This is a genomic window from Sphingomonas parva (ex Maeng et al. 2020), from assembly GCF_004564275.1.
GTDB lineage: Bacteria > Pseudomonadota > Alphaproteobacteria > Sphingomonadales > Sphingomonadaceae > Allosphingosinicella > Allosphingosinicella parva.
In genome coordinates this window covers 1-56,858 of the sequence record NZ_SPDV01000029.1, presented here as the reverse complement: position 1 = coordinate 56,858, position 56,858 = coordinate 1, and the positions used below count along the sequence as shown (strand labels likewise).

The following is a 56,858-nucleotide window of genomic DNA, read 5'->3' as shown; positions in this document are numbered from 1 at the left end:
ATAGTTGCGCCGGTTGATCCGCGTGCCGATCGAGGTGAAGCCCTCGGCCTGCGGCGTGAACGCGATTTCGGCCTCGGTCTGCAGCACGCCGTCGACATAGGCGCGGTAGGTCCGCCCGTCATAGGTCTGGGCGACATGGTACCAGCGGCCGACCGGGAAGGTCTTGTCCGGCGCCATCAGCGCCTTGTTGTAGCCGTTCCCCGCGGTGAAGGCGTCGAGATACCACCGATCCCCGACCACTCGGATCTCGAACAGGAAGCGCGGGCCGCTCGGCGGGACGGGGGGCGAGGCGTCGGGCGGCGCATTGCCCGAAGCTTCCGCGAGGTGCAGCCAGCGCTGCTCGAACGCGCCCCCGTCGGGGCGGAACACCGCCTCGATCGTGAACTTGGACGCGCCGGCCAGCGGATGGGTCGGCAGGAACAGTGCGTCGTCGAGTCCGTCGAACGCCACCGCCTTTCCGTGCTCCGTCTCGATCACCTGCGGTCCGCCTTCGGCGCGGACCGGCATGTTGCCGATCCGGTCGATACGGTCGAAGCGCCAGGCGGTGGCGCCGCCGGACGCGCCTTGTTCATGCGCGCAGGCCGCGAGCCAGGGCAGCAGCGCCAGCGCCGCGGATGCCAGGACGCGGCGGGTGACGTCAGCGGGCCGTGCCATCGAAAATCCTCCTCTCGCCGCGCTTGAAGGCGAGATTGCGCTGCGCCGCGCCATAGGTGAAATGCCGCTCGACCGGTCCTGCGGCAGTGATCGCCGCCTCCGCCAGGGCGCCGTCCCGCCAGGCCAGGTCCATGGTCAGGCCGCCGCGCAGGCGCACGCCGCGCAGGCGGCCGCTGGGCCACGCCTTGGGCAAGGCCGGCAGCAGGGTGACGCCGTCCGGCTGGTCGCGGACCAGCATCTCGACCACGCCGGCGGCGCCGCCGAAATTCCCGTCGATCTGGAAAGGCGGGTGGGCATCGAACAGGTTCGGATAGGTGCGGTCGGGGCCAAGCAGCTTCCGCAGCACCGTATAGGCGCGCTCGCCGTCGCCGAGCCGTGCCCACAGGTTGATCCGCCAGCCTATGCCCCAGCCGGTCGCATCGTCGCCGCGTATCTCCAGCGCCCGCCGCGCCGCCTTGAACAGGGCCGGATCGGCGGGGCGGATCTCGTGGCCCGGGTAGAGCGCGTAGAGGTGCGAGACATGGCGGTGCTGGATCTCCGGCACCTCCAGGTCCCAGTCCTCGAGCCATTCCTGGAGCTGGCCGGCCTTGCCGATCCGGTCGGCCGGAATTCGCGCCCGGGCCGCCTCGAGCTGCGCCCGCAGCGCGGCATCGCGGCCGAGCAGGCGCGAGGCCTCGATCACGTTCGCAAACAGCTCGCGCAGGATCTGGCGGTCCATCGCCGGGCCCTCGCACAGGCTGACCTTGGGATGATGGGCGTTCTCGGGCGAGATCGACGGAGAGGTGACGAGACCGGCCGGGTGCTCGACCATCGCATCGAGGAAGAACAGGGCAGCGTCGCGCAACACCGGGTAGATGCGCTGCAGCACCGCGCGGTCGCGGCTGAAGTCCCAGCGGTCCCAGAGATGCTTGCACAGCCAGGCACCGCCCGTCGGCCAGATACCGTAGAAGGCGCCGTCGATCGGCGCCGCCGCCCGCCACAGATCGGTGTTGTGATGCGCGACCCAGCCGCGGGCGCCGAAATGGGCGCGAGCGATGCGGGCGCCGCTCACCGCCAGATCCTCGGCCATCGCGATCAGCGGCTCAATCGTCTCGGAGAGGCCGGTCGGCTCGGCCGGCCAGTAGTTCATCTCGGTGTTGATGTTGATCGTATATTTGGAGCCCCAGGGCGGCCGGTTGCTGTCGTTCCACAGCCCCTGCAGATTGGCCGGCTGGCCGCCGGCCCGCGACGAGGCGATCAGCAGGTAGCGGCCATATTGCACGTAGAGCGCGGCGAGGACCGGATCGTCGTTGCCGCGCTCATGGCTGTAGCGCACCCGCGCGTCGGTCGGCGTTTCCGCAGAACGGTCGGGCCCGAGATCGATGTCGAAGCGCCGGAACAGGCTGCGATGGTCGTGCTGGTGGCGAGCGAGCAGCGTCTCTGCGGTTCGACGGCCGGCGGAGTCCAAGTCGCGGAGCGCCTCCGCCTCCGGCGCACCCGAGACGTCGCGCCAGTTGCGATAGCTGGTGCGGGCGGCGATCAGCACGGTCGCCGCTGGCCCGTCGACGTGGAGCCGCTCGCCCTCGATCCGGCCGGCGCCGTCCAGCGCGCGCAGCGCGATCGCATAGGTGAGCGCGCCGGCGATGCCATGCTCCTCGCGGTTGCGTCCGGTCTGAACCAGCGTGTCGCCGCGCGCGGTGCCGCCGCCTGCCGCGAAGCGCAGCGACCAGGCGGCCGGGGCGCCGTCGAGCGCCTCCAGCCGCACCGCGATGACGCCGTCGGCCGCCGAGGCGAAGACAATGCGGCGAAAGCGCCGGCCGCCGCTTTGCCATTCGGTCGCGGCAATCGCGCCGTCGAGGTCGAGCCAGCGGCGATAATCGTCGGGATCGTCCTGGCCCGGCATGTCGATCAGCAACTCGCCCAGGGTCTGGTACGACATCTGGCGGATCGGCCGCGCCATCAGCCTCTCCTGGGCGAGCGCCTGCGCTTCCTCGTAGCGCTGCGCGCGCAGCAGCGCCCGCACCTGCGGCAGCGCTGCGCGGGCGTCCGCATTGGTCGGGTCGTACGGCCCGCCCGCCCAGAAGCTGTCCTCGTTGAGCTGCAGCCGCTCGGCCCCGGCGCCGCCGAACACCATCGCGCCCATCCGGCCGTTGCCCACCGGCAGTGCCTCCACCCAGCGCGTCGCCGGCTGGTGGTACCACAGGGTCCAGGGCGATGCCCCGACCGGCGGCGGCGCGGCGGCCTGGCCACGCGCCGGACCGGCCAGCAACGCGCCGCCGGCGAGACCGGCGAGCAGCGCCTGGCGTCGGTTGAGGTCCCAGGTCACGGGATCAGGTTCCGGCGCAGCGCCGGCACCGCCCGAGCCAGCTCCTCCACCACCTGGCCGGCGAAGAAGTCGGCGCCTTCCGGGCCGATGTGGGTGTAATCGAACGACAGCTTCGCCTGGCCCATCGGCTCGGCCGCGGCGTTCGCTGCGGCGGGCGCCGGCACGGCGCCGCCATTGGCGTCGATCGTGGTGCCGGTCGCCGCCGCCGCCCAGACGGTGGGGGAGGGCGGTCGCTGGGCAAAGCGCGTCGCGGCCGCCGCGCCCATCGCCTGCACCGCGGCGGTGCTGCGCGCGTGAAGGTCGACCAGCGGCGCGCCGGTCTCGGCGGCGACCCGGCGGGTCGCCTCCGCCCAGGGCTCGAGGTCGCGGATCAGCGTTCCGTCCTTGAACTGGCGGCGGGTGAGCGGCGTCACCAGCACCGGGATCGCGCCGGCGGCCCGCGCCTCTGCGACGTAGCGCTTGAGATTGGCCGGGAATTCGGTGGCGAGCTCGGTCGAGCGACCGGGCTTGCCGGGCTGATCATTATGGCCGAACTGGATCAGCACATAGACCTGCTCCCACGGGCGCCGGCGCATCTCGGCCAGGGCGATGTCCCAGGATCCCTCGGCGCGATAATTGTACGAGCTGCGGCCGCCGCGGGCGAGGTTCACGCAGGCGAGGAACGAGGTGACGTGGCGGGCGCAGAAGCTCGGCCCCCATCCGCCCTGCACCGCTACGGTGGAATCCCCGACCAGCACGATCTTGGACGCGCGGATCGGCTGCACCGGCGGGCGTTCGGCGCTCTGCTGCGCAGCCGCGGGCGCCGAGAGGGCGAGCGCGGCGGCGGCGAAGCTAGCGGCGAGCCGCATCGCGCGCGCCCTTGCCGGACGGGGACAGGAGGATTGCGCCGCTTCGTGGCCGCCGCGCCTCGGCCGCCGCGCGGGCGAGCCAGAGCAGGATCGGGTGGACGTCCATCGCAGACTCTCCTTGATTACAGGGCCTCGAACTTGAAGTTGCGGAATTTCGCCTCGCCGGCGCCGGCCGAATAGAGGCCGGGGCGCAGCATCAGGAAGCCGCCGCGGACATTGTGGTGGTAGCCGGAGACCTCCATGCCGCGATCGAAGCGCTTCCACGTCCGGCCGCCGTCGCCGCTGGTGTCGTAGGTGACGATGTGGCGGTCGTTGGTCACCCGCATCCGCATGCGGCGGCCGTGCGGATTGGCCGGACGCCCCCGCTCGATGCCATATTGATGAGTGACGAAGCGCGTCTCGTCGAAGCCGAGGCCGGCATAGAGCCTCTCGTCGTAGAATAGGATCAGCCCTGCGGTGCCGCCGGGCGCGATCTCCACGTCGCACTCGAAGCGATAGCCCTGGTCTCCGGCGATCAGCAGCAGGGGCGAGCTGTCGCTCGGGGCCTTGCCGCGGGCGCGGAAGAGCAGGGTGTTGTTCTGGGTCCGCACCCGGTCCTTCTCGTCCGGACCGGGCTTGAAGAAGTTCCACTTGCTGCCGAGCTTCAGGGTGCGGAAATCGTCGGAGAGCGGCTGGCCGTGCGGCACCGCGCGGCCGCCCTTCGGCTTGGCGATCGGCTGCGAGAGGTCGCCGCCGGTCATCCTGAACCAGCCGTCCGGAGTCCACTCGACGCGGTCGAGCAGGGTCTGGCGGCCGAGCGTCCAGAAGCCGTTCTCGAAGCCGTGATAGACCGTCCACCAGCCGCCGTCCGGCCCCTCGACCAGAGTGGCGTGGCCGCGCGACCACCATTTCTCGGCCGCGGACGTGGTGCGCACCAGCGGATTGGCCGGATGGTTCTCCCAGGGCCCGTTGATCGAGCGCGAGCGCGCCGCGATCACCATATGGCCGGTCGGCGGGCCGGCGGTGCCGCCGACGGCGGTGATCAGGTAGAAATAGTCGCCATGCCGCGTGATCTTCGGGCCCTCGGGCGCGAAGCCCTCCACCACCCAATCCTCGGGATAGCGCCAGGGATCGTAGACATGCTCGGGCTTGCCGACGGTGGCGAGGCCGTCGTCGGTCAGCCGCACCCGGTCGCCGCCCGACAGGAACAGCCAGCGCGATCCGTCCTCGCCGACGGCGTGGCCGGGGTCGATATGGCTCGGCAGGTCGAGGTCGACAGGATCCGACCAGGGACCGCGAATGTCGTCGGTCCAGATCACCCAGGAGGTCGTCTTCGTCCCCGGCGCGTCGGTCTTCTTCGTCGGGATGTAGAGGTAATAGCGGCCCTTGTGCTTGATCAGCTCCGGCGCCCAGACCGAGCCGATGTTGCGCGTCAGCGCGGCGTTCAGCGGCTGCCAGTTCACCAGGTCCTGCGAGTGCCAGATGACCAGGCCCGGATAGGAATCGAACGTCGAGAAGGTCATGTAATAATCCCGCCCGTCCTTGAGGATGGTGGGATCGGGATGGTCGCCGGACATCAGCGGATTCAGGAAAAAGCCGTTGCCGAGATCGGGCACGCGCTGGTTGTCGTGGCCGCGGCGCCAGCCGCTCGCCGGGGCGCGGGGCGCCTGTGCGGCCAGCGCCGCGGCGGCGGGGCCTGCTCCCGCGGCGAGGCCTGCGCCGCCCAAGAGGGCGGCTCCGATCGTGTCGCGCCTGCTGAGGTCCACTCTTCCTCTCCTCTCTTGCTTTACCGTTTCGGCGTCATGCGCCGTCCGCCGCTGCGGTAGATGCGGGCGAGCGCGATGCCGAGCTCGGTCGCCTTCTGATGCACCGCGCCGATCGAGCGGCCGAGCGCCGTCGCCGCCTCGGGTCCGGACGCGCCGCGGCGGGCGAGGGCGGCAAGGCGCCGCCGCTCCTCCTCGGTCCATCTCTTGCCGGCACTGACGCCCATGACGCTCGCCTCCCGCTCGATCGGGTGCCCGGAGCTGCGGCGCCCCGGGCGATATTCGCGGTCAGAAGCGGGCGCGCAATCCGATGCGGTAGATCGGGCCCGAGCTCGCATATTGCGTCACCACCGGCGAGTCCGAATAAGCGTAGCGCTCGCTGGCCTGGTTGGTGAGGTTGAGGCCCTCGGCGGTGATCGTCAGGAAATCGGTGAGCTGATAGCTCATCGACGCATCGACGTTGGTGGTCGAGCGGCTGAACACGAAGTCGTTGATCAGCGGGCTGTCGCACGCCGTGCCCTCGGTCGCCGGATTGCCGGGCACCGGGTTGAGGCCCGGGCTGCAATTGCCGGCGGCGATCGGGTAGCTGGTGCTGTAGCCCTTGCGATGCGCCACCGACACGCGCGCACGGAAGCGCTCGGTCTCGTAATAGAGCGTGCCGTTCAGCGCCTGCGGCGAGACGTTGAGGAACGGCGCCTTGCCGGTCGTCGGCGCGATCGTCGCCGTGCCCGGATCGAGGATGTAGTTCAGCTCGGACTTGATCCGGGTGTAGTTGATCAGCGCGCCGAAATTCCTGAGGAACCCGGGCAGGAAGGTGAAGTCCTGCTGGTAGCTGATCTCGAAGCCGCGCAGATAGCCGCCCGGCGCGTCGCGGAACTGACGCGCGGTGAACGGCGCGTCGGCATCGATATAGGCGAGCTGGTTGGCGTTGGTGAACTGCTGGCGCAGCGCCGCGACATTGTCGGCGTCGAGGAAGCTCGACAGCGGCGCCGAGAACAGCACCGTCTGCGGGAAGGAGCTGATGTTCTTCTGGAAGCCGGCGATCGACAGCAGCCCGCCCGGCGCGAAATACCATTCGATGCTGGCATCGAGATTGTTCGAGTAGAAGGGCGAGAGCTTGGGGTTGCCGACGGTCAGCGAGCCGCCCTCGAGCGAGCCGTTGTTCGGGATCGAGATCGCGGTGATCGTCGGCGCGAGGTTGCCGAGCAGCGGGCGCGCCATCACCCGCGACGCGCCGAAGCGCAGGAACAGGTTCTCGACCGGCTCGTAGACCAGGTTCATCGACGGCAGCCAGTCGGTGTACTTGTTGGTGCCGACGATCTCGCGGCCGGCGGTGGTGCGGCCCTCGGAGCGCACTTCGGTGATCGCGACGCGCGAGCCGATGTTGCCGCGCAGCGGCCGCCCGAACATCTCGGTGTTGAAGTCCGCCTGCAGGTAGAAGGCGGTGTCGGTCTCGTCGACGCCGAACGCCGCGGAATTGTTGCGCCGGTCGGTGATCCGCCAGTCGCCCCATTTGTTGGCGCAATTGCAGGTGAAGTCGAACAATTGCTCGAACTTGGCGATGTCGGGCACGTAGAAGCTGGTCACCGTGCCGGCCGGCACGTTCAGCCCCTGGCCGAAGTCGACCACGCGGCCGACCTGGTCGGCAGTGGCGCCGGCCTCGCGCAGCGTCGGATTGAGCAGGTCGTTGTTGCGCTCGAACTGGCTGGTGTCGAAGCCGAACTCGCGCCGCGTGCCGCCGAAGGCGACCGAGAATTGGTCGTTCAGCCGGAGGTCGAAATCGGCCTTGAAGCCCTCGTAGGTGTTCTTGACGAAGCGCTGGTAGTGGCGGATCGCCGAGAAGCCCTTCACCGTGTCCCAGTTCGCCGGATCGGCGGCGTCGAAGCCGAAGTCGATCACCGGCATCGAGCCATGGTCGCGCTCGTCGTAGATGAACGTCCCGGGCGAATCCATGCGGTTGAACTCGACCAGCAGACCGGTCGACGAGTTGGTCGATTCGGATCGGCCGTAGATCAGGTCGACGCGGAAATTGTCGGTGAAGTCGTGCTGGAGGTTGGCCGAGACCTGGTTGAACTCGGTGGTGTAGCTCGACTGGTCGACCGCCGAGCGGAAGTCGACGTTGCGCAGCGCCAGATAGTCGGCGGTGCCGTCGGTCACGTTGGCGTCGAGCACGTCGACGCCGGGGCGGCCGATCAGCGCGCCGCGGAAGGCCAGCCGGTTCGAGGTCGGGATGTAGCCGACCGAATTCGGGTTGTTGTAATAATCATAGGGATCGAGGTTGAACGGATTGGTGCTGAAGATGTTGGCGTTGGCCGGGCTGGTGCCGCCGGGCACGACCGCCGCCGCGCCGAGCACCGAGGGGACGAGGACGCCCGCCTGGTTCAGCGCCGTCGCGAACGCGGGCGTGGTGCCGTAGAGCTGCTGGCCGCAATCCTGCGCCGGCGTGATCTCCGAGCCGGCGTTGGGCACGCACAGGCCCGGGTAGAGCGCCCGCGCCGCCGTCGGCGTCAGATTGTTGCCGGCGGTGTTGAACACCGAGTTGGTGTTGTTGCGGTTGAGGCCGACCGAGGAGATCTGGTTGTTGCGGCTGAGATTGTCGAACTTCGAATAGAGGCCGTCGACGCTGAGCAGGGTGCGGTCGGTGATCCGCCATTGATAGGAGGCGGTGAGCCCGATCCGCTCGTTCTTCACGTCCTGCTGCTGGAGCGCGGCGAGGGCGGGAATGCGCACCAGCGAGTCGTTGAACCGGCCCGTCGTGGAATAGCCGCTCGGAAACAATTTGGCATAGGCCGCGGCGTCCGATCCGGTGAGGATCGAGATCGCTTCGGGATTGGTGATCGCGGTGCCGAAGGTGGTGCCGGCCGGCGCCGAGAAGCCGGCGCGCTGCGGGAATTCGTTCCCCTGCCATTGCGTGCCGCGATACAGATAGTCGGCCGATCCGGGGGCGCGCGCATATTGGTCGATCTCGTTCTGGGCGCGGCTGTACGCGCCCGAGACGAGGATGCCCATGCGTCCGTCCATGAAGCGGGTCGAGGCGAGGCCGGCGATGCGCGGGCTCGTCTTGCCGCTGTTGTCCTGGTAGCTCGCCTCGGTCGAGAGGGCGAACTGCCGGCCTCTATAGTCGAACGGCCGTCCGGTCTGGAGGTCGATCGTCGCGCCCAGCGAGCCTTCGTCGGTCTCGGCGGACGGCGTCTTCTGCACCTTCAGCGAGCTGAACAGCTCCGAGGCGAAGGTGTTGTAGTCGAACGAGCGGCTGCGGTTCGGCGCGGTGCCCGCATCGTTGGCGCCGGAGGTCGACAGCGCCTCGAGGCCGTTCAGCCGGGTCCGGTTGAAGTCGCCGCCGAGGCCGCGGACGGTGATCGAGCGGCCCTCGCCATTGTCGCGATCGATCGAGACGCCGGGAAGCCGCTGCAGCGATTCCGCAAGGTTGGTGTCGGGGAAGTCGGCAATGTCCTCCGCAGTGATCGCGTCGACCTGCACGTCCGAGTTGCGCTTGATGTTGAGCGCATTGCGCAGCGCGCCGCGGAAGCCGGTGACGACGATGCTCTCGTCCTGCGGCGGGGCCGCTTCGGCATCGGCGGCCTGGTCGGCGACGTCGACTGCGTCGGTCGCGGCGCCGGACGGGCCGGACACGTCCTGGGGCGCCTGGCCGGGCGGCGGCGCCGAGGGCGCGGTCTGCGCGGCAGCCGGCGCGGCGATCAGGCCGATGGCCAGTGCGGCCGAGGAAACCGTGCATGCGAACGGCGTCGTGAGCTTGAGCCCCATCGAAGTCCTCCTCCTGTTTTCAAAGCGCGCCGGTTGCCCCGATCTTCTGCCCGAATCATGTGGTAACGCTAACACGACACCGGTGTCAAGAAACCGGTGTCATAAGCTTTTCAGCTGCGTTACAAGGGCCGGCAGAGGCTGGGCAGAAGCCGCTCCGACGCGCGTCGCTGCAGTCCTGAGGGGAGTGGGATGATGGAGCTGAGCAGGCGCGGATTCCTCGGAGCGGCGGGCGCGGGGGCGGCTGCGGCCTTCATCCCGTCGGTGCACGCCGCGCCCGTCCTGGCGTCCGTTCCCGACCATGGCTGGCGGCTGTGGATCGACCGGGCGGCGCGCTACGAGGAGGATCGCCTTTACCTCCCTGCCGATGTCGATCTCGCGGCCCTGCCGGTCAATCCGCCGACCGGCGGCTGGGCCTCGCTCAGCCAGGCGGAGTCACTGCCCGTCACCCTGCCGACCACGGTCGAGGAGCATCTCTGGGGCGCGTTCGGGCTCAGGCCCTATACCGGCGACGAATATCGCTACGCCGCGGACGATCCGGTCCCGCAGAACGGCGCCTATCGCGGCGTCTCCTGGTGGTTCCGCGAGGTCGACATTCCAGCCTCGGCGGCGGGCAAGCGCGTTCTGCTGCACATCCGCGGCGCGCGGCTTCGGGCCGAGGTGTTCCTCAACGAGCAGCTGGTCGGCTATTCGATCATGTCGGAGCTGCCGATCCATTGCGATCTGACCGCGGCGATGCGCCCGGGCGGCGCGAACCGGCTCGCCATCCGGATCACCAATCCCGGCGGCCGTTACGACTGGCGCGATTCGACGACGATGAGCTGGGGCGCGGTGAAATTGTTCGCGTCGCACGGTTTCGGCGGCCTCGATCGCGGCATGACGCTCAGCGCGCATCCGATCGACGCCCACATCCGCGACGCCTGGGTGCTCAACACCCCCGATCCGCATGTCGTCACCGCGCACATGGAAGTGGCGTTCGCCCGTCCGCCCCGCAACATCGACGCGCTGCGCCGCCGCGCGACAATCGCCCTCGCAGATGCGCAAGGCGTACCGAAAGCGGCCGCCGCGACGCTCGAGACCCTGACGCTCGACGGCCGCGTCGCGACGGTCGTCTTCCGGGTCCGCGCCGCCGATGCCGCGCTCTGGGATCTCGACACACCCGCCCTCCATCGCCTCCGCCTCGGCTGGGGCGAGGACACCCGGCTGGTCGAGTTCGGCTTCCGCTGGCTGGGCGTCGACGGAGTCGGCACCGACGCGATGCTCCGGCTCAACGGCCGGCGGATCCGGCTCTATTCGGCCATCTCCTGGGGCTATTGGGGCTATAACGGTCTCTGGCCGACGCCGGAGCTCGCCGAGCGCGAGGTCACGTCGGCCAAAGCGCTCGGTCTCAACTGCCTCCACTTCCACCGCAATGTCGGCAAGGAGCAGGTGTTCGCCGCCCAGAACCGTCTCGGTCTGCTGCGCGTGATGGAGCCGGGGGGCGGCCGCCACGCGATTGCCCGCGATCTCAAGCCCGGCGAGGCGCTGTCGCCGGCCGACCGCTTCAGCCGCGATTTCATGGTCGCCAAATGCGTCGAGATGTCGCGCGTCTTCCGCTCCAACCCGTCGCTCGTCCACTACACGCTGCAGAACGAGATCGGCGCCAATCTCGCCAATCCCGACGTGCAGGCCGTGCTGAAGGCGATCCACGCCATGGATCCGAGCCGTGCGGTGATCCTCAACGACGGCTTCGTCGAGCGCGGCGCCGCCCAGGCGATGTACCTGCCGTACAGCGATCATTACTACCGGTCGGACGTCGAGCGGCACGGCGGCTGGTGGGTCAATCACCAGGGGGCGGGCGATCAATGGTACGATCGCTTCTACCAGTCGAAGGACTCCTACATCCATCGCCAGACCGGAAAGCCGTTCATCGTCGAGTTCGGCGAGATGCAGGGCTGCGCCGTCGCCGACAATCACGCCGGCATCGTCGCCGAGCTCGAGGCGCGGGGCGGCAAGGCCTATGACCTCGACGATCACCGCATCATCCTGCGCGGGACCGAGGCCTTTCTCGACCGCTGGGGCTTCCGCGCCGCCTTCCCGACCGCCGAGGCGCTGTTCCTGTCGATCGGCCTCAAATGCTACGAGGCGTGGGAGAATTACCTGGAGAACATCCGGATCGGCGACGAGGTCGACATCGCGGCGATCAGCGGCTGGGAAACCACCGCGATCGAGAACCATTCGGGCATCGTCGACAACCTCCGCCGCTTCAAGGCGGATCCGGCCATCGTCCGGCGCAGCCTGCTCCCGGTTCGCCCGTGCGCGAAGCAGCGGCGGCTGGTCTATTCGCCGGGCGAGCAGGCGCTGGTCGATCTCTGGCTGTTCAACGACACTGGCCGGCCCGCGCCGGGCACGCTGCGCCTGTCGCTGGTCGATCCCGGCGGGCGCGAGCGGGAGGTGGCGCGCTACCCGGCGCCGTCGCACGCTCCGGACGTGTTTCGCGCGCTCGTCGCCGAAGCGGCGGCGCTGCCGGCGTTCGACCGGGCGGGAGCGCATCGTCTCCGCTTCGTCCATTCGGCCCATGCCGACGCGGGGTTCGAGCGGACGTTCTGGGTGGTCGGGCCCGGGCCGCGGCCGTCGCGCAGGCCCCGCATCGCCCTTGCCGGCGTGGCCCAGTCGCTCCGCCGTCAGCTCGAGGCGACCGGCGCCGCCCGTTTCGAGGATTTCCGCGCCGGCGTGCGCTACGACGGCATCATCGGATCCGGCCTCGCCGCGGACGAGATCGCCCGGCGGCAGATCGGCGAGCAGACCGGGCTCGAGGCCCAGCCGGCCGCCGGCGACGCGCCCAAGCTCGTCCCCGGGGCTCTGCCGGACGCCGTGCTCGCCGCGGTCCGTGCCGGCACGCCGCTGCTGGCGATGGTGCCGGAGGACGGGCTCGCCGACGGCGTCGCCCGCCAGCTCGCCGGGCTCGGCCTCTTCCGCTACGACGGTCAGGTCGGCAATCTGCGGGCGCCCTGGATGGGCAATTGGAACTATCTGAGGGCCCATGCCCTGTTCGACGGCATCCCCGCCGACACCGCGACCAGCGTTCTCCACCAGGTTGAGGGCCAGCCTTCGAACGGCCTGGTCGTGGACGGGGAGGGGGTGGAGATCCTTGCCGCCTACAGTCGGGATCATGACCGCCGCAACGGCGCGGCGACGCTGATCGCGCGCCGCGGCGGGATGCGGGTGCTCGTCCACCGGCTGCCCGACATGGTGGCGCCGTTGCAGCGCCGCTTCCTCGAAAACGCCATCTTCTGGCTGACCCAGACCGGAGACCGTCGATGATCAAGTCGCTTCTTCTGCCGATCGCGCTCGCCGCGGCGCCGCTCACCGCGAGCGCCGCGGTGATCGGCAACATGGTTCCGGCCGCGCCGCTCACCGCCGCGCGGATCGCGCAGCGCCCGGCCGCCGAACGGGCCGCCTGGCAGGTCTATCTCGCCCGCTCGCAGGCGTTGATGGCCGCCGACAAGGCGGCGCTCGCGGCCGAGCGGAGGACCGCGCCGAGAGGGCCCTGGCCGGATCGCGGCGGCGGCGGGAACGCGATGCCGCTCGACCGCGCGGACGCGTGGTACGCCGGCCCCGAGGCGCGCCGCGTCGCCGACAACATCGTCAGCTTCCAGACCCCGGCGGGAGGCTGGGGCAAGAACCAGAACCGGGCGACTCCGCCGCGCGTCGCCGGGGAGGGCTGGGCGATCGTCGAGCATCTGCCCCCGGCCGCCGCCGGCGACATCCAGGCGGACAAGGCCTGGGCCTATGTCGGGACGCTCGACAACGGCGCCACCACCAGCGAGCTGCGCTTCCTCGCCCGGGTCCAGGCGCAGCTGCCGGGGACGGTGGGGGCGCGCTATCGCGCCGCCTTTCTGAAGGGCGTCCGCTACCTCCTCGCCGCGCAATATCCGAACGGCGGCTGGCCCCAGGTCTTTCCGCTGCAGGGCGGTTATCACGACGCGATCACGTTCAACGACGATGCGGTCGCCGACGCCGCACGCCTGCTCGACGAGGTCGGACGGCGCAGCGGCGCGACGGCCTTCGTGCCCGATGCGCTCGCCGGCGAGGCCCGGAGCGCCGCCGCGCGGGCGATCGCGATGCTGCTCGCGACGCAGGTGCGGGTCGACGGACGGCGGACGATCTGGGCGCAGCAGCACGATGCGTTGAGCCTGGCGCCGGTCGGCGCGCGCGCGTTCGAGCCGGCGGCGCTCTCCAGCGCGGAGAGCGCCGGCATCCTGCGCTTCCTGATGGAGGTGCCCGAGCCTTCGGCCGAGCTCGCCGCCTCGGTCTGCGACGGAATCGCCTGGCTGCGGGCGCACGCGCTCGCCGACGTCGCGTGGAACCGCGCCGAGGGGCGGCTCGACGCCCAGCCGGGCGCCGCCCCGCTCTGGGCGCGCTTCTACGATCTGCACACCGCCCGGCCGATCTTCGGGGACCGCGGCGGCACCATTCATGACGACATCGCCGATGTCAGCGAGGAGAGGCGGCGCGGCTACAGCTGGTTCAACGCTGCGCCGGCCGGCGCCTTCTCCCGCTTCGAGCGCTGGCGTGCCCGCCACCAGGGCCGCGCCGCGGTGCAGGCGGGGTGCCGCGATGCCGGCTGAAGCGCGCCTCGTCCTGCGCTGGCCGGCGCTGCTGCTCGGGCTGCTCGCCTTGCTGTGGAGCGCCGCGCCGGCCGTCGCGCGCGATCTCCACGTCTCCCGCTCCGCCGCCGGCGCCTATCGCAGCGTCCAGGCGGCGATCGACGCGCTGCCGGACCGCGGCGGCGTGATCCGCATCGCACCGGGGATCTGGCGTGAGAAGCTGACCATCGCCCGCGACGGCGTCACCCTGATCGGCACCGGGCGGGACCCGCAGGCGACCGTCCTCGTCTATGGCGATTCCGCGAAGAGCGCCGGCGGCACCTTCAACTCCGCGACGGTGACGGCGAGCGGGGACGATCTGCGCATCGCGAACCTCACCATCCGGAACGACTGGTGGCTGCAGCCCGGCAACCCGCCCTCGCAGGCGGTGGCCCTGTCGGTCACCGGAGACCGCGCGGTGATCACGCGCGTGCGCCTGCTCGGCCACCAGGACACGCTCTTCGCCAACAAGGGCAAAGGCGGGCGCATGGCGCGGCAATTCTTCTCCGATTGCTATATCGAGGGCCATGTCGATTTCATCTTCGGCAACGCCAAGGCGTGGTTCCGCAACTGCCATATCCACGGGCTCGCCCATTCCGACGTCTGGTACACGGCGCAGAGCCGCGCTTCGGCGGACGAGGACAGCGGCTATGTCTTCGATCGCTGCCGCCTCACCGCCGATCCGGACGCGCGCAACGTCTCCCTCGGCCGCCCCTGGCGCGATCATGCCCGCGTCGTCTTCCTCAACACGCGGATGGACGCGCCGGTGATGCCGGAAGGCTGGCGCGAATGGTATCCGGGAACGTCGAACCGGCTGCCGACCACCGATTATGCCGAATATCGGTCGTCGGGCCGCGGCGCGGCCCCGGCCGCGCGCGCCGCGCCGTCGCGCCAGCTCACCCGCGAGGAGGCGGCGCAATGGTCGCTGCGCACCTTCTTCCAGGGCGACGTGCGGTGGATCTCGGAAGGCCTGGAGCAGGTCCGCTAGCCGTGCGTCACGGCGCCGCTCGGCGATCTGCCGGCTCCGGCGCGGCTCAGCGGACGCGCTTCTCCAAATAGAGATAGGCGGGGTCGAACTCCGCCTCCGCCTTCAGCCGGGCGGGATCGCCGATCTCGACCATGCCGTTGCGGAACTCGACCACCCCGCGCTCGCGCAGGTCCTTGAGCGTGCGGTTGACGTGGACGCTGGTGAGGCCGAGGCATTCCGCAATGTCGGTCTGGGTGATCGGCAGCGCGTAGCGGGCGGGCTCGGCCAGGCCGACGAGGCCGAGCCGTACCTGCATCTCGCAGAACAGATGCGCGATCCGCGCCAGCGCGGTGCGCCGCCCGAGCGAGAGCACCCATTCGCGATGGATGGCGGCGTCGAGATTGGTCGCGAACCAATAGACGCGGGCGAGATGGGGGAAGGCTTCGGTGATCGCCCGCAGCCGCTCGTGGGGCACCACCGCGAGGCTGCAGTCGGTGAGCGCCAGGATGTCGTGGTCGAGCCGCTTCAGCGTGAAGCTGTGGAGATCGGTATAGTCGCCGGCGACGTTCAGCTCGGTGATCTGGCGGCTGCCGTCGCGCAGATCCTTGTGGCGGCAGGCGATGCCGGAGAGCAGGATCGTGCAGACGTTCACGGTCTCGCCGGCGGTGACGACGCGCCGGTCGGCCCGGACCTCGATCACCTCGGCGACGCTGGCGAGGATCGCCGCCTCTTCTTCCTCGCTGATGTCGTCGCGTGCGCGCAGCTTCGCGAGATGCTTCTCAATCATCGGCGATGCCCGGCTCCGTTCCGTCCGCCGGCGGCCGTGCGGACCCGGTACCGGCAGGTTCCCGCCCAACGGAATGCGTCGACTCTGTAGCAGGGCAAAGGCCATCCTCCTCCACGATCTGGCCCAGCTAGGCGTTTCGCCCCCGGCGCGCGCTTACCTGAATCATCTTTTGACATGCGGGCCCAGGCGCCGACACGTCCGAAAGATCCGGAAGGCGCTCCTGCCGGCGCGCCGCGCCCGCCGTGCCTCCGGCAACGGCGCGTCCCCCCGGATCGTCCGGCTGCGCCGGGAAGACGATTCCGGCGTTCCTTCTCCATGGCGGAGATGAGATAAGGGCGGGAAGGGCCGGGCCCTCGAGGATGTTCCAGATCATGCTGAGCCCGCTGACACTTCGGCTGCAGGCCTTCACCAAGCTTTCCGTGGCGGACCGCGAGGCGATCGACCGGGTGAGCCGATCGTCGGTGAGGCAGGTCGCCGCGCGGCAGGACATCGCCCGGGAAGGCGATCGGCCGCGCGCCGTCAATCTGATCCTCGAGGGCTGGGCGTGCCGCTACAAGAGCCTCCCCGACGGCCGCCGCCAGATCGTCTCGCTCTTCATTCCCGGCGACCTGTGCGACGCCAACGTTCTCATCCTGAAGGAGATGGACCATTATATCGGCGCCATCACCGCGGTGCGGCTCGCGGAGATCGGCCGCGAACAGCTCGAGGCGCTGACCCTCGACCATCCCCGCATCACCCAGGCCCTGTGGTGGGACGCGCTCGTCACCACCTCGGTGCAGCGCGAATGGACGCTGAACGTCGGCCAGCGCGACGCCTATGAGCGGATCTCGCACCTGCTCGTCGAGATGTTCCTCCGCCTTCGCGCGGTCGGCCTGACGACCGGGAATACGTGCCCGTTCCCGCTCACCCAGACCGACCTCGCCGATGCGACCGGGCTGACCGCGGTGCACGTCAACCGGACGCTTCAGGACCTGCGCCGCGACGGCCTGATCGCGCTCGAGCGGCGCACCCTCACCATTCCGGACCTGCCGCGGCTGAAGAACGCGGCGATGTTCAACGACAATTATCTCCACCTCGACCACGAGGGCGCGCATCTCGATGCCAACGACTGACGGCGGCGAGCGCCCGATCGGAGACCTCTCGCGCGCTAAGCACGTGGAAATGGCTTCGGAAGCGGCGCAACCCCACCCCATGCGCGAGCTGGCCGGCGGCCCGATCATTCTCTTCGATGCCGAATGCGTGCTCTGCGCGCGCAACGCCCAGTTCGTCCTCGCGCACGACAGGCGAGGCCGGTTCCGCCTCGCCTCGGTGCAGGGGGAGGTGGGGGCGCGGCTGTGCCGCGAGCACGGCATGGATCCGCGCGATCCGCTGAGCATCCTGCTGGTCGACGGGGAGCGGGTGCGGCGGGACAGCGACGCGGTGCTCGCCATCTACGAAGGGCTCGGTCTCCCGTGGCGGCTCGCCGGAGTCCTGCGGCTCGTGCCCGCGTTCGTGCGCGATCCGCTCTACCTCTGGGTGGCGCGCAACCGCTATCGCTGGTTCGGCCGGCGCGAGACCTGCTGGCTGCCGGCGCCCGAATATCGCGACCGGCTGCTGTGACCGGAGAGGGGCGCTTGAGGATCCTGATCCTCGGCGGCTACGGCGTGTTCGGCGGCCGCCTCGCCCGGCTGCTCGCCGACGTGCCGACGCTGGAGCTGGTCATCGCCGGCCGCGACCTCGCCCGCGCCGAGGCGTTCTGCGCCGGATGGACCGGGGCGGCGCGGGTCCGGCCGCTCGCCCTCGACCGCGCCGAGGTCGCCGCCGGGCTGCAGGCCGAGCGTCCCGATCTGGTCGTCGACGCCTCCGGCCCGTTCCAGCATTACGGCGCCGACCCCTATCGCGTGATCGCGGCCTGCATCGCCGCGCGCGTCGACTATTGCGATTTCGCCGACGCCGCCGATTTCGTCTTCGGCGTGCCGCGCTTCGACGCGGCGGCCAGGGCGGCGGGCGTCTTCGTCCTCTCGGGCGTGAGCAGCTTTCCGGTGCTCACCGCCGCGGTGCTGCGCGAGATGGCGAAGGACATGGAGATCGTCTCGGTCGAAGGCGGCATCGCGCCCTCGCCGTTCGCCGGCATCGGGCGCAACGTCATGCGCGCGGTGCTCGGCTATGCCGGCGCGCCGGTGAAGCTCACCCGCGGCGGCCGGCCCGGGCACGGCATCGGCCTCGCCGAGAGCCGCCGCTTCACCATCGCCGTGCCGGGCCGCCTGCCGCTGCGCAACATCCGTTTCTCGCTGGTCGACGTGCCGGACCTGCAGGTCCTTCCGCCCGAGCATCCGGCGATGCGCGACATCTGGATGGGGGCGGGGCCGGTGCCCGAGATCCTGCACCGCATCCTCAACCTGCTCGCCGCCGCCCGCGCCCGCCTGCGGCTGCCCTCGCTGGTGCCGTTCGCCCGGCTGTTCCATTTCGTGCTCGACCGGATGCGCTTCGGCGAGCACCGCGGCGGCATGTACGTCCGTGCCGAAGGCGTCGCGAACGGCGGGCCGGTGGTGCGCAGCTGGCACCTGATCGCCGAGGGCGACGACGGGCCGCTGATCCCGTCGATGGCGATCGAGGCGATCGTCCGCAAGCTGCTCGCCGGGGAGCGCCCGCCGCCCGGGGCGCGCTCCGGCGCCCGCGCGCTCGCGCTCGCCGATTATGCGCCGCTGTTCGCCGGCCGGCGGATCTTCACCGGCTTTCGCGACGCGGGCGAGGAGGCCGCGCCGCTCTACCGCCGGATCCTCGGCTCGGCCTTCGACGGGCTTCCGTCCCGGCTCCGCCAGCTTCACGACAGCATGGCGCCGCGCCGCTGGTCGGGCACCGCCGAGGTCCGGCGCGGCCGCCACCCCCTCGCCCGGCTGGTCGCCGCTTTGTTCCGCTTCCCGCCGGCCGCGGCGCAGGTGCCGGTCTCCGTCGCCTTCGCGCCGCGCGCCGGCGGCGCCGAGCTCTGGACGCGCCGCTTCGCCGGCCGCAGCTTCGCCTCGCTGCAGGCGGCCGGCACCGGCCGCAACCGCCACCTGCTGGTCGAGCGCTTCGGCCTGGCAAGCTTCGCCCTCGCGCTGGTCGTCGAGGGCGACCGGCTGCTGCTCGTCCCGCGGCGCTGGTCGCTGGCCGGCGTGCCCATGCCCCGCGCGCTGCTGCCGAGAGGGACGAGCTTCGAGGCCGAGCAGGACGGCCGCTTCGCCTTCGACGTCGAGATCGCGCTGCCGCTGGTCGGCCGGATCGTCGCCTACCGCGGCACCCTCGCCCCCGACGGGCCGCCCGCCCCTAATTCGGGGACACTATACTAATTACCGACGGCTCTCCCCGGGCGGAGCGATGCTGGAGGTAATTAGTATAGTGTCCCCGAAATCCGCCACGGTTCTCCCCGGGCGGAGCGATGCTGGAGGCAATTAGTATAGTGTCTCCGAAATCCGGTGTCCCCGAAATCCGCGGACCTTCTGCGAATTGGCCGCCCCCGCGCCGATCTGGTACAAGAGGCGATGGCCCGGATCGCGCGCATCGTCGTTCCAGGCGTGGCGCACCACGTCACCCATCGCGGCAATCGCCGCCTTCCCATATTCTTCGGCGATTCCGACCGAGCGCTCTATCTTCGCCTGCTCCGCGCCGGCTGCGAGGCCGCGAACGTGACCTGCCTGGCCTGGTGCCTGATGGACAACCACGTCCATCTCGTGCTGGTGCCGGCGACGGCGGACGGCCTGCGCGGCGCGCTCGCCGAGGCCCACCGCCGCTACACCAGCCACGTCAACGCGCGCGAGGGATGGCGGGGCTACCTCTTCCAGGGCAGGTTCGCGAGCTACCCGATGGACGACGCCCATCTGATGGCGGCGGTCCGCTACGTCGAGCGGAACCCGGTCGCGGCGGGCCTCGCCGCGCGGGCCGAGGATTGGCGCTGGTCGAGCGCGCGCAGCCATCTCGCCGGGCGCCGCGCCGCCGGCGATCCGCTGACCGACGTGGCGGCGCTCTCCCGACACGTGCCCAACTGGCGGGCGATGCTGCGCTACGGGCTCGAGGCGGGCGGGGCGACGGTCGAGGGCGAGCGGCTGGCCGCGGCGATCGAGGCGCGGCTGCGCACTGGCCGCCCGCTCGCCGCGGCGCCGTGGATCGCGGCGCAGGAAACGGCCCTGGCGCGCCCCCTCGCGCCCGCCCGGCGCGGACCCAAACCCAAAGCTGCTGCCCACGCTATTTCGGGGACACTATACTAATCAGGCGTGGCGCGGCCCCAGCAGGAGGGCGCTGCCCGTTACCTATTTCGGGGACACTATACTAATTAGACGCGTGGCGCGGCCCCGGCGGGAGGGCGCTGGACGTATTTAGTATAGTGTCCCCGAAATAGAGCCGGCCGCGGCGCGCCCGCCCTACACCCCGGTCGCCGCGAAGGTGTGGCCGTCGGGATCGAGGTCGCGCAGGTCGCGCCCGCGCGTCTCCTTGCCGAAGCGCGCGATCAGGCCGAGCGCCAGTGCCGTCGGGACCAGGATGATCAGCGCCACCAGGGCGAGCGGCGGGACCAAGGCGAGGATCGCGAGGAATTGCGCGAACATGCCGCCGCCCTTGCTGCACGCCGCGACCGCGCCGGTGGTCCGGCCGCGGATGCGCAGCGGGAAGCTCTCGGCCGTGTAGGGCAGGAGCATCGCGATCAGGCCGTTGGTCCCGACGATCAGCAGCGCGACCGGAAGCACCGGGCTGGCGATCAGCTGGAATTCGAGCGCGAACACGCCGAGCAGCCCGGTCAGCGTCACCGCGACCGAGCCGGCGACCGACCATTTGGTGCTCCACTTCGTATAGGCGTAGGCCGCGACGAAGATGGTCGGAAAGGCGATCAGCGCCGATGCGGCGAGCAGCCCGCTCGCCACCTCCATGCTGTAGCCGCGGCTGACCAGATCGGCGGGCAGCCAGAGCAACAGGCCGAAGTTGATCAGGCCGTAGCAGGTAGCGGCGAGGCACAGAGCCACCAGTTTGCCGAAAAACGCCTTGCCGGTCAGCGGCACGTCGCGGCCGCGGGTCAGCGCCGCCGTCTCGGCCTGGGTGGTGCCGCGCGCCTCGGAGCCGAAGCGGCGCATGATCCTCTGCGCCTCTTCGCGGCGCCCGCGCGCCAACAGGAACTTCGCGCTCTCCGGGATCAGCGCGCCGAGCAGCACCAGGCTGAGCCCGGTCGGGAGGTTGAGCAGCCACAGGATTCGCCAGCTGTAGGTCGGCACCAGCAGGGCCGAGAAGCCGCTCGCCGCGAAATAGCCGCCGACCGCGCCGAGGCCGCCGACCAGCACCAGGCTCCAGCCGCGATGCTTGCTCGGCATCATCTCGGCGAGCAGGGCGTAGGTGACGGGCAGCATGCCGCCGGCGGCGGCGCCCATCATGAAGCACATGCCGACGTTCCAGGCGAGCGACGGCATCGCGCCGCAGATCGAGGTGCCGACGAACATCACCGCGGAGAGCAGGATCGAGGCCTTGCGGCCGTAGATGTCGGCGATCACCCCCCAGACCACCGAGCCGACCACGGTGCCGACCAGAGCGAAGAAGGGCAGCAGCGACGCGGTCGCCTTGTCGGCATGATATTCGCTGATCATGCCGGGGATGGTGAAGCCGAGGCTCGCCGGCTTCATCACGTCGATGACCAGAGCGATGACGAGCACCGCCATCAGCCGCCAGTGCGCGCCGGTGAGCGGGGCGTCCTCGGGCGGCGAGACGACGATGTCCTGGGCCGCGCTGAGCTGCTGCGCGACGTTGCGCGGCAGCAGCCCATAAGCCGCGACCGCCACGCCGGCGACGATCAGCGCCATGCCGAGGAGCATGTCCGTTCCCATCTCCATCCCGGAGAGGCGGAAGCCCATGTCGCGCGCCATCAGGAACATCGGCAGGTGGAGCACGACTCCGGCCGTGACGGCGGCGACGCCGAGCACGAAGGCCCAGAGGCCCCGCCGATCCTTGAGAATGCTCGACTGCACTTGCCTGCTCCGCCCGCTGACCTGATCCCCGGCCCCGCCTAGCCGGTTTGCCGCGGTTGCGGAAGCGGGGGCGGAGCGTCCCGCCGGCCGTGCCCGCCGCCGCCCTGCCGCCGGCGTGGAATTCCCGAGCGTTGATGGTAGGATAGCCGCGACGCGTCGCTCCCGCTCTCAGCGCGAGTCGAAGCAGGAGCAGGACGCCGGTGCGGCGCAGGGGAGGGACGCGGTGAGACGATCCGTCAAGGCAGCCTTGGTCCTTTCGGTCTGCGCCGCCGGCCTGTTGCTGAGCGGATGCGGCGGCGGCGGCGGCGGCGGCGGCGTCAACCCGCTCCCGCCGGCGCCGCCCGCTCCGCCGCCACCGCCTCCACCACCACCCCCGCCGCCGCCGCCGCCGCCGCCCTCGAGCGGGCTCAACGATGCCGAATATGCTGCGTCCAACTCCGCCACGACGGCCAAGGCGCTTCCCGCCTACGAGGCGGGCGCGACCGGAAAGGGCGTGAAGGTCGCCGTCGTCGACACCGGGATCAACCCGACCCTGCCCGAGTTCGCCGGGCGGATCGATCCGGCCAGCCAGGACGTCGCCGCCAGCCGCGGCATCACCGACCAGCAGGGGCACGGCTCGATGGTCTCCGGCGTCATCGCCGCCAATCGCGACGGCCTCTACATGCAGGGCGTCGCCTATGAGGCGACGATCCTGTCGCTGAACGTCGGCGATCCGGCCGGCTGCAAGCCGGGCAACGACTGCTTCCTCGATTCGGCGCTGCCGACCGCGATCGATCTCGCCCGGACCAACGGCGCCAAGATCATCAACATGTCGTTCGGCGACGAGGAGGGCATGACGCCGGACATCTTCGGCGCGATCCAGCGGGCGGTGAACGCCGGCATCGTCATCGTCATGTCGGCCGGCAATTCCGGCATCGCCGATCCCAATTCGTTCGCGGTCAAGAACATCCAGGACCATGGCGCGAGCGGCCTGTTCATCATCGCCGGCGCGATCGACGTCGGCGGCAACATCAGCAGCTTCTCGAACCGGGCGGGCTCCGGCGTCGGCGCGCAATATTATCTGGCGGCGCTCGGCCGCGGCAACGCCACGGTCAACCAGTTCGGCCAGCACGTCACCCCGAACGGCACCTCCTTCTCGGCGCCGACGATCGTCGGCGCGGCGGCGCTCGTCGCCGGCGCCTTCCCGAACCTGACCGGCGCGCAGATCGTCGACCTGCTGCTCAAGACGGCGGACGACGCCGGCGTCCCCGGCACCGATGCGATCTTCGGGCGCGGCATCCTCAACATCGGCCGCGCCTTCCAGCCGCAGGGGACGACGACGCTCGCCGGCACGGGCATGGCCGTCTCGATCACCGACAACGGCATCACCTCGGGCCCGATGGGCGACGCCTCGGCGAAGCCCGGCGACGGCGCGGTCATCCTCGACGGCTATTCGCGCGCCTATGCGCTCGATCTTGCCAGGACTTTGCGGCGGATGCCGCAGGAGCAGCCGCTCCGCGAGGCGATCGGCGGCCGCGGCACCTACCGCACCGCCGCCGCGGCGGCCGGCCCGATCTCGGTGACGCTCACCGTCCGCAACGATTTGGCCGGCGCGCCGACCGTCGGAATCGCGCAGACCCTGCTCGACCCGGACGACCGCCGCAGGGCGCGGGCGATCGCCGGCACCGTGATCAGCCGGCTGACGCCGAAGACCACGGCCGCGTTCGGCTTCTCGCATAGCGGGCGAACGCTGCAGCAGCAGCTCGCCGGCGCATGGGAGGCGGGCTTCCTCGTCGCCCGCGATCCGATGAGCCGCGCCGGCTTCCATCCCGACGCAAACGCCAGCATCGGCGTCCGCCAGGACCTCGGGCCGGTGGCGCTGACCGTGACCGGCGAGCGCGGCAAGGCCTACAACCCCGGCTTTCGTCCGACGGTGGAGCTGCCCGGCTATGCGCTCGGCACGGTGACGCTCGACCGCCGGCTGGGGCGGGCGCGGCTCAGCCTCGGCGCGTCGCGGCTGACCGAGGAAGCGACCCTGCTCGGCGCGCGCTTCTCCCCCGCTTTCTCGATCGGCGGAACGACGACCGCCTTCGTCGACGGCGCGGCGAGCCTCGATCTCGGCCGGGGCTGGAGCGCCTTCGCGAGCTACCGGCGCGGCTGGACGTCGGTGCCCGGCCAGGGCGCCCTGGTGCGCGACGGCCGCCTTCAGACCGACGCCTTCGCTGTCGATCTCGCCCGGCGCGGGATGTTCGCACCCGGTGACAGCCTGTCGTTCCGGCTGATGCAGCCGCTCCGCGTCGCACGCGGCGGCTTCGCTCTCGATCTGCCGGTGACCTACGATTATTCGACGGGCACCGCCCGCACCGCCCGGCGCTTCTTCAATCTCGCCCCGACCGGCCGCGAGATCGATTACGAGCTGGCGTACGGCGTCCGGCTGGGAGGCGGCTGGCTCGACCTCAACGCCTTCCTGCGCCGCGAGCCCGGCCACATCGAGACGATGCAGGACGATTTCGGCGCCGCGCTCCGGTTCCGGCTGACGCGGTAGCGAGGAACGGGCGGCCTCGGTTCACGCCGCCGCAGGCGTCCGCCGCTGGCTCCAGGCGTCCAGGGGGCCGCATCGCGCGCCATGGCAGGCATGCGCCGTCTTCGGTCCGCGATCCCGGGAGTGCATCGAGCGCATTGTCACACTAGCTCCCGTCGGATCGACGCGCGCGTTCGATTTCTGCTCGTCAGGGACCTTCGGGATCTGTTGTGTCTTGGTCCCGGGCGCGCCTAGATGGGCGACGATTATTCGAGAAGGGGGCTCATGTCTTACAAGCTTGCAAGCCTGGTCATCGCGGCGACGTTGTGCAGCGCTTTCGCGCCAGAGCCTGCAGACGAGGGTGCCCGCGCGGTCTTGCGCAGTGTTGAGACTGGAGAACATGCCTCCGGCGCAACCGCTCCCTACGGCCTGCCGCTCTATCCAGGGGCACGTGTCGATCTATCGATGATGGGTGGGATGGCCCTGGGTGTCACCGTTGCCGCTGACGTGAGGGCACTCGGAAACTTCTATTCCGCGGCTCTGACCGAGAGGGGTTACCGGATCGATGAGGACGAGACTCTGAATGGTCGCCGCACCATCCATGCGAGCGAGCGACGCGCCCCATCTTCCAAGATGACCGTGTCGGTCAGCCCGAACGCGAAAGATCCTGCCAGGTTCACCCTCGTCTTCATGAAGCTCAAGACCCCCTGACTGCTCCACGTCGCCGTCTTCGCACAGGCGGCTGGGCGTGTCCGTATCGGGTCGGGGAACGAACCCGCTGCGCGGGAGGTACGGGTTCGTTCTTCTTCCAATTCGCTCATTCGCCTGTCGTGTCGAGATCTCCGGCCGCCGACGACGCAGGGCTCGTCGCGCTCCAGGGGCATGAACGAAACGGGCGGCGCCGCCGGCGCCGCCCGCATTTGGCCGTTCCGCCGCTTTAGAAGCGGAAGTTGGCGCCGGCCCGGAACGTCCGGCCGACCAGGCCGGGGATGTGCCAGGACGCCAGATAGTTCGGCTGCGTCGTGTAGAGCACGTTCGCGTAGAGCGGCGCGCGCGCGTTGGTGACGTTGTTGATCATCATGTAGAAGCTGAAGTTCTCGTTCACGTCGAACGTCGCGTTCAGGTCGGTGTAGAGGAAGCGGCGGATCTTGCAGAAGCTGTTGCCCCCGCTCGCGTCCTTGTAGAGCGTCGCGGTGCACGACGTGTCGAGATTGCCCTGGTCGGCCGCGACCCCCTTCATCTTGCCGACGAAATAGGTCGTCGCGGTCAGCGAGAACTGGCCGAGGTCGAGGGTGTTCTGCCAGTTGCCGCGCCATTTCGGCGTGCCGCCGCCCGACGAAAGGTCGGCCGGACCGACCGTCCCGGTGAAATGCTGCACCTGGCCGGTGTCGAGGTGACGGTCGAACTTCAGGGTCTCCTGAAGGTCGAGGCGGCTCCGCCAGCGAAGCTCGTCGGTGATCGGCACGTTGGCCGCGGCGGTGAACTGCAGGCCCGTCACGACGTCGAAGTTCGCGTTGACGTACGGCGCGTTGAGCACCAGCAGGCGCGGCAGCGCGTTGAGCGCCGAAGGATCGGCGCCGTCGATGACGTTGCACGAATAGCCCGGGGCGACCGCGGCGACCGCGGCGCAGCCGGCCGCCGAGGCCGCCGCCGCCGAGGCGAAGGTCTGGCCCGACACCGAATAATAAGCATCGATCGCCGCGCCGGCCAAAGGCCCGGTGACGATCAGATTCTCCTTCTTCACGTGGAAATAATCGGCGGTGAAGGTGAGCCAGCGGGTCGGCTCGAACACTGCGCCGAGCGAATAGCTCTTCGCCGTCTCCGGCTCGATGTCCGGGTTGCCGACGAAGCCGCGGCCGATCGAATAATTGGCGAAATAGCCGGCGTTGGCGGCGTGGGCGGCCCGGAACGCGGGGATGTTGCCCGGATTGAAGCCGACGAAGCCCGAGAAGGAGCTGAGCGGGTTCGCCTCGGCGAAGGTCGGGGCGCGGAAGCCCTCCGAATAGGATCCGCGGATCGAGACCTGCCGGATCGGCTGGAACTTGAAGCTGGCCTTGGGCGAGAAGTGGCTGAACCCTTCCGAATAATGGTCGTAGCGGCCCGAGGCGGTGAGCTCGAGGATGTCGAGGACGGGAGCGTTCAGCTCGAAGAAGGCCGCCCAGACGTCGCGATTGCCATAGGCCTGCGCGGTCGAGAGGCCGGGGACGGCGAGGTCCGGATTGGCGCTGCGGTTGGTCAGCTTCTCCTTGCGATACTGGCCGCCGACGGCGAGCTGCAGCGGGCCGCCGGGCAGGTCGACCAGGGCGTGGCCGATCGAGGCGTCGACGGTCAGCTCGCTCGAGTTCGACAGCGACGTGATCGGCGGCAGCACCGAATCCCGGACCGACTGCGGGTTCGCGCTCGGATTCCTGAAGTTGTACGATCCGGTGTTGATCGCCCGGACCAGCCCTTCCAGATTGGCGAAGCCGGTCTGGGTCAGCTTCAGGTCGTCACGCGAATAGCCGGCGTCGACCCGCCAGTCCCAGCTGTCGGCGATCGTGCCGCGCAGACCGCCGGTGATGCGGTAGAGCTCGTTGATGCGGACCGATCCCGCCTTCACGTCGCCGAACGAATAATAGATGCGCGCCGCGCCGTTCGCCGGATCGTTGGCGAAGGCGGCCGCGAACGGGTTGTTCGGGTTGAGCTGGCGGTCCGCCGCGGTGGCGCAATTCACCCCCGCCGAGCAGATATAGACCGGCAGCACGATGCCGGGGTTGGTGGTCGAGGTGGCCGGCGAGCCGCCGAACGCCTGGTTCTGGCGGATGCCGCGCGGCAGCAGCGTGATGTCGACCTTGTTGTGCGAATAGCTGCCCTCGACATAGCCCTCGATCGTGTCGGAGAGGCGGTAGCTCAACCGGGCGACGCCGGCGTAGCGCTCCTGCGGGGGCAGGATCTGGACATATTCCCGGGTCAGGTCGTGGGCGCAGGCCGTGCCGACGCGGGCCGACGTGTTCTCGGAGAAGGTGCCGAAGCGGCAATTCGAGAGCGGCGTGAGCGAGACGAACACCGCCGGCGTGGTCGCGTTTGCGACCGAGCCCGCCAGCGGGTTGTTGAGGTCGGTCTGGCGCACCCGCGTCACCACCGCATCCGGCGTCGGCGTCGTCAGCGTGTCATCGGCGCGGTTGTTGTCGGTGCCGCCGATCGCGCGCAGGTCGAGCGTGTTGAACGGGAAGCCGCGCGAATCCGCGGTGATCTTGCCGTTCCTTTCGTATTCGCCGCCGAGGTAGAAATTCCAGCCTTGGCCCTCATAGTCGCCGATGCCGGCGAGCGCCTTCACCCGGTATTTCTGGCCGTCGCCTTTCTGGGTGACGCCGGCTTCGCCGCCGACCTCGAGGCCGTTGAATTCCCGGCGGGTGATGATGTTGACCACGCCGCCGATCGCGTCGGCGCCGTAGAGCGACGACGCGCCGTCCTTCAGCACCTCGATCCGCTCGACGTTGACCTGCGGGATGCTGGTCAGGTCGGCGTAGGAATTGTGGCCGTCGTCGCTGAGCGGGAAATTGGCCGAGCGCAGGCCGTTGACCAGCAGCAGGGTCGACGAGACGCCGAGGTTGCGCAGCGAGACGGCGGAGCCGCCCGCCGAGAAGCCGCTGGTGAAGCCGACGCCGATCGAGCCGGCGCCGTCGGCCGCGGCCTGGCGGACCGCGTCGGCGGTGTTGGTGATGCCGGCGGCCTCCAGCGACTCGCTGGTGATCACCGTGATCGGCAGAGCGGTCTCGACATGGTCGCGGCGCAGCAGCGAGCCCGTGACGACGATCTCGGGCTCGGCCGCTCCGCCGGCCGAAGGCGTCTGGCCGGCGGGAGTCGCCTGGTCCGTCGTCGGCGCGTCGGTCTGATCGGCGGAACTCGCCTGGTCCTCGGTAACCGGGCCGGCCTGCGCGAGGGCGGGCGTGCTGAGCACCGCGAGCGCGAGGGTGGCGGCGCCGCTGAGCAGCCGCGCGTTGACGAAGCGTTGATTCATGTCGAGCATTCCCCTGTGCACGGGACGGCCGTCGCTACCTTTGCCAGGCGCGCCCCCTTTTCCGATCATCCCGTTGCGGGTGTGCAACCAACCCTCGCGATCGTAAAGCCGGGCGCCGCTAATTCTTTCTCATGTTGCACGACGACAACAGCCGACGGCCCCGGCCAAGTCGCCGCGCGCCGCAGGCAAATGCCGGACGAAGTCGATCGGGCGCCGAAGACGGATCGCGACTCGTTGCGGACTCCCCATCCAGCACGTGCTGGAGGGCGTGGGGGTGGCTCTTCTGGTCCGATGCAGCGTCGGCGCGGACGAAGGCAGTAAAAGCCACCCCCGGCCCCGCCCCACGAGACTCGGACATTGATGTCCATCAAGGCTAATGAGCGACCATGGAGAGAAGGTGCGTCCGACCTTGAGGTGGCTGAAAGGCGCAAGCCTTACGCTGCTTCTGCTTGCCGGTCTGCTCATGGCGACAGGCTTGCGGGAAGCAGGATCGGACCCGGTTGCGCGCCGATTGACGCTGGGGCTCGCTGGGTGGCCAGGCGACGCGCCGCCGCTCACGATCGCGCTGCTGTCCGACATTCACTTCGGCAATCGCGCGATGGACGCGGAGCGGCTGGACCGGATCGTCGGCGAGGTGAACGCGGCGCGACCGGATCTGGTGCTGCTGGCCGGAGACTTCATGGTTGGACACGACGTCGCTGGTGCATCCCGGCGCGTCGCCGGCCTGCAGGCACCTTTGTCCCGCCTGACCGCGCGGCTGGGCGTGATCGCAGTCCTCGGCAACCATGATCATTGGACTTCGCCCACTGCGGTCCGTGCCGCTCTGGTCCGTGCCGGCGTGACGATGCTCCGGAACGAAGCGGTTCGGCGCGGGCCGATCGCGATCCTGGGCATCGATGACGCCTTCTCAGGCCATGACGACGTCGGCGCGACGCTTGCATCGTGGAATCGCGTCGGCGGTATTCCACTGGTTCTGACCCATTCGCCCGACGTGGCTCCAAAGCTGCCTGGTGACCTACCCCTGGTGATGGCGGGCCATACGCACTGCGGCCAGATCGTCTTGCCGTGGATCGGGCCGCTCCTGACGCGGGGACCGAAGCAGCAATGGAAACCTCTCTACGACCCGCGATATCGCTGCGGAGTCGTGCAGGACCGAGGCGGGGTCGTCCTCGTGACCGCCGGCCTCGGATCGGGAACGAGCCCGCTACGGCTGGGCGCTCCGCCCGATTGGTGGCTGATCAGGATCGGGGCGCCCCGATCCACTCATCTGTCGGCGATCGCCGCGGCCGGGCCGTGAGCCGTTTGTCCGCTGTTCACCCGTTGCGGCCTCTCTTCCCTCCCTGCTGTAGGGACCGGCGGCAATGGGTCGCGATCCGGGGCAGGCACCGGCGAGGCGCGAAGGTCGCGTCCCGATCGTGGACCCACCGCTCGACGCCACGCCGCGGTCGGCCAGAGAGGGTGGATTGCGGACCTTCCGGAAACATCGCGGCAGCGCCTATCAGGCGCACCATGGACCGGGATGCCGACTGGATGTGGAACAGCTATGCGCGTGCGCTCGACATCCTCGAGGGTCGCGCGAGCGGTCATGCGCTGCCGATCATCATCCGCAAACTGGCACGAAGAGGGTTCGCACCCGCCTGCAACCTGCTCAGCGACTATGTGAGCAAGGAAGAAGCGGTTCGGCTGCTCAGAAGCGCAGCACGGCGAGGGGACGCGCTCTCGGCGTACAATCTGGCGATCACCTATCGCAACGGCGGCGACATGCGCAGGTACCGAACCGCCCTGGCCTACGCTGCCAGACTCGATCCCGACGCTCGCGCGGAGCTGCGCAGCTTCAAGACACGCTTTCCCCACGAGGTCATGCGCACCTTCCACCGGCTCGCCCCTGATCGAAGCTGATGTCGCGACGGCTCGGAGCCGCGTATTTCAGGGACATCACACTTATCTGTCGCTGCCGCCGTCGGCTGCTCATTCGAAATCGTCGGCAGCTTCGCGCCAATTCCGGCCGTTCCAGCGCCGAGCCTGCGCTCCCGCTAGCGGACATTTAGGCAGCTGACGGTCCTTCAGCCAGGTGTCGGGTTCCGCCGAGGAAATTAACGTTTGCGTGTCGACGGGCGACGCCGCGACGTGTCGGAACGTGCTTCGATGCTCGCGCGATGTCCGTGACTTCAATCGCTCAGTATGATTGTTACGGTACCTTCCGCTTCGAGGCCAAGATAGTACCCGCGCGGCGCCGATGAGGTCTCCGTCAGCCTCGCGCGTTCGATGGTGCCGCGCATACGAATTCCGTGGCCGAGATCCCTGTTGAGGGCTGCGGTCGCCTGGCTTAGCGCCTGAGCCCAGGCGCTGGTCAGATCGTAGCGAAGCGAGGAGCGGATCAACTCGTTCAACGGAGGGAAGTTGATCACTCGCACGAGCTGGTCCGCCACCGGACTGTTGGTATCCGCGGAAACGCGCATCCGATCCACGCCGAGAGTTCTGCTCTTGCTGTCGAACGTGGGGCGCGCGGTAAGCCATATGGTGCCGCGGAGATCCCGCCAGTCGCGATCGTTCGAAAGGCTCAAGGTGATCCCGATCGCGAGGTTCCGATTGCGCGTCTGGTAGATTTCAACCTTGCCGAACGTGACGGTGCACTTCCCGAGGACGGGGATGTCCAAGACTTGCGCCTTTCCCGCTCGCAAAGCGTCTTCGGCGGCCGCGGAGATGACGCTGTAATTGGCCAGGATCGGCAGGAAGAGCCGAAATCCGGGCGACGCGGAGCTGCGGGCGAGCGGCGGAAGGGCGCCCGGATCAGTTGCTGGGGGCTCGCCGCCAAGGAAGGTGGCCGTTCTTCCGCTGATCGTGATGGTCGTCGATGCCCTGCCGTCGGACACGTGGAGCCCCGAGTATCCGACCTCGGCGGGGGTAAGCCGGAACCAGCTCGACGGCTCCTGCGAAAGCCGGATAGGCTGGCCAAGTTGCGTCCAGACACGCTGCATCCGCTGCGCGAGCCGCAGACTCCTCAGCGCGTCGGGCGCCTCGGCCGCTACGCGCTGAAGTGCCTTGTCGATCATTGGATCAACGCTTCGGGCGAGCGTTATGCGCTGTCCCAGTACATCGATTCCGATGCGGTTCCGCCATTCTACGTCGAGCGACAGCTCGGCGCGAGGCGCCCAGGTCCGATCGATCGTGGGGATGATCGATCCGGTGATCGTGACGCTTCCGGTGACGTCTTCGGCAACAAGTCGACCCACGGGACCCTTCCCCCTTACGTCCGCGGTAAGGGAGACGGGCACCGAGAGGTTGATCACGCTCCCACCGCCAGAGAGCTGGATATGTTCCCGGTCGATGTGACCTGCGATCTGGCAGCCGATTGGGGGGGTGATCTGGATTTTCACCGAGCGTCCCCGGCATACGCCGCCGGAGGTCACGCCGATGCAGAGCTGCGTGTATTGCGCCGGCAGACATGCATCGAACGACTGGTCGAGAGAGAACAGGCGACTCGGAATCGCTTGGTTCAGCCGCTCTTCAACGCGCGCAAGCGACGTCGAGACCGGAACTACGATCGTGGACTGCCGCTCGGCGATCTCGACGGGTGAATAGTCGCGAGGCGGAGCCGCAGTGGAGCCTTCGCGGCTGCACCCGGTAACCAGAAGCACCTGCACCATCAGGAGCCGGGTTGCGGCGAATGGACTCCACCAACTCAACGGTGTTGCCGAGTTCATCCTCGTCGCACGGTACATCTCGGGCCTTTCCTGTGCGACGGTTGAAACGGCGTCACTCAGGCGAGCGGCGCGATCATGCCGGCCCACGCTGCGAAGCCGCTGGACGCGCAATGGCGGGATCAACAGAATTCACGACTGCTTCGCCTGAATCTTCTGCCGTTGACGTTGGCAAGCCTCGGCGCCGGGCCGACGGCTACACATAGAAGACACGGTTAACAACGATCGTCCGGAGATTCTGGTCCACGCGGAAACTTGGCAATGGGTCTCCCGGGCCGCTCTTTTGATGCATGGGGCCTCTCAATCCTATCACTTCAATCCGCGTATTGGATTGTCTTCGAAGTTATCCTGTTCGGCTGTGGGCCTAGAATTTCCCTATGAAAAAGAATATCTTAGTTTAACGCCTCCATTGAAGCGGGCACTTTCCGAACGGGCGTTCGACTCGGGCAACATTGGCGACGGGGTGCGGCAGGATGCTGACAGTCCCGGAAGTGGATTGACGAAGGTCAAATCGTGTCACCGGCTACCGCCCCGCCGCGTATATTGCTTCACTGGGTCCATTCCTGGTTATCCAGAGCATGGATCCTGAACATGCGCACCCGCGCCCATGGCCATGAGCCGTCCTGGCCATGTTGCTGGGCGTGACTGCGATAGCGTCGATGACAGGAGTTCGCGACCATGGCAGGGATGCTTTCAAGCGGAGTTCCCTCGATTAAAGGTCGGCGCGTCCCTTGGGCGCACGCACTGATCCTGCTCGCAATGACGGCGCTCACGCCCATCGATCTGCCCGCATCCGCGCAGATCTCGGCGCCCGCGGTGCAAAGCCTGGTCATGCGCGCGGCGGAAGTAGATCGCTGGCCGGGGCCGGCTCGTATCACGTCCAAGCTCACTCCAGTGAAGATCACCCTCGAAAACCACGGACCCAAGCCGGTTCTTCTCGCCTACAACCGAATCAAGCTAGTTGGTCGCGATGGACGAGAGTTCCGCACCTTGCCCCTTTACCGGGTGCAGCGTTCCGCAGCCGGGGAGGCCGAGCTTCCGCACGCCTTCGCGGTGCGGGATCAGAAGTTCGAAGTCTCGGGCTTCAGGTTGGCTCGGCTCTATGGGCGGGCCTATCCCGGGCAGCCCCTGGCTGACACGGCCATCGGCCTGGATCCTGCATATTACGCCCTGTACGAGAGCTATTACGACGGCGAGCCGCTCCCGACCACTGGCATGCGCCGCTGGGGTTTGCCCGAAGGCGTTCTTGATCCCGGCGGCCGCGTCGAAGGATATCTGTATTTCGAGAAGGCGCCGAACTCGGCCGAGCCGCTCACGCTGAAGTACGAACTCGTCGATGCTCTGTCGGGGGCGAGCAGCGGCATCGTCAGCGTTGTGGTCGACGATTAGTCGTGCATGCGGGCCCAACGAGGCTCCCGCCGCCCACCGCGCGAGATGTGCCTCAGCCGTAGGACTAGTCAGCGACGAGCTGCCGTATCCACGCGCTTTGACTTCAGTCACTGGATTCCGCCGCGGCCAGACAGAGCGGGGCCGCATCGGTCCTGCAGGCAGCCACTGCGCCCGAGTTTGACCCACATCAAATATAGGAACGGAACGGCTCTCCCGCGCTTGCTTCATGCAGGGCCTACGTCGGCGGTCGCCGCGGTGTTCGTCAGCGGGCGCGGGGAGGTTCCTCGGTGCTAATTGGATGCTCCAGCAACCAACTTGCGTCTCGATAGGCCGAGCTTGCGTCCGCGCATGGGCGCGGGCCGGATGGGACGTGCGACAGATCGCTATCGTCGATCCCGGACGCAAATCTCGGGAAATCTCGGAGATGGGAGGGCATGATGAAGTCATACGAGCCGAAGGCGCCAGCACCGAATGCACGTGAGAGGTCGGACAAACGCTACTTCGTCCGACGCGCCGAGCAGGAACTCGACCGCGCACAGTCGTCAGATCATCCCGGCGTGGTCAGATCACATTATCATATGGCGGCGCTTTATCTCGACCTCGCCTACAATGACGAGGCTTTCGAGTCCTGGCGCGAGCGTGGCGGTGTCGACTGGGATGCGCTGAGTTCGTCACCAAGAGCGTTATCCGCGGCAATCCATAGCAGGACGTCCTGATCTTCCATTCTCGGTAGGGGCAGGGAGGCACGGGGGCACGGCGCAACCTCCCTGTCCCCGAAGCTCGCAAGAATGATTTGACCGGGCACTCTCTTCGCAACGCGGGGACCACACTTAACTGGCCGCTGCCCGAAAGGACGCCGGCACGCGTCGTAGCCCCTCGAGGCAGCACCGCACCCGATCCTGAGGCGATTAGGCAATCTGCAAACACGCCCTGCGGGAGGGGCTAAGCGGGCTGATCCGCGATCACGGTGATAACGCCCTGTAGTTCGGCAGCACGGGCTTCGTAGTCCTCGGCTATCTCGATCAAGTTCCGCGCGAGCGGATCGGCGCCCATTCCTTCTGCGATGCGGCGGCAGGTTCCCGCCTTCGTGAGAAGCTCTTCCGGAGAGTCGGTCGGTGAGGTCATGCTCGGTTCTTCGCAGGGGTCGGCCAGCACGTCATCTATTCTGAGGTCGAAATCGGTTCCTGAACGCGCTCAATCTCTATCAGTTTCTTCTGAATGGACAGCGACGCATCACTGAGCAGCGAGTCGCCGGACACGAACGGCAGCGAGGAAGAGACGGGCAAGATCCTCGCGGAGAGCAACCGCGTTCGGGAGGCGCAGAATGTGCAGGAGCCGGCTGGGAAGGCTGCTCGTTCGCTCCAGCCGTAGGCCGCTCCACTCAAGAGGCAGATCGCGGACGATGCCTTTTCAGCCGCAGAGCGTTGCTCTATGTCCTGGCAGTCAGCGCGCTGCCGAGCTTCGGACCCTTGGATTTACCGTCGCGGCAAGGCGGCGGATCCAGTTCCATCAGGTCTCTTCCTCGTTGAAGCAGGTAGTGTGCCATTCGATGAACTTGTCGGGGCGGGAAGGAAGCGGCTGGCGGTCGACCGTCTCGAAGAGAAGCCAGCGCGGGTTTTCGGTCGAAATTGCGAAGCGCCTCGGGGTGATGATTGTCCCGTCCTCTCGTTTGCCGCTGACCGTCCCGCAGAGCACCGGTTCACCGTCGACCGGATCGCCCACATAGACGTTGCTGAACAGTGCGGCGCCAGATGCGAGACCCAGCTGCTCGCGAACGTGCTGCTTGGCAGCCTCGCTTGCCTCGGCCGACGAAAGGCTGTCTTTTTCGCATGCACCTAGGAGGCAGGCGAAGAGCACCAGTCCCGCACCGATCTTCATGTTCCGGTCTCCTCTTTAACGTTCCAGATAATCGCCCGTTCGCCGTGAGCCTCGTGAAGTTGAGCGTCATCAGCTGTCGACGCATCGTTGGCCCAGCATCCGTTGCCTATGTTCGCGAACTGTCCTCCTCGAGCGCGGCTTTTTCCCTCGGTGGACCGACTGGACGCGCACATGCGGGAGGGAAATCCGTCAGGATTTGCGTGGCAGTCGATCCCCGGCCGCACCAGCAACGGCCGGGGATCGGCGGCCTTCAGGGAGTGTGATGAGGCTCCCTCGGCCGCGCCGGCGTCATGGCCAGACTTGCCGACGGGAGATGAACCCCCGACTGCAAGGAACGACTGCCGAATTGCCCGAGATCAATTCCCCGTGGAGAAACAGTCGGACGGCGCGCTGACGAGACGTTGCCGCGTTGCGACCGGGCCGACGCGAGCCTCAGGCCCGGACGGCAGCTCAATAGGCGAAGCCATAATAGCCGTATACGCGTTGACCATAAGAGCGGTCGTAGGTCGGCTCCTGCCCGTCCTCGTATGACGGCGCCTGCTCGATCTGGTCTCGAGTGAGGTTCACGACGTAGCCGCCCTGGCGATCGTCGTAAGTGAGGGCATTCCACGGCAGCGGGTAATAGCGATTGCCCATGCCGAGGAAGCCACCAAAGCTCATCACCGCGTACCGGACCTTGCCGTCACGCTTGCCGACCATGAAGTGCTTGACCGTGCCGAGCCGATCGCCGCTCTGGTTGTAGACGGTGGTACCCTCCACCTTGTCGGATGCGATCATATCGCTCGTCTCGTCGCGCGCCAAGGTGTCGCTGTCGTTTTCATGTGTCATCGGGATGTCCTTTCATGGTGGGAGGGCAGGCGGCGGCCGCTTCGGGCCCTGCGCCTGTCTTCACTTCATCGCATCGGCCGGCGCGTCGTTCCGGTTATTGACCGGCGTCAATGCCTGCTCTGGACCCCGGCCGGTGCTGTTTCCCAGCATCTCGCGCAGAGCACGGATCTCGTCGCGAAGCGCGCTGATGTCCCGGCTTCCGGCGACCTCCGCCTCGGGCGCGTCGGCGTCGCGTCCGACGAAATAGCTGGCGAAGCTGGCCGTGAGGTAGCCAAAGACCCCAAGGCCGTAGAGCGCGAGCAGGAACGCAAGCAGGCGGCCCTCGAGGGTCCTCGGCCAGAAATCGGTGCCGATGCTGGCAAGGAGCATCGCCGTCCACCAGAGCGCATCGCCGTAAGAGGCGAAACCTCCCTCGACCTGCCCCGAGGACTCGAGGTTCGCCATTCCTGCGGCGCCGAGCAGCAAAACGAGCATGGTCAGTGCCAGCACGTAGTGAAACGCGCGTCTGCGAAGGGAGGCGCGCAGGCTGTTCATTCCGCGGTTGACGCTGCCGACGACCTTGACGAGCTGGGCGCCGCGCAGCACCCGCGCAGCGCGCAGCACCGCAAGGCCCCGGAGGATGCGAAAGGCGGGCACCAGGAGCGCCAGCGCGGTGAGCCAGTTGCGCCGGAGGAACGGCATCTTCTCCGGAGCGAGCCAGAATCGCAGGCCGAACTCGCCGATGAAGACGATCCATATCGCCGTCGCAATCAACGTCAGGGCAGCTCCGCCTCGTCCGGTGAGCTCCAGCAGAACGATGCCCAGCCAGAAGAGGCTGAGCACGAGCATCGGGGTACGAAGCCATTCCTCGAGATCTTCCAGCGTCCTCCTCCTGTCCTCCATGTGCACTTCCTCGATTGCGGCTGCTGGGGCGATCCGAACGTTCAACTCAGGCGGAGATGTTCCATCGACACGCCCGAGCCTGCCCTGCGCCTCGCTTCGGGCCCGGTCGCGATGGGGCGCAGGCTGGGAATTGGCGAGCGGAGCAGCGATTGCTCTTACCGCGGCGCGGATCCGGGCGGAGGCGATTTGGCCGCTCCGTTGCGCTCCCACAGCAGACGGGTAGGTCGTCTCGGCGGGCGAGCACGTTTCAGTTGGGACGCAGCGAGCGCAGGCGCGTCACCTGGCTCGGCACAAGGCGCATCTCGCCTGAACCGGGCGCCAGCTCGCCTGAGACCCGGAGCCGATCTCCTACTCCGATGCTCGTCGGCATCTTCGCGGCGGGCAAGGCGCGCGTGTCGGTCGAGAAGGTCGAGTTCCCGACGCTGAGCGTAATTTTGGAGCCGCGCACGGCCTCGACGACGCCGGTGACCGCGATCGGCGACTGCACGTCGTCTGCAGGCCCCAGTGCGAGGCCCCGCTCCTCGTCGGCCGGGCTGGCGTAGAAATAGGTATTGAGGTTAGGCAGGTAGACGCTCGCCGCTTCGATCACGCGCGGTGACGGATCCCTCCTCGACACGGTGCCCGTCACGATCACCTGGTCGTTCGGCCGGATCGAACACCCTTCCTTGAACGTCGGATCGGCGTCGTCCATCTCGACCATGAACGTCTCGCCGCCATGGGCGAGAACGAAGCCCTTTCCCGAACTCGATCTCACGATACCGGCGATCCTGATCCATTCGCGCGGTGGTGGAGAAGATGCTGGTTGCGAGGCATCGGCTTGCCGTTTCAACGCTTCGCCGCTGCCGTCCCGCGATTCGGTGGCCCAATAGAGAATGACTCCCACTGCGAGCGCGGCGAGGGCGAGGCCGATGAGGCCAAGGCGGCCTCGCCGAGAGTTCATGCTCCATTGCTGGGTGGTGGCCATCCGCCCTCGTCCTTCACTCCTCGCCTGAACGCGACCGGGACTGTCCAACCTGTCGGAGAGCGGCCGTACCGGGGCTCGCCGCCCCGCGGTTGTCGGCGAGGTTGATCCATCCGCCGTCAGAGACTCCGGCGAGCCTTTCCGTCGAAGCAGCGGCGTTGATGCTCGCTACATCGATCGCAACGCCGCGCGCCTCTGTCGCCCTGCTTCTGCGAGCACTCCGGGAATCCATCCGTGCGGCCGCGAGTGCGAACCAGCGCCCGTTGTTGAGGGAAATGGTAGTTCTCCTTGCGGTGGCATTCCCGTGTCGAACCGAGAAGGCGGAGGGGGGCTCCGGAACTTGATGCTGGTCAAGGGCCGTCCGTGGCGCTCCTCCTGCGAACGTCGTCGCGGTCAGCCGGGCGAGCAGCGCATTTCGTCCTCGAGGCGCAGCCGCTCGTGGGCGAGTGACGCTTGGGCGAGGATGGTGGAGAAGAGCAATTGCTTCTCCGCCACGAGCGGATTTCGGCCGTCGTGTCGTGCCACGGCGAGCACGGCCAGTCGGCCAAGGGATGTCTTGAGGGGATGGAACTGCCAATTGGCCGCGGGAAGGACCTGGGTGCCGCTGCCCGCTTCCTCGCCGTTGCTCCAGGCCCAGGCGAGCGCAGCCTGATCGACCGGCCCGAAGACTGGATCGGGAGGGCTCGCGCCGGCCATGACCAGTTCACCGTCGATCTCGCGCATGACAGCGACTTCCAGCCCCAGCAGCGGCGCGGTGCCGCGGCAGAGGGTTTCGGCGGTGCTGTCCCAATCGGCTGCCTTGGTGAGATCCCTGGCCAGGGCGGCGAGGGCGGCATTCTCCTGGGCGCTTCGATCGCTGAGGATCGCGCGCTTGCGCAGGCTGCCGGTGATGAAGCTCGTATAGGCTGACAGAGCCACGAGCGTTCCAAGCATCAGGACGTCCTGCGGCGTGCCTGGACGGAAGGCAAAAGCCGGCTTGAGGATAAAGAAGTTGAAGCTGGCGGCGGCGAGCACGCTTGCGAACATTGCTGGCCTGAAACCCCATCGGGCGGCGACCGCAAGAGTTGGGACCAGGAATAGGAGAGCCAGCCCCTGCGGGCCGATGAGAGGCCTCAAGACCAGAACGAGCGACACGGTGGCCGCGATGGCCGCAAAGGCGATGAGATACACGATCCCGGCATTTCGTTCGGCGGACCTGGCATGCACCTGAGTGAGAGGCTCGCTCTGCTTCGAATAGGCAACGGAGACGAGGACCTTGTCCGGTAGAGCGGCGCGCAGCTTCTCGGTGAGAGAGGGCCGGGCGATGCGACTTTGTCTCGGTCGGGATCCGAGCACGACATGACTCGCCTGAGCTGCTTGCGACACGACTCCGTCGAGCACCGACGACGCGGGGATGCTCACCGTCTCCGCTCCCATTTCGGCGGACGCTTGCAGGACTTCGAGGATCTTCGCGGGCGGCGCGCCTTCCGGCGTCTCGACGTGCAGCGCCGTCATAGGCTGGCCGAGGCCGTCGGCGAGCCGTTTCGCTTCCGCGAGCACCTGCTCCGCTTCGCTGCCTTGGAGCACAGCCAGGACAACGCCTGGGCGTTCCGTTGTCGGCGGCGCCATCGCTGACGGTGAGGGACCGGCGAGGCCGTGGTACGAATCCATGGGATTTCCCTCGCGTTTCAATGCATCGCCGTAATGAACGTGCCTGCCGACGTTCGGTGCCCACGGCCGGCCGTTCTCCGGCCGAAGCGCTCGAGAATGACGGCGCGGGCTTGCTCTCGGTCAATCCTGGAAACGCGGCTCCGGAACGTGCGTCGTTCCATCGGGGGACCGCGAGGAGCAGAGCGAGCATGGCAGCCGAGGCGGAACCCGACAGGCCGCACCATCGCTGGATACCGGCTCTTCTTGCAGGCGTGCTGCTGGGCGCGGTCGGCTCGCGCGTTGCAGCCGACGGCCCATTGGACCCGGACGCCGTCGCATTCGAGGAAAATTTCACGTCGGCCGAGAAACTGGGGGGCGATTTCCCCGAGTTTTCCGGCTCCTCCTTCGCTGTCTCGTCTTGGCCGGTGCCCGGCAGCACAACCGCTGCCTTGAGTGGTGGGACGGCGCCATCCAGTGAAGCAGCTCCAGCTACGACGGGCACGGTCGCGCGAGGCTGCCAGCCGGCACCCGCCGATGGTGTTGCAACGCCCTTCGCACTTCTCGACCGGAATGGCGACGGCCGGATGAGTCCCGCGGAGTTCGCGATCTGGAAGGTCGACGGGGTACGCCCCTGCCGGCAGGGGCAGAAGGCGGACGACATGCCGCCCTATGTCGGAACGGCCGCTCTCAACCAGTCGATCGAGTCCTTCATGCAGCGGGACCGCGACGACGACCTGACCGTCAGTCCCGCTGAATTCGAACGCATCCGGCCTGAGGCGGGGGGAGGCCGAGCCGGTTCGATGCGAAACGATGTGGCGCCCTCGGCCGGCGCCTCCCTAGCGGACGGCACCGTCGGGGAGACGTAGCGTGCAGGCTGCTAACCCGGCGGAGCAACTCGGCATTCAACTCGCCGTGTCGGCAGCCTTCGTGCTGCTGATGACGATCATCCACGGTACCGGCCTCGTGTGCATCGCGAGAGTGCTTCGTCTGAAGGACGAACGGCTGAAGCAGCGCGACTTCGATGCCGGCGCCGTCCTTCTCCTGGGATGCCTGGGCTTTCTCGTCTTCGCGCTTCACATCCTCGAGATCTGGGTCTTTGCGGCATTCTACTTGGTGATCGCCAAATTCGGGTCGCTCGAGGATGCGCTTTATTATTCGGCCTCCGCATACGCGACGCTGGGGCGGACGGCCGACCGTTTCCCCGAGGCTTGGCGGCTCATCGGCGCTATCGAAGCCTTGGTGGGCTTCGTCGTCATCGGCTGGTCTACGGCCTTCATGGTAAGCACGATGAGCAAGATGCGGCATTAGCAGCCCTCCGCATCTTGCCTTTGGACAAGTTATGGAACGCTCCACGCGCGGCCGTCTTTTCTGCGGAAAGGCTTTCAACGACGACGCGGAGCGCCCGCGACACGATGGGTGAACAGGATCAGGCATATCGCCTTTGCTTGCGAGTGATGCTGACGGCCGCAGCCATCATGCTGGTTCTGATGCTGGCCTTCCGATTGCTCGACCTTCTCGTGCTGGTGTTCGGCGCCATTGTGCTGGCGGTGCCGGTGCGGGCGCTCGCGGATCTCGTTACGAGGTGGACCGGCGTGCCTGCGCGGCTGGCGTTCGTGACCGCGCTCCTCCTCATTGCCGCCTCGCTCGCTCTGTTGTGTCTTTTGTTCGGCTACCGGGTCGGTGATCAGTTCCGCGGGCTTGCCGAGACGCTGCCCACTGCCTGGAGCACGCTCGAGGGCAAGCTGATGAGCATTCCTGGAGGGGAGCACCTCGTGCGGCAGCTGCGGCGACTCTCGCCGTCAGGAGCAGGGTTCTTCGCCGATATCGGATCCATCGCTCTCGGGCTCAGCGCTGCCTTCCTCGATATGCTGCTCGTGCTGTTCGGGGCCGTGTTCCTCGCCAGCAACCCCCCTTTGTACCGCAAGGGCGTGCTGAAGCTCGTTCCAGAAGCGCGGCGGGGCGTCGTGGCGGATGCCCTCGATGACAGCGGGCGGGCCTTGAAGCGTTTCCTGCTTGGGCAGCTGGTCTCGATGACCGTTGTCGGCCTGATGACGGGTGTTGGACTTTGGATGATAGGCGTACCCACCGCCCTTGCTCTCGGGCTGATCGCAGGCCTTCTTGAAGCCATCCCTTACGCTGGGCCCATCCTGGCCGCCGTTCCAGGAGTGCTCATCGCGCTGCTGCACGGTCCCGAGACGGCGCTTTGGGCGGCAGGCCTTTATTTGGGGGTGCAACAGGTCGAGGGAAGCCTCGTGATGCCGATCGTCCAGCACAAGGCGGTCTATCTGCCGCCGGCGCTCACCGTCTTCGGCGTGGTGGCAGGGGGCGTCGTCTTCGGAACGGTCGGCCTGATCTTCGCAGCGCCGCTGCTCGTCGTGTCCTACGTGCTGGTGAAACGGCTGTACGTCAAGGAAGCGCTCGGTACGCAGACGCCGATACCGGGTGCGCGTTGACCGACATGGACGCTACGTTCGTCGCAATCTCGATCGGCTGGGACGAAGCCTTGCTCCGCTTCGCAGTCGCCTTCCTGCTGCCCCTTTTGATTGGGCTCGAACGCTACTTCCGGTCGAAGCCGATCGACTTTCGGCCATTCGTCATCATCTCTCTCGCAGCTTGCGCACTCGCCTTCGCGGGCATTGAGCTCGGCGAGCGCGCGACCGATCCGCAGGTGCGGGTCGATCCAACCCGAATATTCGAGGGGGTCATCACCGGCATCGGATTTCTGGGCGGCGCAGCGATGTTCCGCGAGGGCCGTTACGTAAAGGGAGCGGGTTCGGCGGCTTCCGTGTGGGCGGCGGGAGCGATCGGGACCCTCGCCGGCGCAGGGTTTCTCGCTATTGCCGTGGCGCTCGGCGTCACGGTCCTGCTGCTGCTGCTGATCAGCGGTCCGTTCATCGACAAATACGACCCGGGGGAGGGACCTGACTGATCGAGTCCGAGGTCTTTGCGGCCGCCCCTGGAACTAGCCACCGTTTCCGCGCGCCGGGCGTCCGTGCCTAACACGCTTTCTCCTCATCCAGGATTCCGCCCGGCGAGGGGGCAAGCGGTGCCCCGATCCTGGGCGCCTATGAAGATCGTGTCGAGACGGTTCCTGATCGAGGCCTCGAACTCTGCCGGCGCGTGGACATGGGGCGTGGAGACGCTGATCTCGCCGCAGATCGCTTCCTTTATGCGGGCCATTGCTGCTGCGTCGAGCAGGTTAGCGGCGACCAGCTCCTGGCGAAGCTGCACCAGCGCGGAAGACGTCGCATGGGCGCGCAGCCCCAGGAAGCTGAGGCACTCGTGGCGTTCGCGGGCTTCGGTGGGAGTCATCCGATCCTCCATTCCCGCCGCCCTGGCCCGCGGCGGCGATACCATCTTTCCGGCGCGCCGCCGGCGCATCGGCGAGGCGGGCCACAGCCTGCTCCGCAGGAACTTCGAACCTCTCTCGAGCGTGACTCCGCGCCACGCAGATCGTGCCGCGAATTGACGGTGATCAAGGTGCGCGGCGCCGCCTCTGGCGTCCGCAGCGCGCCGCCGGTCATCGTCGTGCCGGCTTCCGTCCACGATGGGGCAGCGGCCTTGACGAACCTCAATCATCGGAACGCAGGGCCCCTCTTACGCGTGCAATCGTCGGAAAAGGAGGCGATCAATGACGGGCAGGGCGAGCTTGGGTGAGCAACACACAGTCGGAAATGAGTTCGGGTCATGGACGGCGCCCCACGAGCCATCGTGGTTCATGATCCGCGGCATCGTCGCCGTCCTGATTGGTCTGCTCGCTGTGGCATTCCCGTTTCGCGCCTGGTTCGGCATGACGATCATCATTGCCGTCTACGCGCTTTCGGACGGCATGATGGCCTTGTTCGCCGCCGGCCGTTCTCACCGCAGCCGCCGAGTCGCTCTGATCTTTCGGGGAGTCGCCGGGGTTCTCGTGGGCGCGGCCTTCCTCGCGGCGCCCTTCCTCGCGATGGTGAGCGTCGGCGTCCTCGGCGCGGTACTGATTGCGATCTGGTGCGCCGCAACCGGGGGAGTCGAGATCCTTTCGGCGGTTCGCCACCGGAAGGAAACCCGGGGTGAGCTGCTGCTGATCCTCTATGGCGCCCTGTCGATCTGCGCGGCTCTTGCGGTGCTCGTGCTTCTCGCGGTTGCTCCCGAATGGACGATGCTCTCCCTGGCCGCAATCGTGGGGGTGATCGCTGTCATCGGCGGGATCATGCTCCTGGCGCAGGGCATAGGCTATTGGCGGCTGACCTGGCGCATGCCGCGGGAGTCGGCAGAATGAAGGATGCGCGCATGCACGCGTCCTCTCCGAGCGTTCGAAGGTCAAAGCTGGCCGGTGGCGCGGGCACGCGTCGTTTGGCCAGTCCGCCCACGGATCTCGTTTGCTTCACGAACGCGATCGCGTTGCTTCGCGCTGCATCTACAGGCGGTGAGCAGCGCAGGTGCGCGTTCGGCGCCGCGTGATGAGCGGGCATGTGCTCGGGGCGGAGGCGCAGGGGTCGATCCTGCCGGGCAAGCCGCCGCACTCACGCCTCGTCGTGCGCGCCCCGATAGACTCCGTGGCCGTCTTGGATGCGAGCGGAGCCAGGATTGGTAGTGTTCGGTACCTGATGGTCGACCTTTGCACCGGCTGCGTCCGGGCCGCGGTGCTCACTCTCGGCGGCTTGTTCCCCATCGGCGAACGCTTCTACCCAGTCCCGTGGGAGTGGCTTCGGTTCGACGTCCGCCGGCAGGTGTTCACCGCGGAGGTGGATCGCAGGAGACTCTGCCGCGCACCGAGCTACGAGCATGGAACTGCGCCCGCGTGGGGCAGCGACTACGAGGCGCGCCTGCGGCGCTTCTACGGGACTTCTAGAGAGCCGCGAGAGGCGAGTGCCACTTGAGCTCGCTCAAGTGGCGAAACCGGTCCCGGGGTTCTCCGCCGGACATCACCACCCGGCAAGCCATCGGCTGCCGGAAACGGAGGGTACATGCCGAACCTGCTCCTTACTGGAATAATCGCTGCCGCCTTCGCGCTCGTCCATATCGTCGGCAAGGATCTGCGCTTCCTTCAACGTACGCCGCGAAGCATCTGGCTGTCTCTCGCTGGAGGGGTTTCCCTTGCCTATGTGTTCGTTCACCTCCTGCCGGAACTGGCGGAATGGCAGAAGGCGAGCGCGCGCCACATCGGCGCCAACGCCTTCGCCGTCGAATCGCACATCTATCTGGCGGCCCTTCTCGGGCTCGTGGTGTTCTATGGCCTCGATCGCCTTGTGCGTCAGTCGAAGCGCAAGAATCGGGATGTCGGGCAACCCGGCTCCTCGCCGCGCGTGTTCTGGATCCATCTCTCCTCCTACGCGGTCTATTCCGTCCTGATTGGCTATCTGCTCGTCCATCGCGAGGAAGCGGACCTCCGCGGGCTCGTCATCTATGCGATCGCGCTCGGTCTGCACTTCGTCGTCAATGACCAGGGGCTGCGGGAATATCACGGCGACGCCTATGACAGGACAGGGAGATGGCTGCTCGCTGCCGCGCCGCCGCTCGGCTGGCTGATCGGGACAGGCTTCGCGCTTTCGCCCCTGCTGATCGCGCTCGTCTTCGGCTTTCTTGCCGGGGGACTCGTGCTGAACGTCTTGAAAGAGGAACTGCCGGAGGATCGGGAAAGCCGCTTCGGCGCTCTGGCTGCCGGCGCGGCAGGCTTCGCGCTGTTGCTGCTTATTGCGCGCTGATGAGGACTCTTTCGGCTCCTCGGCGGTAGAGGGCGGTCGTCATCCGGTGCAGCGACCGGCGCGTCCCACCTGCCGGGCGCGGTCAGAGACGTGGAACGTCTTCACGGGTTGCACGAGTTGACGTCAGACAAGTTTTGCGGCCGCACCCGCCTCTCTGTCGTTGGTTTGGCGTCGTTGCCGAAAGGGGATTGTAGCGGCGCGGCGCGGTCGACGAGCACGATGTGCCGATGACTGCCCGGTCGATCCTCGGTCGTCCGCGGCCGAGGATCGATCGGCTTCGACCACCGCCGGGTCCCGTTGCTTAGCGCCTTCTCTTCGCCGGGACCCCGCCCGGCCTTTCCTCGTGATGGCGTTCCGCAGACTTCCACGGAGCAATCAAGCAATGAAGCTCAAACGGGGCAAGATGGGGAGCGGGAGCGAACCGGGACAATCGTCATGTCCAGCTCAGTTCAGTCGATTGCGGAGCATTCAAAGCACGGCTCTCGCTGGGCTTGTCGAGAGGCGTCGTTTGCTCAGGGATCGCCGGGACGCCGCCCCGCAGATGCGGTCGGCGAAGACGCCTTGCTTCTCGGCCCATGGGAGCTGGCGCGCGCGTCGGCAGGAGCGACGGGGGAGCCGAGCTCCTCAAGCTTTCGTTCAAGCTCGTTGTTGCGGCGGCGAAGATCCTTCAGCGCCTCCCCGGTTACATCGACCATGACTCCGCTTCGTTGCTTGCACAACTGGGACTTGCCGGTGGCGAACCGCTCGACCTCGCGAAGCACGCGCTCGCGCTCCTGGCTCAGCCATTGGATCAGATCTGCTTTGGAGCCCACTGCGGACACCGCCTTCCTTGCTGCCATGCCCTGCCGCTTTGCCGCGACGTGGTCGGCACCCCCCGCCCGCCGCACCGGCGGGACGCAAAGCTGTTGCAGCCGCCAAATGCGGGGGACCGGAGCGAGTTCCATGGTTCGGAAGAATTGAGGATGATCAAGTCCCGCTACCTGACCGCTCTGATTTCACTCAGTTTTCTCATGTTTGTCGAGCTTGAGCAGCATGCGGACGAAACCGGCTTTTCCAGACGGGGCAGGCCTGCGCCAAGAGCGCGGGTGGCCAGGGGCGTGCTAAATGAGGTGACCAAGAATGTTGACTGTTCAGGATTTTATGGACCATTCTTTCAGCGGAGTAGAGCTTGGAGGTCAGCCGCGGCAGCGAGCTTTGGAGCGGGCACGCATGAAGGACGGCGACAAGGAAATTGCCTCCAGAGTTCCGTTGTTCGCCGGTCTCGCGTCCGACGTAACAGACCGGCTCCTTTCCAAGGCGAGCGTCAAGCGCTTCCCTCCGGGAAGCGTCCTCTTCAACCAAGGAGAGGTGGGCAAGGTCGTGCACGTCCTGCTGAGCGGGATCGTGGAGCTCTCGCGGGTCGATGGTCCCCGCGAGTGCGGCGTCCTGCTTGCCAACGGCGGCGACGTCTTCGTGCCGGTCGCGGCACTCTTCCAGGAACCTTATCTGACCTCGGCTCGCGTGCTCACCTCGGCGCGGCTCCTGCTGCTCGATGCTGGAGTTCTGCACGAGGAGGCGCTCCGCACGCCCGATCTCGCCATGCGGATGATCCAGTTGATCGGCGGCCAGTGGCGGATGGCGGTCAGGCACATCTTGGACCTCAAATGCCGTTCCGCGCCCCAGCGGCTCGCGGCCTTTCTGCTGAGGCTGGTGGACGAAGGACCTTTCAGCGAGAGTGGCGAGCTGCCGGTGCCGAAGCGCCATCTGGCGGCGCGGGTCGGAATGACGGCGGAAACCCTGTCGCGGACGCTTCAGCTGCTTGCCGAGAATGGCCTGCACGTCCGGGGCAGCCGGATCATCGTTCGGGACCGGGCGCGGATAGACGCGTTCTGCGGTCCTGATCCTTACCCGGACCGGGACGAAGCGAAGCTTGGCGTCCACGCCTTCTAACCGCTCCTGACCGGATCCTGCTCGCGCCGGATGCGGCGGCGTGGCGAGCAGTTCTTGACCGCGGACAAGTCTTGGAACGGGCATCCGGTCCTTCTGCTTTGGTGGTTCGCGAGCAGCCAGGGACGGGAGCGGGCCGGGGATGACGAAGGTTGGGTATGAGCCGAAGCGGAGGTCCCTTGGCAGGTGCCCGGCATCCTCTTGTCGGCATGCCCGGGCGGGCGCGACGGAGCACGCCGTCGAGGCGCGCCACGGTCCGTCCAGTCCTCACCATCTCCGCAACGAGCCCGGGCGCGATCTCCCCTGCGAGAACGTCCGCTGGACGTCGGACGCTGAGAGGCGGCGCTCCGGTATGCGTCGGGGGAAAAGGCGGTACGGTGACTCAAGACATGGTGTGCCGACCGGTTTCGGCCTAGGTGCGCCGGCACTCCAGCAGGCCAGCGGAGGTGTCGCGACAGAAAGCTAGCTACCTTCATCCTTTGCTGATGTTGATCTCTCGGGCGAGCATGTCGTCGCTTGACTGTTCCTTGTCATCAACAGCGGTTCAACTTGACGATGGTCAATTCTTTTGCCGCCAATTGAACGACTTGATCATGTAGAATATTGCTTCTGCTCATCTTTGTCGAACTTGTTCGAAGAGGCGGGCGCATGGCATCTGCATCGGGAAATGCGACAAGTCGGTCTGGCCTGATAGTCGCGGCGGCTGTCGGATCGATATTCCCGCTGATCGGCGGATATGCCGCCTACACCGCGTACAGCAATCCTGCGCCTGCCGCTGCGGCGCCGCCGACCTCCCTCACCGGTGCGACCGCGGACTTCGCGCCGAACGATCCTCCGGGCGAGTGGAAGAGTCCGGCGAGGGACTATGCGAACACCCGTTACAGTCCGCTGAGGCAGGTTGATCGATCAAACGTCGCGCGCCTCAAGGTGGCATGGACCTTCTCCGACGGCACTCTCTACGGGCACGAGGGACCGCCCCTGGTGGTGGGCGACACGATGTATGTCGTCTCCCCCTATCCCAACGTGGCCTACGCGCTCGATCTCTCGAAGCCTGGCGCACCGATCAAGTGGACCTATGATCCGAAGACCTCGCCGATCGCGCTCGGCAAAGCGTGCTGCGACGCAGTGCTTCGCGGCTGGGCCTATGCGGACGGCAAGCTGATCTACAACCTGCTCGACGCGCACACCATCGCGCTCGACGCGGAGACCGGCAAGGAGGTCTGGAGAACCAAGCTCGCCGACGTCGAGAAGGGCGTCACGATGACGATGGCGGCCTTCGTCGCCGGCGACAAGGTTCTGGTCGGCAATTCGGGTGGCGAGATGGGGGTCAGCGGCTGGCTTGCCGCGCTCGATGTCGCAACCGGCAAGCTCCTGTGGCGGGCCTATGGGATCGGTCCCGATACGATGACGCGCATCGGTCCCGATTTCCGCCCTTACTACCCGTGGATGCGGGGCAAGGATCTCGGCGTGAAGACCTGGCCGGCCGGGATGTGGAAGACCGGCGCGGCCGCGACCTGGGGCTTCGTGTCGTACGATCCGAAGACGAACCTCGTGTTCTACGGAACCAGCAATCCAGGACCGAGGGTGCCCGACCAGCGCCCCGGCGACAATCTGTGGACGAGCGCCGTCTTCGCCCGTGACGCTGATACGGGCATGGCAAAGTGGGCCTATCAATACACGCCGCACGACCAGTGGGACTATGACGGCGTCAACGAGCACATGCTGCTGAACATCCCGTGGAAGGGCGTACGCCGGGACGTCGCCGTCCACTTCGATCGCAACGGCTTCGCCTACACGATCGACAGGAACAGCGGCGAGGTGCTGGTCGCCGCGCAATATGCCTATCAGAACTGGGCGGACGGGATCGATCTCGGCACCGGCCGGCCCATCGTCAGGGCCGCGATGGAGCCGAAGATCGGCCAGAAGCTCCAGCGCGTCTGTCCGCCCGACATCGGCACCAAGGACTGGCAGCCGCCCGCGTTCAGCCCGCGCACCGGCCTCGTCTACACCGGCATCTTCAACCTGTGCATGGACCTCACCGACCACGCGGTCTCCTACATCCCCGGCACGCCCTATGACGGGATGGAAATGGTCCGGTATCCGGCCTCGGGCGACGATTGGGGCGGTTTCATCGCCTGGGATCCGGTGCACGGGCGCAAGCTCTGGCAGATACCCGAGAAGTTCATGGTCATGAGCGGCACGCTTGCGACCGCCGGCGACGTCGTCTTCTACGGCACCGTCGACGGCTGGTTTCGCGCGGTCGACGCCTGGACTGGAAAGGTACTGTGGTCGCAGAAACTTTCCTCCGGGATCGTCAGCCAGCCGATTAGCTACACCGGCCCCGACGGCAGGCAGTATGTCGCCGTATTCGCCGGCGTCGGCGGCGCAGCGATGGTCTCGGCTGACCAGCCAGGCTTCCCCGCGCGCGGCGGAACTCTCTACGTCTTCTCGATCGACGGCGCCTCGCCGGGCAGTGGCCCCGGCATGATGGTGACCGCCGCGGGTGCCGCCGCAAGCCAGTCGGACGAGACCCAGAAAGGCAGGCACTGAGCCATGAACCATCTGGCGCGCACGATCGTCACAGGCGCCGTTTGTGCGGTGCTCGGCTCCGGCGTCACGGGTTGGCTTGTGCATACGGACGGGCGGGCTAGAGGTCGCTCACTGAGCCTCGCCTCCCTTTCCGCGCTTCCACCGGAGGGCGCGCCGGCCAGGGTGCCGCTCGGCGACCTCGCCGGGGCGGCAAAGGCGACGATGCCGGGGCGGCTTGCCAATCCTCTGGAGAGTGATCCGGGTGCCGTCGTCGAAGGCGAGCGTCTCTACAAGGAGATGAACTGCGCCGGCTGCCACGGTTATGCTGCCAAGGGTGGGATGGGCCCCGATCTCACCGATGCGCACTGGCGCTATGGCGGCACACCCGTACAGATCTACAAGTCGATCTACGAAGGCCGGCCCAAGGGAATGCCGGCATGGGGCCGGGCACTCCCGCAAAGGTCGATCTGGCAGCTCACCCGCTATATCGAGACCCTCGGCGGCAGCTTCCCCACCGAAGCCTATCACGCAGGTCTGCAGGGTGACCTTGCCGATGAACGAGGCGCGGGCTCGAGCAAGAGCCCCGCCCACGGCGATTCGGGCGAGGGCGCCGGGGGCGACAAATGACTCGCCGGTGCCTGCTCACGGCGCCTTCGATCTGTCTCACCGGGTGCGCCGCTCGCCCTCTGTCCTATCTCGACGCCGACGCTCCGATCGCCGGTCGCCTCGCGCAGCTCGGCTGGGGATTGCTCATCATCTCGGTGGTGGTCGTAATCGTCGTGGGCGCCTTGCTCGCTGGGGCAATCTTGCGACGGCGCCGGGGGGGGACGCGGACCGGCTCGCGGTGCGCCGCGATGCCGGCGGAATGCGCTGGATCTACATCGGCGTCTCGGTCTCGACCGTGGCCCTCATCGCATCGGCGATTTGGACGTTGCTGACGCTGAGGGCGGTTGCGCAACCTGGCGGCGGGGTCACGCCACTCGCCATATCGGTGACCGGCCACCAATGGTGGTGGGAGGCCACTTACCCCGGAGCGGAGCCCGATGGGACGTTCCGTACCGCGAGCGAGATCCACATACCGACCAACGTACCGGTCAGGCTCGAACTTCGGGCAGACGACGTGATCCATAGCTTCTGGGTGCCGAAGCTCGCCGGGAAGACCGATGTCATCCCAGGGCGTGTCAACAGCATGTGGATCGAGGCGAGAACCCCCGGCGTCTATCGCGGTCAGTGCATGGAATATTGCGGCGTAGAACATGCGCTGATGGCCTTTCGGGTCGTGGCGGAGCCGCCGGCGCAATTCGCCGCGTGGCGCAGGCGGCAGCTTGCGGGGGCTTCGACCGGAGCCTCAATCGCGCCAGGGTACCGCGTGTTCGCCCGACGCTGCAGCGCCTGCCACGCAATCCGGGGCACCGAGTCCGGCGGCATCTACGGTCCTGATCTCACCAACCTCTCCGGTCGCGCGACCCTGGCCTCGGGAACCTTGCCCAACACGCCCGCGAACCTCGCCCGCTGGATTGCGCACCCGCAGGCGGTGAAGCCGGGGGCGCGCATGCCCGACATCGACCTTCCGCCCGGCGAGATGCAGCCGCTCGTCGCTTATCTCGAAACCCGCTGAGGAGACGTCATGGCCACGATCGCGCGCAACCGGCTGCCCGACCAGGAACGTGAGAAGCTTCGGGCCACGTGGGAAACCGCGCCGGGGGTCTACGGCTGGTTCGCGACGGTCGACCACAAGCAGATCGGCATACGCTACCTCGTCACGTCGATCGTCTTCCTGCTGATCGGCGGCGTCGAGGCGCTCGTCATGCGCGTGCAGCTGGCGCAGCCAGGGATGAAGCTGCTTGCGCCGGAGCAATACGACCAGCTCTTCTCGCTGCACGGCGTTACCATGATCTTCCTCTACGCGCTGCCCGTGCTCTCAGGTTTCAGCAATTATCTGTGGCCGCTGATGCTCGGGTCCCGCGACATGGCCTTTCCGCGGGTCAACGCTCTGTCCTACTGGCTCTACCTGCTCTCGGGGGTGTTCCTCTACGTGGGCGTGCCGCTGGGACAGGCGCCGAACGGCGGGTGGTTCAACTACGTCCCTTACACCAGCCGGGAATATGATCCGGGCATCAACATCGACATCTATGCGCTCGGGCTGATCTTCCTCGGCATCTCGACCGCCGTCGGCTCGGCGAACTTCGTGGTGACATTGCTTCGCACCCGCGCCCCGGGCATGTCGATTAACCGCATGCCGATCCTCGTCTGGGGCACGGTGACCGCCTCGGCGGCGAACCTTCTAGCGGTGCCCTCGGTGAGCCTCGCATGTCTGATGCTGTGGCTCGACCGCTCATTCGGCGCGCATTTCTTCGAGGTGTCGGGACACGGTCAGCCGCTGCTCTGGCAGCACCTGTTCTGGGCCTTCGGCCATCCCTGGGTCTACGCGCTCGTGCTGCCTGCGATGGGCATCGTATCGGACGCGCTCCCCGTCTTTTGTCGGCGGCCCCTCGTCGGGTACACCGCGGTCGCGCTGGCGACCGTCACGACCATGGTCATCGGCTTCGGCGTCTGGGTGCACCACATGTTTGCCACCGGGCTCCCGGCGATGGCGATCTCCTTCTTCAGCGCGGCCAGCATCATCATCGCCATCCCCAGCGCGATCGCAGTCTTTTCCTGGCTCGCGACGATCTGGACCGGGCAGCCGGTGTTCAGGACACCGTTCCTGTTCTTCGCCGGCTTCGTGATCCTGTTCGTGATTGGCGGCGTCTCGGGGTTCATGACCGCCTCCGCGGCGCTGGACTGGCAGCTCACCGACACCTACTTCGTCGTCGCCCACCTCCATTACGTCCTCCTGGGGATCAACCTCTTCCCGGTCGTCGGTGGCATCTATTACTGGTTTCCCAAAATGACCGGCCGGATGATGGGCGAGCGTCTGGGACGTTGGTCGTTCTGGACGATGTTCATCGGCTTCAACATCGCCTTCTTCCCGATGCACGTTGTCGGACTCGAGGGCATGCCGCGCCGGGTCTACACCTACCCCGCCGATCTCGGCCTCGGCGGCTGGAATCTTCTGATCAGCGTTGGCGCCTTCCTGTTCGCGGCGGGGATCCTTCTGTTCCTCGTCAACCTGGTGCTGAGCCTCTCCCGGGGTGCACCCGCCGGGCCCAATCCTTGGGATGCGCCGACGCTCGAATGGGCGACGAGCTCGCCGCCGCCGCCGCACAATTTCGACATCATCCCGATCGTCGCCAGCCGCCACCCCTTGTGGGAGGACAGGCTGGAGGAAGTGGAGGAGCGATCGCAGCTCGATCGAGGCTATCTGCTCGACGTCGGTCGCGAGACGATCGGCACGACGCCGATGGACGCCGAGCCGAACGTCATCCTGCGCATGCCGGGTGACAGCCTGCTGCCGCTCGGGCTCGCCCTGTGCGTCACGCTGCTGTTCCTCGGCCTTCTGGCCCATGCCTGGGTGATTGCCGGGCTCGGCCTTGCCGGAGCGCTCGGCGTCCTGGTCGCCTGGCTCGCGCCGGCACCGCCGGTCGAAGCGCAGAAAGCGAGGATCTATGCCTGAGATCAGGGTCGCGGCACGGTTGCTGCCGGTCAACGGGACGGGGCGGCTTTCCACCGGCTGGTGGGGAATGCTCTGCCTTGTGGCGACAGAGGGCATTCTCTTCGCCTATCTTATTTTCAGCCACGGCTATCTCGGTGCGCAGGCAGTCGGGGACTGGCCGCCGGGGGGCGCACCGGCGCTCGCGCTTGCGCTGCCGAATACGTTCCTGCTGCTGGGGAGCAGCATCGTGCTCGAGATCGGATTGCGGCGCTACGAGACGGCAAGGGCGGGCTCGCCGCTGCCGGCGCTGCTCGTCACCGCGGCGATGGGCGGCGCCTTCGTCCTCGTGCAGCTGAAGGAATGGTCCAACAAGCCCTTCTCGTTCGACAGCAATGCTTACGCCTGCTCCTATTTCACGCTGACGGGCTTTCACCTGGCGCACGTCCTCGCCGGCCTGTTCGCGTTGCTGGTCCTTGCGGTCTGGTCCTGGCAGGGGCGGCTGCGCCGCCGGCCCAGCCTCCCGCTCGCGCTTGGCCGGATCTACTGGCACTTCGTGGACATCGTCTGGCTTGCCGTCTTCACCACCATCTATCTTGTCCCACAGCAGCCATGAGCAGCCGCGATGCGCCCGAGACGGCGGTCAGCCATCCTTCGCCGCAGCGCGAGCGCGTCTCATCGCCGCGGCTGCTGCTCGCCCTCATCCTGGCGCCCACCGCCTGGCTGGGTCAGTTGATCGCCTCTTATTCCCTTTCGTCGGTGGCCTGCGATCCAAGCGGTAGCTCCGTCGACATGGAGGTGGTTCCAGGTCTGTGGACGCTCCTCCTGCTCATCAACCTGGCGAGCCTAGCCGCTGGCACGGTTGGGATCTGGCTGGCTTGGGCCGCCTGGCGGCGCAGCCGGCGCGAGAAAGCGGGCGGCAGGCATACTCTCCTCGACGTCGGCGAAGGGCGGACTCGGTTCATGGCTGTGTCAGCGCTGATCGTCAGCGGCATCTTCCTTGTCGCGATCGCCGCAGAAGCGGCAGCGCTCCTCATCCTCCAAAGATGCGCGCCCGGCACGTGGCTCTAGTACGCACTCACCTTCTGGCGTGGCTGCTTTTCGCCGCGTCGTCGCCGGCTTGGGCGCACGGCAACGGCCACGAGCACCCTTCTGCGTCAGCCGGCGATGTGCTTCTCGCGGGACTGCTCGCGTTGGCGCTGAGCGCCTTCGCGGCGGGCTGGCGCCGCCTGCCGCGCCGTCGCGGCGGCGGCAAGGCCGTGCCAACCTGGCGGGCGGTCCTGTTCGTCGCCGGCATCGCCTCACTCGCCTTCGTCCTGCTGCCGCCGTTCGATCACCTCGCCGACGCGCGTTTCTCCGCTCACATGGCCCAGCATCTCGTGCTCCTGGTTGCGGCGCCGCCGATGCTCGCCGCGTCTCAGGGGTACGTCGTGATGCTGCACGCGCTTCCGCTCCGGGCGCGTCGACGGGCCGGGCGCTTCATCGCCGCCCTGCCGGGCGTCAAGGCGCTCGCTCGGCACGGCTCCGAGGTCTGGTTCGTCTGCCTGAGCTCGATTGCTGTCTTGTGGTTCTGGCATCTTCCCTCGAGCTACGAATGGGCCCGGCGTGATCCTCTCGTGCACGATGCCGAGCATCTGCTCTTCCTGCTCGCCGAGCTCTCCTTCTGGCGCGTGATCCTGACCAGCGGCGGCCGCCGGCTCAGCCGTGCCGGAGCGGCCGTGATCCTCGCCCTGATGGGTTTCCAGGGAGGGCTGCTCGCGGCACTGATCACGCTCGCCTCGACGCCGCTCTACAGGAGCTACGGGACCGATGCGGTCAGCATCTCCGATCAGAGTCTCGGCGGGGTGATGATGTGGGTGGTGGCCGGCACGGTCTATCTCGGCGCCTTCGCCCTGATGCTCGGGCTGGCGCTGGCGCGCGAGCGACGGCGTGGGCGCGAGGCGCTCCTGATGCCGGAGGCGGGTTGAGGCTCGGTGATGATCTCGGTGAAGGGCTTCGGTCAGGGACGCGCTTCCGCCGGCGCCGAATAGGCGCCTAGTGAAGCCCGGTGACCGGCGACGATGATCCCGCAGAGGATGACGAACACGAGAAGAGCCAAGCCGAAGCAGCCGAACAGGAGCCGCAGCCCGGCGCGGCTCCTGCGGTTGGGGGCGTCGCCCGGCGGCATCATTGGGTGGACGCGCTCTGGGTCTTCGTCTTGTCGGGCGTGAGAATGGCAAGGCCGTCTGCCATGATCTCCGCATCCTCGCGCGGACCGGCATTGTAATTGCCCCAGACCTGGACCCGGTCACCCGGCTTCACCTGGAACCGGCCCTCGGAATCGAGCGGATTCTCAGCCATCTTGGCCGTGTCGACCCGAACCGTCGCGCCGCCGCTGCCGAGGCTGAACTCGCGCCCCTCGATGCCGGCGACGTTGCCGGTGGCGACCACCCAGCCAGGCTGGCCGGGGACCAGCACGGTGGTGCCGACGAGATCCTCCTCGTCATGGGGATTGGCGTAGAAGACGCTGCCGAGATTCTTCACATAGACGCTCGACGCCTCGATCGTCTTCTGCTCCGCAAGGTCCTTGTCGATCCGACCGGTTACCGTAACCTGGTCTCCTGCGACGAGCTCGCGCCCCTCGTGGAACCAGTCCCAGTCGTCCATTTCAACCGTGACCCTGCCGTTCCCATAGTCGAGCTGGAACCGGTTCGGTCCGCTTTCGACTACTCGGCCGCTCAACGTTATCCAGCTGCCGTTCCAGGCGTGCGCGAGGCGATCGCCAGGGGTCGGTGCGGCGGCGTTCGAGACCTGCTCATTTGCCGCGGATGCGTCGTCGGAACAGGCGCCGAGTGGAAGCGCGACGCCGGCGAGCGTCAGTGCGGCCAACATTTGCGTCGATATCATCTTGATCCTCGTTGCTGAAGGGTAGGCGTGCGCTCAGCCGACGACCGTGCCGTCGAGCTCCTGCGGCGTGATCCGCCAGTCGTTGTTCGCGTCGACCGCGGCGAATTCATCCGCGGTCGAATTGAGCAACGCGACCGCCGTCGCCGGCATCATCGGCTGGGGCGCGCCCCGCTGTATGTATTTGTCGGCAGCCGGCAGCTTCGGGTTCCCCGCGACTGGATCGCTGGTCGCGACGAAGTAGATGGCCTGCGCGAACTCCATCGGGCTGTAGGCGCCGTCATGGTTGAGATCATAGTCGGCGAAATTCTGGATGCGCACCTGGGTCGCCATGGCAAGCCCGGGGACCGGGGTGACCACCCAGGTCCCAGGGCCGACGCGGGTGGTAACGAGCCCCGGAGGAGCCACGGGATTGATGACGGTGCGGGTCTGCGGCTGGAGGGCCCCGGAAGGTTGTTGCGCGGCAGCCGGAACGGCCGCGGCGAGCGCAATCGTGGAAAATCCGAGCAAATGTCGGTTCATGCTTCATCTCCTGTTTTGGTGTCGCGGAAAGTCACAGGCTTCCGCCGACTGTTTCGCAACAGGACAGCGCACGAAGTGGCTAGCAGTGTCCGAATCTTGACGTTGGTCAAGCGGTGGCGACTACTGCCGGATGCCTTCACAGGAGTGGACGATCTGCTCCTTCTTAGGCTTACGAACTGAGCAGTTCCTCACATAGCCGCCCTTCGTGCCCCTCTCCGAATTGGTGGATAAGAGCCGTCGGTCCGCTCTGGTCGTTGACGTGACCCCCAACTTTCATCCAGCCGGGACCAGAGACCGGCGGTTGTGATCGCGCATCGGCGCATGTGAAGCAACGGCCTGCACGCGTGCAGGCCGTTGC

50 protein-coding genes (1 of these 50 running past the window's edge) are annotated in these 56,858 nt (G+C 67.7%); 29 read left to right on the top strand and 21 right to left on the bottom strand.

The genetic code is table 11. From position 1 onward, the window contains the following. The 7 genes from E2493_RS14475 to E2493_RS14450 all read right to left on the bottom strand — a co-directional run. On the bottom strand, positions 1-654 hold the 5' portion of the coding sequence (locus E2493_RS14475; RefSeq protein ID WP_135088018.1) for a LamG domain-containing protein. It extends 87 nt beyond the left edge of the window; only the first 654 of its 741 coding nucleotides appear in the window; its start codon is at positions 652-654; its stop codon lies beyond the left edge, outside the window. Next, positions 638-2,959 (bottom strand): glycoside hydrolase family 95 protein, encoded by a 2,322-nt coding sequence (locus E2493_RS14470; protein WP_135088016.1) that lies wholly within the window; start codon positions 2,957-2,959, stop codon positions 638-640. Before E2493_RS14470 ends, E2493_RS14475 begins: the two co-directional genes overlap by 17 nt. Then, on the bottom strand, positions 2,956-3,807 hold the full coding sequence (locus E2493_RS14465) for a rhamnogalacturonan acetylesterase (RefSeq protein WP_135088014.1): 852 nt from the start codon (positions 3,805-3,807) through the stop codon (positions 2,956-2,958). Before E2493_RS14465 ends, E2493_RS14470 begins: the two co-directional genes overlap by 4 nt. Then, positions 3,791-3,913, bottom strand: a complete 123-nt coding sequence (locus E2493_RS22115) for a hypothetical protein (RefSeq protein WP_263854095.1) — start codon at positions 3,911-3,913, stop codon at positions 3,791-3,793. Before E2493_RS22115 ends, E2493_RS14465 begins: the two co-directional genes overlap by 17 nt. Before the next feature lie 16 nt (positions 3,914-3,929). Next, entirely contained in the window at positions 3,930-5,552 is a 1,623-nt protein-coding gene (locus E2493_RS14460) for a family 43 glycosylhydrolase (RefSeq protein ID WP_135088012.1), read from the bottom strand. 20 nt (positions 5,553-5,572) lie between these two features. Continuing rightward, the gene (locus E2493_RS14455; RefSeq protein ID WP_135088010.1) at positions 5,573-5,776 is read right to left on the bottom strand and encodes a hypothetical protein; all 204 of its coding nucleotides are present in this window, start codon (positions 5,774-5,776) and stop codon (positions 5,573-5,575) included. A 61-nt stretch (positions 5,777-5,837) separates the two neighbouring features. Then, positions 5,838-9,314, bottom strand: a complete 3,477-nt coding sequence (locus E2493_RS14450) for a TonB-dependent receptor (RefSeq protein ID WP_135088008.1) — start codon at positions 9,312-9,314, stop codon at positions 5,838-5,840. A 192-nt stretch (positions 9,315-9,506) separates the two neighbouring features. Here E2493_RS14450 and E2493_RS14445 point away from each other — a divergent pair, with 192 nt between their 5' ends. The 3 genes from E2493_RS14445 to E2493_RS14435 are packed head-to-tail and all read left to right on the top strand — an operon-like array spanning position 9,507 to position 14,927. Beyond that, positions 9,507-12,614, top strand: a complete 3,108-nt coding sequence (locus tag E2493_RS14445; protein WP_225421496.1) for a sugar-binding domain-containing protein — start codon at positions 9,507-9,509, stop codon at positions 12,612-12,614. Further along, the gene (pelA, locus tag E2493_RS14440) at positions 12,611-13,921 is read left to right on the top strand and encodes a pectate lyase (protein ID WP_191993005.1); all 1,311 of its coding nucleotides are present in this window, start codon (positions 12,611-12,613) and stop codon (positions 13,919-13,921) included. The genes E2493_RS14445 and pelA overlap by 4 nt, the downstream gene beginning before the upstream one ends. After that, positions 13,911-14,927: a pectinesterase family protein gene (locus E2493_RS14435; protein ID WP_135088004.1), complete on the top strand. Its 1,017-nt coding sequence runs from the start codon at positions 13,911-13,913 to the stop codon at positions 14,925-14,927. Before pelA ends, E2493_RS14435 begins: the two co-directional genes overlap by 11 nt. A 46-nt stretch (positions 14,928-14,973) precedes the next feature. On the opposite strand, the gene E2493_RS14430 is transcribed toward E2493_RS14435, so the two are convergent. Continuing rightward, positions 14,974-15,693, bottom strand: a complete 720-nt coding sequence (locus E2493_RS14430; protein WP_135088002.1) for a Crp/Fnr family transcriptional regulator — start codon at positions 15,691-15,693, stop codon at positions 14,974-14,976. A gap of 359 nt (positions 15,694-16,052) precedes the next feature. On the opposite strand from E2493_RS14430, the gene E2493_RS14425 reads away from it, so the two are divergent. The 4 genes from E2493_RS14425 to E2493_RS14410 all read left to right on the top strand — a co-directional run bounded on the left by E2493_RS14425 (position 16,053) and on the right by E2493_RS14410 (position 19,916). Continuing rightward, a complete protein-coding gene (locus tag E2493_RS14425) occupies positions 16,053-16,805 on the top strand; it encodes a Crp/Fnr family transcriptional regulator (RefSeq protein WP_225421495.1) in 753 nt (250 codons plus the stop codon). Then, positions 16,792-17,292 (top strand): thiol-disulfide oxidoreductase DCC family protein, encoded by a 501-nt coding sequence (locus tag E2493_RS14420; protein ID WP_225421494.1) that lies wholly within the window; start codon positions 16,792-16,794, stop codon positions 17,290-17,292. The genes E2493_RS14425 and E2493_RS14420 overlap by 14 nt, the downstream gene beginning before the upstream one ends. Positions 17,293-17,306: 14 nt before the next feature. Then, positions 17,307-19,001 (top strand): SDR family oxidoreductase, encoded by a 1,695-nt coding sequence (locus E2493_RS14415; protein WP_135087998.1) that lies wholly within the window; start codon positions 17,307-17,309, stop codon positions 18,999-19,001. A 192-nt stretch (positions 19,002-19,193) separates the two neighbouring features. Then, the gene (locus tag E2493_RS14410) at positions 19,194-19,916 is read left to right on the top strand and encodes a transposase (protein WP_135087996.1); all 723 of its coding nucleotides are present in this window, start codon (positions 19,194-19,196) and stop codon (positions 19,914-19,916) included. A 153-nt stretch (positions 19,917-20,069) separates the two neighbouring features. Here E2493_RS14410 and E2493_RS14405 read toward each other — a convergent pair whose 3' ends face one another. After that, on the bottom strand, positions 20,070-21,653 hold the full coding sequence (locus E2493_RS14405) for an MFS transporter (RefSeq protein WP_225421493.1): 1,584 nt from the start codon (positions 21,651-21,653) through the stop codon (positions 20,070-20,072). Between the two features lie 223 nt (positions 21,654-21,876). Here E2493_RS14405 and E2493_RS14395 point away from each other — a divergent pair, with 223 nt between their 5' ends. Together E2493_RS14395 and E2493_RS14390 are read left to right on the top strand one after the other, a co-directional pair. Then, positions 21,877-24,177 (top strand): S8 family peptidase, encoded by a 2,301-nt coding sequence (locus tag E2493_RS14395; RefSeq protein ID WP_191993004.1) that lies wholly within the window; start codon positions 21,877-21,879, stop codon positions 24,175-24,177. A 231-nt stretch (positions 24,178-24,408) separates the two neighbouring features. Then, on the top strand, positions 24,409-24,864 hold the full coding sequence (locus E2493_RS14390; RefSeq protein WP_135087991.1) for a hypothetical protein: 456 nt from the start codon (positions 24,409-24,411) through the stop codon (positions 24,862-24,864). 226 nt (positions 24,865-25,090) lie between these two features. Here E2493_RS14390 and E2493_RS14385 read toward each other — a convergent pair whose 3' ends face one another. Then, positions 25,091-28,153 (bottom strand): TonB-dependent receptor, encoded by a 3,063-nt coding sequence (locus E2493_RS14385; protein WP_318531705.1) that lies wholly within the window; start codon positions 28,151-28,153, stop codon positions 25,091-25,093. Positions 28,154-28,664: 511 nt separating this feature from the next. Between E2493_RS14385 and E2493_RS14380 the strand changes: the two genes are divergently transcribed. Further along, on the top strand, positions 28,665-29,450 hold the full coding sequence (locus E2493_RS14380) for a metallophosphoesterase (protein WP_225421492.1): 786 nt from the start codon (positions 28,665-28,667) through the stop codon (positions 29,448-29,450). Between the two features lie 212 nt (positions 29,451-29,662). Beyond that, complete coding sequence (locus E2493_RS14375; RefSeq protein ID WP_135087985.1) at positions 29,663-30,052, top strand: SEL1-like repeat protein; 390 nt, start codon at positions 29,663-29,665, stop codon at positions 30,050-30,052. Positions 30,053-30,321: 269 nt separating this feature from the next. Here E2493_RS14375 and E2493_RS14370 read toward each other — a convergent pair whose 3' ends face one another. After that, entirely contained in the window at positions 30,322-31,875 is a 1,554-nt protein-coding gene (locus tag E2493_RS14370; RefSeq protein WP_167737545.1) for a DUF4403 family protein, read from the bottom strand. 657 nt (positions 31,876-32,532) lie between these two features. On the opposite strand from E2493_RS14370, the gene E2493_RS14365 reads away from it, so the two are divergent. Together E2493_RS14365 and E2493_RS14360 are read left to right on the top strand one after the other, a co-directional pair. Next, positions 32,533-33,243, top strand: coding sequence for a hypothetical protein (locus E2493_RS14365; RefSeq protein ID WP_135087982.1), 711 nt, complete (start codon positions 32,533-32,535; stop codon positions 33,241-33,243). A gap of 437 nt (positions 33,244-33,680) precedes the next feature. Further along, complete coding sequence (locus tag E2493_RS14360; protein WP_135087980.1) at positions 33,681-33,959, top strand: hypothetical protein; 279 nt, start codon at positions 33,681-33,683, stop codon at positions 33,957-33,959. A 226-nt stretch (positions 33,960-34,185) separates the two neighbouring features. On the opposite strand, the gene E2493_RS14355 is transcribed toward E2493_RS14360, so the two are convergent. Further along, complete coding sequence (locus E2493_RS14355; protein ID WP_135087977.1) at positions 34,186-34,368, bottom strand: hypothetical protein; 183 nt, start codon at positions 34,366-34,368, stop codon at positions 34,186-34,188. A 93-nt stretch (positions 34,369-34,461) separates the two neighbouring features. Between E2493_RS14355 and E2493_RS21895 the strand changes: the two genes are divergently transcribed. Next, positions 34,462-34,614 carry a hypothetical protein gene (locus E2493_RS21895; RefSeq protein ID WP_225421491.1) on the top strand — a complete coding sequence of 51 codons (153 nt, stop codon included), beginning with the start codon at positions 34,462-34,464 and terminating at the stop codon, positions 34,612-34,614. 138 nt (positions 34,615-34,752) lie between these two features. Here the strand turns inward: E2493_RS21895 and E2493_RS14350 are convergent, their stop codons facing one another. From E2493_RS14350 to E2493_RS14330, 5 genes are all read right to left on the bottom strand, one after another. Then, a complete protein-coding gene (locus E2493_RS14350; RefSeq protein WP_135087975.1) occupies positions 34,753-35,121 on the bottom strand; it encodes a hypothetical protein in 369 nt (122 codons plus the stop codon). Between the two features lie 450 nt (positions 35,122-35,571). After that, positions 35,572-35,949 (bottom strand): PRC-barrel domain-containing protein, encoded by a 378-nt coding sequence (locus E2493_RS14345; protein WP_135087973.1) that lies wholly within the window; start codon positions 35,947-35,949, stop codon positions 35,572-35,574. Positions 35,950-36,009: 60 nt separating this feature from the next. Next, positions 36,010-36,831, bottom strand: coding sequence for a potassium channel family protein (locus tag E2493_RS14340; protein ID WP_135087971.1), 822 nt, complete (start codon positions 36,829-36,831; stop codon positions 36,010-36,012). Between the two features lie 247 nt (positions 36,832-37,078). Beyond that, positions 37,079-37,585: a hypothetical protein gene (locus tag E2493_RS14335; protein WP_135087969.1), complete on the bottom strand. Its 507-nt coding sequence runs from the start codon at positions 37,583-37,585 to the stop codon at positions 37,079-37,081. A 600-nt stretch (positions 37,586-38,185) separates the two neighbouring features. After that, entirely contained in the window at positions 38,186-39,358 is a 1,173-nt protein-coding gene (locus E2493_RS14330) for a DUF4118 domain-containing protein (RefSeq protein ID WP_167737544.1), read from the bottom strand. 272 nt (positions 39,359-39,630) lie between these two features. Here E2493_RS14330 and E2493_RS14325 point away from each other — a divergent pair, with 272 nt between their 5' ends. The 4 genes from E2493_RS14325 to E2493_RS14315 all read left to right on the top strand — a co-directional run bounded on the left by E2493_RS14325 (position 39,631) and on the right by E2493_RS14315 (position 42,350). After that, a complete protein-coding gene (locus tag E2493_RS14325; protein ID WP_135087965.1) occupies positions 39,631-40,287 on the top strand; it encodes an EF-hand domain-containing protein in 657 nt (218 codons plus the stop codon). Positions 40,288-40,348: 61 nt separating this feature from the next. Further along, positions 40,349-40,729: a hypothetical protein gene (locus E2493_RS21295; RefSeq protein WP_225421490.1), complete on the top strand. Its 381-nt coding sequence runs from the start codon at positions 40,349-40,351 to the stop codon at positions 40,727-40,729. A 146-nt stretch (positions 40,730-40,875) separates the two neighbouring features. Beyond that, the gene (locus E2493_RS14320; protein ID WP_225421489.1) at positions 40,876-41,874 is read left to right on the top strand and encodes an AI-2E family transporter; all 999 of its coding nucleotides are present in this window, start codon (positions 40,876-40,878) and stop codon (positions 41,872-41,874) included. A gap of 5 nt (positions 41,875-41,879) precedes the next feature. Beyond that, entirely contained in the window at positions 41,880-42,350 is a 471-nt protein-coding gene (locus E2493_RS14315) for an MgtC/SapB family protein (protein WP_135088060.1), read from the top strand. Positions 42,351-42,433: 83 nt separating this feature from the next. Here the strand turns inward: E2493_RS14315 and E2493_RS14310 are convergent, their stop codons facing one another. Then, the gene (locus tag E2493_RS14310; protein ID WP_135087961.1) at positions 42,434-42,733 is read right to left on the bottom strand and encodes a hypothetical protein; all 300 of its coding nucleotides are present in this window, start codon (positions 42,731-42,733) and stop codon (positions 42,434-42,436) included. A 406-nt stretch (positions 42,734-43,139) separates the two neighbouring features. Here E2493_RS14310 and E2493_RS14305 point away from each other — a divergent pair, with 406 nt between their 5' ends. The 3 genes from E2493_RS14305 (at position 43,140) to E2493_RS14295 (ending at position 45,108) form a co-directional block, all read left to right on the top strand. After that, positions 43,140-43,682, top strand: a complete 543-nt coding sequence (locus E2493_RS14305) for an HdeD family acid-resistance protein (protein ID WP_167737541.1) — start codon at positions 43,140-43,142, stop codon at positions 43,680-43,682. Positions 43,683-43,863: 181 nt separating this feature from the next. Then, positions 43,864-44,283, top strand: a complete 420-nt coding sequence (locus tag E2493_RS22260; protein WP_135087957.1) for a PRC-barrel domain-containing protein — start codon at positions 43,864-43,866, stop codon at positions 44,281-44,283. A gap of 87 nt (positions 44,284-44,370) precedes the next feature. After that, complete coding sequence (locus E2493_RS14295) at positions 44,371-45,108, top strand: hypothetical protein (RefSeq protein WP_135087956.1); 738 nt, start codon at positions 44,371-44,373, stop codon at positions 45,106-45,108. 512 nt (positions 45,109-45,620) lie between these two features. On the opposite strand, the gene E2493_RS14290 is transcribed toward E2493_RS14295, so the two are convergent. Beyond that, positions 45,621-46,052: a hypothetical protein gene (locus E2493_RS14290; RefSeq protein ID WP_135087954.1), complete on the bottom strand. Its 432-nt coding sequence runs from the start codon at positions 46,050-46,052 to the stop codon at positions 45,621-45,623. A 175-nt stretch (positions 46,053-46,227) separates the two neighbouring features. Here E2493_RS14290 and E2493_RS14285 point away from each other — a divergent pair, with 175 nt between their 5' ends. The 8 genes from E2493_RS14285 (at position 46,228) to E2493_RS14250 (ending at position 55,062) form a co-directional block, all read left to right on the top strand. Then, positions 46,228-47,037, top strand: a complete 810-nt coding sequence (locus E2493_RS14285; protein ID WP_135087952.1) for a helix-turn-helix domain-containing protein — start codon at positions 46,228-46,230, stop codon at positions 47,035-47,037. A 645-nt stretch (positions 47,038-47,682) separates the two neighbouring features. Beyond that, entirely contained in the window at positions 47,683-49,584 is a 1,902-nt protein-coding gene (locus E2493_RS14280) for a PQQ-dependent dehydrogenase, methanol/ethanol family (protein WP_135087950.1), read from the top strand. 3 nt (positions 49,585-49,587) lie between these two features. After that, positions 49,588-50,190 carry a c-type cytochrome gene (locus tag E2493_RS14275; protein ID WP_135087948.1) on the top strand — a complete coding sequence of 201 codons (603 nt, stop codon included), beginning with the start codon at positions 49,588-49,590 and terminating at the stop codon, positions 50,188-50,190. A gap of 217 nt (positions 50,191-50,407) precedes the next feature. After that, positions 50,408-51,181, top strand: coding sequence for a cytochrome c oxidase subunit II (gene coxB, locus E2493_RS21290; RefSeq protein WP_167737540.1), 774 nt, complete (start codon positions 50,408-50,410; stop codon positions 51,179-51,181). Positions 51,182-51,190: 9 nt separating this feature from the next. Next, positions 51,191-53,119 carry a cytochrome c oxidase subunit I gene (gene ctaD / locus E2493_RS14265; RefSeq protein ID WP_135087944.1) on the top strand — a complete coding sequence of 643 codons (1,929 nt, stop codon included), beginning with the start codon at positions 51,191-51,193 and terminating at the stop codon, positions 53,117-53,119. Continuing rightward, positions 53,112-53,711, top strand: coding sequence for a cytochrome c oxidase subunit 3 (locus tag E2493_RS14260; protein ID WP_135087942.1), 600 nt, complete (start codon positions 53,112-53,114; stop codon positions 53,709-53,711). The genes ctaD and E2493_RS14260 overlap by 8 nt, the downstream gene beginning before the upstream one ends. After that, positions 53,708-54,166, top strand: coding sequence for a hypothetical protein (locus E2493_RS14255; RefSeq protein WP_135087940.1), 459 nt, complete (start codon positions 53,708-53,710; stop codon positions 54,164-54,166). The genes E2493_RS14260 and E2493_RS14255 overlap by 4 nt, the downstream gene beginning before the upstream one ends. A 122-nt stretch (positions 54,167-54,288) precedes the next feature. Next, the gene (locus E2493_RS14250) at positions 54,289-55,062 is read left to right on the top strand and encodes a cytochrome c oxidase assembly protein (protein ID WP_167737539.1); all 774 of its coding nucleotides are present in this window, start codon (positions 54,289-54,291) and stop codon (positions 55,060-55,062) included. A 199-nt stretch (positions 55,063-55,261) separates the two neighbouring features. On the opposite strand, the gene E2493_RS14245 is transcribed toward E2493_RS14250, so the two are convergent. Then, on the bottom strand, positions 55,262-55,981 hold the full coding sequence (locus E2493_RS14245; RefSeq protein WP_135087936.1) for an OB-fold nucleic acid binding domain-containing protein: 720 nt from the start codon (positions 55,979-55,981) through the stop codon (positions 55,262-55,264). Between the two features lie 33 nt (positions 55,982-56,014). Beyond that, positions 56,015-56,500 (bottom strand): hypothetical protein, encoded by a 486-nt coding sequence (locus E2493_RS14240; protein ID WP_135087934.1) that lies wholly within the window; start codon positions 56,498-56,500, stop codon positions 56,015-56,017. Between the last annotated feature and the right edge of the window lie 358 nt (positions 56,501-56,858).

Bases quoted from the DNA above. Each gene is read 5' to 3' on its own strand.
- E2493_RS14465 (WP_135088014.1), bottom strand. From the start codon at position 3,807: ATGCGGCTCGCCGCTAGCTTCGCCGCCGCCGCGCTCGCCCTCTCGGCG.
- E2493_RS22115 (WP_263854095.1), bottom strand. From the start codon at position 3,913: ATGGACGTCCACCCGATCCTGCTCTGGCTCGCCCGCGCGGCGGCCGAG.
- E2493_RS14455 (WP_135088010.1), bottom strand. From the start codon at position 5,776: ATGGGCGTCAGTGCCGGCAAGAGATGGACCGAGGAGGAGCGGCGGCGC.
- E2493_RS14450 (WP_135088008.1), bottom strand. From the start codon at position 9,314: ATGGGGCTCAAGCTCACGACGCCGTTCGCATGCACGGTTTCCTCGGCC.
- E2493_RS14445 (WP_225421496.1), top strand. From the start codon at position 9,507: ATGGAGCTGAGCAGGCGCGGATTCCTCGGAGCGGCGGGCGCGGGGGCG.
- pelA (WP_191993005.1), top strand. From the start codon at position 12,611: ATGATCAAGTCGCTTCTTCTGCCGATCGCGCTCGCCGCGGCGCCGCTC.
- E2493_RS14435 (WP_135088004.1), top strand. From the start codon at position 13,911: ATGCCGGCTGAAGCGCGCCTCGTCCTGCGCTGGCCGGCGCTGCTGCTC.
- E2493_RS14430 (WP_135088002.1), bottom strand. From the start codon at position 15,693: ATGATTGAGAAGCATCTCGCGAAGCTGCGCGCACGCGACGACATCAGC.
- E2493_RS14425 (WP_225421495.1), top strand. From the start codon at position 16,053: ATGTTCCAGATCATGCTGAGCCCGCTGACACTTCGGCTGCAGGCCTTC.
- E2493_RS14420 (WP_225421494.1), top strand. From the start codon at position 16,792: ATGCCAACGACTGACGGCGGCGAGCGCCCGATCGGAGACCTCTCGCGC.
- E2493_RS14410 (WP_135087996.1), top strand. From the start codon at position 19,194: ATGGCCCGGATCGCGCGCATCGTCGTTCCAGGCGTGGCGCACCACGTC.
- E2493_RS14390 (WP_135087991.1), top strand. From the start codon at position 24,409: ATGGGCGACGATTATTCGAGAAGGGGGCTCATGTCTTACAAGCTTGCA.
- E2493_RS14385 (WP_318531705.1), bottom strand. From the start codon at position 28,153: ATGAATCAACGCTTCGTCAACGCGCGGCTGCTCAGCGGCGCCGCCACC.
- E2493_RS14375 (WP_135087985.1), top strand. From the start codon at position 29,663: ATGGACCGGGATGCCGACTGGATGTGGAACAGCTATGCGCGTGCGCTC.
- E2493_RS14370 (WP_167737545.1), bottom strand. From the start codon at position 31,875: ATGTACCGTGCGACGAGGATGAACTCGGCAACACCGTTGAGTTGGTGG.
- E2493_RS14365 (WP_135087982.1), top strand. From the start codon at position 32,533: ATGGCAGGGATGCTTTCAAGCGGAGTTCCCTCGATTAAAGGTCGGCGC.
- E2493_RS14360 (WP_135087980.1), top strand. From the start codon at position 33,681: ATGAAGTCATACGAGCCGAAGGCGCCAGCACCGAATGCACGTGAGAGG.
- E2493_RS14355 (WP_135087977.1), bottom strand. From the start codon at position 34,368: ATGACCTCACCGACCGACTCTCCGGAAGAGCTTCTCACGAAGGCGGGA.
- E2493_RS21895 (WP_225421491.1), top strand. From the start codon at position 34,462: ATGGACAGCGACGCATCACTGAGCAGCGAGTCGCCGGACACGAACGGC.
- E2493_RS14350 (WP_135087975.1), bottom strand. From the start codon at position 35,121: ATGAAGATCGGTGCGGGACTGGTGCTCTTCGCCTGCCTCCTAGGTGCA.
- E2493_RS14345 (WP_135087973.1), bottom strand. From the start codon at position 35,949: ATGACACATGAAAACGACAGCGACACCTTGGCGCGCGACGAGACGAGC.
- E2493_RS14340 (WP_135087971.1), bottom strand. From the start codon at position 36,831: ATGGAGGACAGGAGGAGGACGCTGGAAGATCTCGAGGAATGGCTTCGT.
- E2493_RS14325 (WP_135087965.1), top strand. From the start codon at position 39,631: ATGGCAGCCGAGGCGGAACCCGACAGGCCGCACCATCGCTGGATACCG.
- E2493_RS14320 (WP_225421489.1), top strand. From the start codon at position 40,876: ATGCTGACGGCCGCAGCCATCATGCTGGTTCTGATGCTGGCCTTCCGA.
- E2493_RS14315 (WP_135088060.1), top strand. From the start codon at position 41,880: ATGGACGCTACGTTCGTCGCAATCTCGATCGGCTGGGACGAAGCCTTG.
- E2493_RS14310 (WP_135087961.1), bottom strand. From the start codon at position 42,733: ATGACTCCCACCGAAGCCCGCGAACGCCACGAGTGCCTCAGCTTCCTG.
- E2493_RS14305 (WP_167737541.1), top strand. From the start codon at position 43,140: ATGATCCGCGGCATCGTCGCCGTCCTGATTGGTCTGCTCGCTGTGGCA.
- E2493_RS22260 (WP_135087957.1), top strand. From the start codon at position 43,864: ATGAGCGGGCATGTGCTCGGGGCGGAGGCGCAGGGGTCGATCCTGCCG.
- E2493_RS14295 (WP_135087956.1), top strand. From the start codon at position 44,371: ATGCCGAACCTGCTCCTTACTGGAATAATCGCTGCCGCCTTCGCGCTC.
- E2493_RS14290 (WP_135087954.1), bottom strand. From the start codon at position 46,052: ATGGAACTCGCTCCGGTCCCCCGCATTTGGCGGCTGCAACAGCTTTGC.
- E2493_RS14285 (WP_135087952.1), top strand. From the start codon at position 46,228: ATGTTGACTGTTCAGGATTTTATGGACCATTCTTTCAGCGGAGTAGAG.
- E2493_RS14280 (WP_135087950.1), top strand. From the start codon at position 47,683: ATGGCATCTGCATCGGGAAATGCGACAAGTCGGTCTGGCCTGATAGTC.
- E2493_RS14275 (WP_135087948.1), top strand. From the start codon at position 49,588: ATGAACCATCTGGCGCGCACGATCGTCACAGGCGCCGTTTGTGCGGTG.
- ctaD (WP_135087944.1), top strand. From the start codon at position 51,191: ATGGCCACGATCGCGCGCAACCGGCTGCCCGACCAGGAACGTGAGAAG.
- E2493_RS14260 (WP_135087942.1), top strand. From the start codon at position 53,112: ATGCCTGAGATCAGGGTCGCGGCACGGTTGCTGCCGGTCAACGGGACG.
- E2493_RS14255 (WP_135087940.1), top strand. From the start codon at position 53,708: ATGAGCAGCCGCGATGCGCCCGAGACGGCGGTCAGCCATCCTTCGCCG.
- E2493_RS14245 (WP_135087936.1), bottom strand. From the start codon at position 55,981: ATGATATCGACGCAAATGTTGGCCGCACTGACGCTCGCCGGCGTCGCG.
- E2493_RS14240 (WP_135087934.1), bottom strand. From the start codon at position 56,500: ATGAACCGACATTTGCTCGGATTTTCCACGATTGCGCTCGCCGCGGCC.